This is a genomic window from Agreia pratensis (assembly GCF_900177685.1).
In the GTDB taxonomy this organism is placed as follows: domain Bacteria; phylum Actinomycetota; class Actinomycetes; order Actinomycetales; family Microbacteriaceae; genus Agreia; species Agreia pratensis.
Genome location: NZ_FXAY01000001.1, coordinates 572,211 through 629,881 on the forward strand (window position 1 = coordinate 572,211; position 57,671 = coordinate 629,881).

Here is a 57,671-nt window from a genome sequence, read left to right on the forward strand (position 1 = left end):
GAAATCGAGTGCGGAGACGATCGCTTGACCGAATCCACGGGAATGCGCGTCGTCAGGCCGAAGCTCGTTTAGCAGCGTTATGCCGCTGGTGCTCGCCAACTCGATCACTCCCGTGCCATCGGCGAGCAGAAGCCAGCTCGCATCGACGGGCCGGTCGTCAGGCCCGGTCACCCTGACCGGCATTCGCGTCGAACCGGGCACCGCGCTCTCGAACGCGTCGAGCGTTCCTTCGCCGCCATCGGCCATCGGCTTCAGCACCAGCGTGTCGAGTGGGCGAACGGAGGCCCAGCCGCGGGCCATCGCAGACGCGGCCTGCCTCGCGCTCGCCGAACCTTTGAAGGAGTCCGGCGCGAACACGATCGTCGACGGTGCGGTCATAACGGCCACGTTAGTCCGTGAGTTGTGCATCCTCACGAGGTTCGCGTCGCTATACGACACGGACGCCCTCAGGCTGAACGTTTTCGACTACCCGAGTGCACCTGCGGGGTCGGCGAGCACCGGGCCGAACGCGAGTTCGGCCGCTCCGACCATGAGGAGGCGCGTGCGCAACTGCGCGCGCTCGACCGTCACCTCGTCTCCGAGAGAACCGAACGATGCACGGCGGATTCCCGCCTGCAAGCGCTCCGGATTCGCCGCGAACAGCGACCCGAGGAACCCACCGAGAATGATCGATGAGGGGTTGAAGATCGACACGAAGTTGCCGAGCGCCGTGCCGAGCACATCGAGCTGGCGGTCAATCTCAGCGCGAACGGTGTCGTCGGCCGCAGCGACCAGCATGCGATCGAACTCGTCACCGTCGACGGGTGCGGTGCCCAGCGCCTCGAGGAGTCGGGCCAGATTGACCTCGGTCTCGAGGCATCCGCTCTTTCCGCAGAAGCACGTGACCCCGCTGCTGTTCACGAGCGTGTGGCCGAGCTCACCGGCATAGCCCTGAGCGCCGCGCAGGGCGTTGCCAGCCACCAGCACGCTTCCGCCGATTCCCGAGGTCGAGCCGTTGAGGTAGACGATGTCCTCCACGCCGCGCCCCGCGCCGAACAGGCTCTCAGCAACCAGCCCGAGTTGGGCGTCGTTCGCCGCGAAAGCCGGGATGCCGAGAGCCTCTGCGATCGGCCCGGCCAGCGGCTGGTCGTTCCAGAGCAGGTGGGGCGCCAGGGTGACGACGCCGTCGGAGCTGCGCACCAGCCCGGGCACCGCGATGCCCACGCCCGCGATGTGCTGGTCGGCAGCGAGTCCGGCGACGAGTGCCGCGACCTCGCGCTGCACGATCGAGACAGTCTCCTCGAGTCCAGGCGCCCGCGATGTCTCGTGGCGAACGCGCGTGAGTACACGGCCACCCAGCTGCACCAGACCGATGGTGATGGCATCGAGGTCGGGATTCACCGCAACGGCGAGGAGACGATCGGTGAGATGAACGAAGGGACTGGGCCTGCCGACCGTGCCCGGATCGGTCTGCTGGGTCTCGTAGACCAGGCCGAGATCGCCCAGTTCACCCACGAGCGCGGCGATCGTCGATCTATTCAGGCCCGTGGCGCGGGTGAGCTCGGCCCGGGTGCGCGATCCGCCGTGGTGCAGCAGTGTGAGCACCGTAGAGAGGTTGTATCGCCGCGTCTGGTCATTGCTGTTGCCGACTCTGCTGAGGGGGGCGGGCTGCTCGACACTCACGTGCTCCCCCTCGCCGACCGCGGCCGGCCGCTGCTGTCACGTCTATTCTGACTCACCCGCGAGGCTGATCCGCCCGCCCGGCGGCGCCACGAGCGAAGCCGGCGGGGTCGTCGAGCAGACCCGCGAAGGCGAGTTCCGCCGCCCCCACCATGATGATGCGCGAGCGCAGACTGGCCTTTTCGATGACCACGCTGTGACCCATGCTGCTCATGGAACGCAAGCGCACGGCATCCGCCAGCCTTTCTCGCCCGACGCTGAGCAGCGAGGCGAGGAACCCGCCCAGAATCACGATCTCGGGATCGAACATGTTCACGAAGTTCGAGATGGCCTCGGAGAGCATGTCGATCTGCCGCTGCACTTCTCGCATGACCTTCGGGTCGCGAGAGACGCCGAGCGCTATCTCGAGCTCGTCTTGATCGGCTCTGGCCAGTTTGAGCACGGCGAGCAGCCGGCTGAGGCTCACCTCGGTCTCGAGGCACCCGGTGCGACCGCAGTGACAGCGCGAACCCGTGTTGTTCACCAGGGTGTGGCCGAGCTCCCCCGCGTAACCGCTCGTTCCTCGCAGCGGCGATCCGCCGATGATCAGTCCGCCGCCGATACCGCTCGCGCTGCCGTTGAGGTAGACGAGATCGTCCATGCCCCGCGCGATGCCGAACAGACTCTCGGCGATGGCGCCCAGGCTCGCATCGTTGCCGGCGAAGACCGGGTAGTCCAGCGCCTTGGTGAGGGCCGCGGCGAGAGAGGCGTCGCGCCATCCCAGGTGGGGGGCGATGAGCACACGGCCGTCGTTGGAGTTCACCAGGCCGGGAACAGCGACGCCCACACCGGCGACTCTGAAACTGGATTCGATCTCGCCGCGCATACCGTCGACGATCGCCTTGACGACGTTGACCGTCTCGTGCACGGTCGGCACCCGCACGGTGTCGTATCGGATGCGACGAATCACCTCGCCGCCGAGCCCCACGATGCAGACGGTGATCGCATCGACGTCGGGATAGACGGCGAGCGCCACGATGGCCGGATTCGGGAACACCTGCACGCTGGGGCGACCGACCCGACCGGAGACCGATTCGGGCTCGCCCTCGAAGGCGAGCCCGAGCTCGACCAGTTCGGCTACCAAAGCGCCGACGGTCGACCGATTCAGTCCCATTCGCCGCGTGATCTCGGCCCGCGAACAGCCACCGGAGTGGTGGATGAGCGTCATGACCATCGAAAGGTTGTAGCGCCTGAGCTGGTCGTTGCTCGAGCCTCCCCTGCTACCGAGGGCGGGTAATGCCGTACTCACTCGACTTCACCCTTCCCTCGTGGTCTCGATATGCGGTCTCCGGATCAGCGGCCGCCCGCGCGCCGCTTGTTGAAGATATCGAATGCTACGGCCAACAGCAGAACGAAGCCCTTGATGGCCATCTGCCAGGCGGCATCGACCGACAGGATAGACAGACCCATGTTGAGAACGCCCATGACGAGACCACCGATGACGGCTCCGACAACGGTTCCCACGCCACCCTGCACGGCCGCGCCTCCGATGAAGACGGCCGCGATCGCATCCAGTTCGTAGTTCTGACCGGCCGAGGCGACGGCGCCGCCGGCTCGAGCGGTCGAGACGACACCGGCGAGGCCGGCGAGAATGCCCATGTTCACGAAGATGAGGAAGTTGACCCGCTTCGTCTTGACGCCGCTCATGACGGCGGCGAACAGGTTGCCACCCATGGCGTAGACGTGACGGCCGAACACCGAGCGGTTGAGCAGGAAGGTGTAGAGCAGGATCAGAACGGCGAGGATGATCAGGATGATCGGGGTTCCGCTGTAGTCGGAGAGCAGCCAGGTGAACGCGAGGATGGCGACCGCGGCGATGCCGTTCTTGATCCAGAACGACACCATCGGCTCGCGCGGCAGGTCGAGCTTGCGCAGGGTGGCCCGCGAGCGCAGGCCTTGAGCCAGCAGCACGACAACGGTAAGGATGCCGAGCACCAGTGTGAGCACATCGCGGCCGGCGACCTCGCCGAGCCAGGAGGGAAGCCATCCTGCACCGATCGCGGTGAACTCGGCGGGGAGTCCCGAGATGGTTCCGCCGGTGAGCAGCACGAGCGTGAGTCCACGGAAGATGAGCATGCCCGCGAGCGTCACGATGAAGGCGGGTATGCCGACATAGGCCACCCAGAAGCCCTGCCAGGCGCCGACCACTGCTCCCACGACCAGCGCGAGAATGACGGCGGCCCACCATGGGAAGCCCCATGAATTCATGCTGATCGCAGAGACGGCGCCGACCATGGCGACGACGGAGCCGACCGAGAGGTCGATGTGTCCCGCGATGATCACGATGACCATGCCGATCGCGAGAATCAGAACATAGGCGTTCTGCTGGATCAGGTTGTTCACGTTGCCGGGCAGCAGGAGGCGGCCGTTCGTCATGATCTGGAACAGGATGACGATGACCGCGAGAGCCGCGAGGATGCCGTACTGCCTGAAGTTGATCGAGAGCTTCGGAATGCGCCGTTTGCTCGGCACCGGGGGTGTGATGGTGGGGGTTGTCGTGCTCATCGGGGGTCAGTCCTTTCCCGCGGTCATGTAGTGCATAAGGGTTTCCTGGGATGCGTTCTCTCGGGAAACCTCACCGGTGAGTTTTCCCTCCGAGATCGCGTAGATTCGATCGGCGAGCCCGAGCAACTCGGGCAACTCGCTCGAGATGACGACCACGGCTTTGCCCTGGGCCGCGAGCTCGTTGATGATGCCGTAGATCTCGTACTTCGCGCCCACGTCGATGCCGCGGGTGGGTTCGTCGAGGATCAGGACGTCGGGGCCGGCGAAGATCCACTTCGACAGCACGACCTTCTGCTGATTGCCGCCGGAGAGCTTGCCCGTGATCGAGGCGACACTCGGCGCCTTGATGTTCATCTTCTCGCGATAGGAGTCGGCCACCTTGTACTCGCGGTGGGAGTCGACGACGCCGGCTTTGGCGAGCTTGCCGAGGGCCGCGGCCGACACATTCACCTGGATGTCGCCGATCAGGTTGAGCCCGTACTTCTTGCGGTCTTCCGTGGCGTAGGCGAAGCCGTTGTGGATCGCCTCGTCGACGGTGCGGTTCTGGATCTCGACGCCGTTCTTGTAGATGCGACCCGAGATGTTGGTTCCGTAGGAGCGGCCGAAGATGCTCATGGCCAGCTCGGTTCGACCAGCGCCCATGAGGCCAGCGAAGCCCACGATCTCGCCGGCGCGAACGGTGAACGACGCGCCGTCGACCACGAGTCGCGACGTGTCGACCGGGTGGTAGACGGTCCAGTCCTCGACCCGCAGCACCTCTTCTCCGATGTTGGAATCGCGCGGCGGGAACAGGCTGTTGAGATCGCGGCCGACCATGGCCCTGATGATGCGCGCCTCTGTCGCGTCTGGCCCATCCATCGGAATGGTCTCGATCGTCTTGCCATCGCGGATCACCGTGACGGTGTCTGCAATCCTCTTGATCTCCTTCAGCTTGTGGCTGATGATGATGCAGGTGATGCCCTGCATGCGCAGGTGATCGATCAGGCTGAGCAGATGAGCCGAGTCCTCGTCGTTGAGGGCTGCGGTGGGCTCATCGAGAATGAGCAGCTTCACCCGCTTCGACAGCGCCTTGGCGATCTCGACGAGCTGCTGCTTGCCCACGCCGAGTTCGAGGATCTTGGTCGCGGGATTCTCGTCGAGGCCTACCCGGGCGAGCAGCAGTGCGGCCTCACGGTTGGTCTTGTTCCAGTCGATCACACCCCGGCTCGAGAGTTCGTTGCCGAGGAAGATGTTCTCGGCGATCGACAGGTAGGGGCTCAGCGCGAGCTCCTGGTGGATGATCACGATGCCTTCGTGCTCGCTGTCGTTGATGGTTCTGAAGGCCACCTCGTGGCCCTCGAACTCGATCGAGCCGCCGAAGCTGCCCGCGGGATACACCCCGGAGAGCACCTTCATCAGGGTCGACTTGCCCGCGCCGTTCTCGCCGCAGATCGCGTGGACCTCGCCTCGCCGAACGGTGATCGAGACACCATCGAGCGCCTTCACTCCACTGAAGTCCTTGACGATGTCGTTCATGCGCAGAATCACGTCGTGCTGCTCGACGTCGTCGATCACGCTGTCCTGGATGCTCATCGGGCTCCCTCCATTTCACATCTGTATGAGATCGCCGGCCCCGGGCCGACGGAGAAGGTCGGCCCCGCCACTGTGGCGGGGCCGACCGGGTGGATCGTTAGAGACCGACGTCGGACGCCTTGAGGAAGCCGGAGTCGATCAGCTTCGTCTGAACGTCGTCCTTGACGACGACCTCCGGGTCGAGCAGGTACGAGGGAACGACCTTGTTGCCGTTGTCGTACGTCTTGGTGTCGTTGACCTCGACCTCGTCGCCGGCTGCGATCGACTTGATCATCTGGAAGACGCGGTCGCCGAGGGCGCGCGTGTCCTTCCACACGGTCATCGACTGCTCTCCGTCGAGGATCGCCTTGACGTTGGCCTTGTCGGCGTCCTGTCCGGTGATGATCGGGTAGGAGCTGCCCGGCGCGTAGCCGGCGGACTTCAGCGAAGCCTCGATACCGATCGCGAGGCTGTCGTTCGGCGAGAGAACGACGTTGACCTTCTGGTCACCGGTGTAGAACGAAGACAGGCGGTTGTCCATCTCGGCCTGCGCCTTGTCGCTCGCCCAGCCCTGGATGCCGATGGAGGCCCAGTCGTCGTCGCTCTTGGGAGCCTTGCCGCTCGGTACGACCAGCTGGCCCTTCTCCACGTACGGCTGCAGAACATCCCAGGCACCGGAGAAGAAGAACTTCGCGTTGTTATCGTCGGGGCTGCCGGCGAAGGGCTCGAGGTTGAACGGGCCCTTGCCGTCCTTCAGTCCGAGCTGGGTTTCGATGTACTGGCCCTGCAGGGTGCCGACCTTGTAGTTGTCGAAGGTGGCGTAGTAGTCGACGTTGTCGGTGCCGTTGATGAGGCGGTCGTAGGCGATGACGGTGGCTTTCTGCTTCTTGGCCTCGTCGAGCACGGGGGCGAGGACCTTGCCGTCGATGGCCGCGATCACGAGGATCTTCGAGCCGCCCGCGACCTGGTTCTGGATCTGGCTGATCTGCTGGTCGGTCTTGTTGTCTGCGTACTGCAGGTCGACGGTGCAGCCGGCGTCCTCGAGGGCCTTCTGCAGTTGTTCGCCGTCGTTGATCCAGCGCTCGAGCGAACGCGTGGGCATCGAGATGCCGACGTTGCAGTCCTTGATCGCATCGCCGGATGCGCCGTCGGTCGTCGCGGGGCTACTCGAACACGCGGCGAGTGACAGTGCCACCGCTGAAGTGGCGAGAACGGCCAGAAGCCGTTTCGTGGTTGTCGTGGTCATGGTGCTTTCCTCTCTGAATGCTGCCAGGGTCCGGCCCGATCGATGGGGGCCGACGTCACAAGCGGAGGAAGACTGCCTGTCGACAGTTACTCCCTCGTAACGGGGCATCGCTGTGATAGCCCCGGTCGTTTTCACGACCTTTGTTGACGGAGCGAACATATCCCACGACATCGATGTGCGTCTACGCAATTCCGCGATCTCGATATCGAGGCGGCGAGGTCACGGTGAGATGTGACCGTTCACACTGCGGAAAATCAGGGGCGGCGCGTATTAGTTTGCGGAGATAACAATTCGATCTCGGAGAAAACGACCGGCTCAGATCTGGCCCGCGGGGGCCGAAACTGATATGTTTTCGACAGCAACAATTCACCAACGACGTTGAAAGACGGGTATCCACCATGGCTCTCGAGCCCACACGCGACGACAAATTCTCCTTCGGACTCTGGACCATCGGCTACAACGGAGCCGATCCCTTCGGCGGTCCCACACGCGCCCCCCTCGACGTGGTCGAGGCCGTTCACAAGCTCAACGAGCTCGGCGCCTACGGCCTCACATTCCACGACGACGACCTCTTCGCCTTCGGCTCCACCGACGCAGAGCGCCAGACGCAGATCGACCGCCTCAAGCAGGCGCTGGCCGACACCGGCGTGATCGTGCCGATGGTCACCACCAACCTGTTCTCCGCCCCGGTGTTCAAAGACGGCGGCTTCACCTCGAACGACCGCGGCGTTCGTCGCTTCGCGCTGCGCAAGGTTCTGCGCAACATCGACCTGGCCGCCGAATTGGGCGCCAAGACCTTCGTCATGTGGGGTGGCCGCGAGGGCGCCGAGTACGACTCCGCCAAGGACATCCGCCAGGCCCTCGAGCGCTACCGCGAGGCCGTCAACATGCTCGGCGACTACGTCACCGACAAGGGCTACGACATCCGTTTCGCCATCGAGCCCAAGCCCAACGAACCGCGCGGCGACATCCTCCTGCCGACCCTCGGCCACGCACTGGCGTTCATCAACACGCTCGAGCGTCCCGAGCTCGTGGGCGTGAACCCCGAAGTCGGCCACGAGCAGATGGCCGGACTCAACTTCGCCGCCGGCATCGCCCAGGCGCTGTACCAGGGCAAGCTGTACCACATCGACCTCAACGGCCAGCGGGGCATCAAGTACGACCAGGACCTCGTGTTCGGTCACGGCGATCTGCAGAACGCCTTCGCCCTCGTCGACCTGCTCGAGAACGGCGGCCCGAACGGCGGACCCGCGTATGACGGCCCCCGTCACTTCGATTACAAGCCCTCCCGCACCGAAGACATCACCGGGGTCTGGGACTCGGCAGCCGCGAACATGCGCACCTACCTGCTGCTCAAGGAGCGCGCGGCCGCGTTCCGCGCCGACCCCGAGGTGCAGGAGCAGCTCGCCGCGTCGCGCGTTCTCGAACTGTCGCAGAACACGCTGGGCGACGGCGAGAGCTACGACGATCTGCTGGCCGATCGCAGCGCCTACGAGGAGTTCGACACCGACGCGTACTTCAACGGCAAGGGCTTCGGCTTCGTGCGCCTGCAGCAGCTGGCGCTCGAGCACCTGCTTGGCGCGCGCGGCTAGTTCTTCAGCTCCACCCCCTCCTCGCTGATCGAGTAGCTGCGCGAGGAACGAGCCAGCGTATCGAGATCACCCCACCGGTGGTCTCGATACGTGCCGCTCGTTCCTCACGGCACTACTCGACCGGCGCTGACTTCTAAGGAAACACATCATGCCCCTCGTCGCCGGCGTCGACTCGTCCACCCAGAGCTGCAAGGTCGTCATCCGCGACGCCGAGACCGGCGCGCTGGCGCGCATGGGCCGCGCGCCGCATCCGGACGGCACCGAAGTCGACCCGGCCGCGTGGTGGCAGGCCCTGCGGCAGGCGCTCACCGCGGCGGGCGGGCTCGACGACGTGGCCGCTCTGGCCGTGGCCGGCCAGCAGCACGGCATGGTCGCTCTGGATGCCGAGGGCCGGGTCATCCGCGACGCCCTGCTCTGGAACGACACACGTTCCGCGCCCGCCGCCACCGCGCTGATCGCGGAGTTCGGCGCCGACGAGCTGGCGCGACGCACCGGAAGCGTGCCGGTGGCATCGTTCACCATCACCAAACTCCGCTGGCTGCGCGACGCCGAGCCGGCCAACGCCGAGCGCGTCGCCGCGGTGGCCCTCCCCCACGACTGGCTGACATGGCGGCTTCGCGGCTTCGGCCCCGCCGACGACGAGACCAGCCCGCTCGGACCGGTGCTCTCCGAGCTCACCACCGACCGCTCCGACGCCAGCGGAACCGGCTACTTCGACTCCGTCACGGGCGATTACGACCGTGAACTCCTCGTCGCCGCCCTCGGCCACGACTGCATCCTGCCCCGCGTTCTCGGCCCCGCCGAGTCGCCCGGAAAAACCCCGTCGGGCGTGCTTCTGGGCGCGGGTGCCGGCGACAACGCGGGCGCCGCTCTCGGCCTGGGCGCACGGGCAGGCGACGTCGTCGTGTCGATCGGCACGAGTGGCACCGCCTTCGCCGTGACCGAGACTCCCGTCAACGACACCACGGGTACCGTTGCCGGCTTCGCCGACGCGAGCGGCTTGTCGCTGCCGCTCGTCGCCACCCTCAACGCTGCGCGCATCCTGGATGCGACGGCTCGGCTTCTCGGCGTCACCCACGACGAGCTCGGCACGCTCGCCCTCGAGGCGGAGCCCGGCTCGAAGGGCCTCGTTCTGCAGCCGTACTTCGAGGGCGAACGAACTCCCAATCTTCCCGATGCCACTGCCACGCTCTTCGGCATGACGCTCGCGTCGACCACCCGGGAGGGCCTGGCGCGTGCCGCGATCGAGGGACTCCTGTGCGGCTTGGCCGACGGGGTCGCAGCCGTGACGGCGCTCGGCGTGCAGGCGGAGCGGCTGCTGATCATCGGAGGAGCCGCCCTGAACCCGGCCGTGCAGGCGATCGCAGCCCAGGTCTTCGAGCTGCCCGTGAGCATCCCGACCCCTGGCGAATACGTGGCCGACGGCGCCGCGACCCAGGCCGCCTGGGTTCTGACGGGTACGCGCCCGTCGTGGAAGGTGGCCACGGTGGCGACGCCCACTCCCGACTACCGCCCGATCATCCGGCAGCAGTACGCCGCCCACGCGGTCTGAGTCGCGCGACGTCGTCGTAGCGGGTACCGCTGCGGACAAGAGGTACCGGCGCACCGGGTCATACTGACCGCGCCGGTACCTGCTGTCTGCGCTAGATCGCCTGGGCCAGGCGGTAGTAGGCCGCGTTCCAGCGCACCTCTTTGGCGAACTCGCGCAGCTCGGTGTTCTCGTCGATGACGAGCAGCTCGGTCTTCGCGATCTCGGCGAAGTCCTGGAACACCTCGAGTCCGAGAGCCGTCGACATCACCGTGTGGTGAGCGGCACCGGCCGTGAGCCAGGCAGCGGCCGAGGTCTGGAAGTTGGGCTCGGGCTTCCATACGGCGCGGCCGACGGGCAGCTTCGGCAGCGGAGCCGTGGGCTGCACGACCTCGACAACGTTGGCGACGAGGCGGAAGCGGTCGCGCATGTCGGAGAGCGCGACGACGACGGCGGGGCCGGAGTCGGCCGTGAAGACCAGGCGAACCGGGTCGTCTTTTCCGCCGATGCCGAGCGCGTGGATCTCGAGCGTGGGCTTCGTGGTCGTGAGCGACGGGCTGACCTCGAGCATGTGGGCACCCAGGATGAGCTCCGCCCCGGGGGTCATGTCGTAGGTGTAGTCCTCCATGAGGCTGGCGCCACCCGGAAGGCCCGCGCCCATCACGTTGGCGGCGCGCACCAGAACGGCCGTCTTCCAGTCGCCCTCGGCGCCGAAGCCGTAGCCCTCGGCCATGAGGCGCTGAACGGCGAGACCCGGAAGCTGCTTGAGGCCGCCCAGGTCTTCGAAGCTCGTCGTGAAGGCAGAGAAGCCGCCGGCCTCGAGGAAGGAGCGCAGCCCCAGCTCGATGCGGGCGCCGTCGCGCAGCGACTCGTGGCGCTCGCCATCCTTGCGGAGTTCGGGCACGACGTCGTAGAGCTCTTCGTATTCCGCCACGAGAGCGTCGACAGCGGCATCGCTCTGCGCATCCACGGCCTCGACCAGCTCGTTGACGCCCCAGGTGTTGACCTGCACGCCGAACCGCAGCTCGGCCTCGGTCTTGTCACCCTCGGTGACTGCGACGTAGCGCATGTTGTCGCCGAAGCGGGCGAGCTTCATCTCGTGCGTGGCCGCCCAGCCTGCAGCCGCACGGCTCCAGTCGGAGATCTGCTTCTGCACGCTCGGGTCGGTGACGTGGCCGACGACGGTCTTGCGGGCGACGCCGAGGCGGGCCTGGATGTAGCCGAACTCCCGGTCGCCGTGCGCGGCCTGGTTGAGGTTCATGAAGTCGAAGTCGATCTCACCCCAGGGCAGCTCGACGTTGGCCTGCGTGTGCAGGTGCAGTAGAGGCTTGCGCAGCAGGTCGAGACCCGTGATCCACATCTTGGCGGGCGAGAAGGTGTGCATCCAGGCGGTGACGCCGATGACCTTGTCGTTCGCGTTGACCTCGAGCGCCATGCGGCGGATCGCGTCGGAGTCGGTCAGCACCGGCTTCCACACAATGCGCACCGGGATGCCGGTGGACGCCTCGAGAGTGTCGGCGATCGTCTTCGACTGCTCGGCTACCTGGCGGAGAGTCTCTTCTCCGTAGAGTCCCTGGCTTCCGGTGAGGAACCAGATCTCGTAATCGTCGAGAGAGGTGCGGAGTGTGCTCATGCGAGGGATCCTTCGGGGTTCTGTCCGTAGACGTTCTGGTAGCGATCGAAGAGGGAGTCGATCGCGGGCTCGGGAATCTCGACCGGGGCGCCGAGCTGACGGGAGATGTGCACGGTGCGGGCGACGTCTTCGACCATGACGGCGGCCTTCACCGCGTCGCGAGCGTCTTTGCCGATCGTGAAGGGTCCGTGGCTCTTCATGAGCACGGCGCGCGAGCGGTGGCCCTTGAGCGTCTCGACGATGCCGCGGCCGATCGAGTCGTCGCCGATGATCGCGAACGGACCGACCGGAATCTCTCCACCGAACTCGTCGGCCATGGCCGTGATGACGCACGGGATGGGCTCGGCCCGGGCGGCCCAGGCGACCGCGTAGGTGGAGTGCGTATGCACCACTCCCCCGACCTCGGGCATGTGCCGGTAGACATAGGCGTGGGCAGCGGTGTCGCTCGAGGGAGAGCGGTCGGAGCCGGGCGTGCCGGGGATGACGTTGCCGTCGAGGTCGCAGAGAATCATGTTCTCTGGCGTCAGCGCGTCGTAGTCGACGCCCGACGGCTTGATCACGAACAGCTCGGCACCCGGAACACGTCCCGAGATGTTGCCGCCGGTCCAGATGACGAGGCCGTAGCGCACCAGCTCGCCGTGGAGTCGGGCGACGTCGTCGCGGACGCGCGCGATCGCATCCTGGATCTCGGGCGAGAAATCGATAGCTGAGTCGCTCACGCGAGGGCCTTCTTTCTGGCGGTCTTCAGCCGCTTCATCACGTCATTGGCTCCACGACCGAAGTAGTCGTGCAGCTCGGAGTAGTCGGCGTAGAGCGCGTCGTAGGCATCGGCGTTCGCCTCGTTGGGCACGTAGACCGCCTCGTCGAGGCGGCCCATCGCGTCGCTTGCGGCGAGCACATCGGGGTAGGCGCCCGCTGCGACGGCGGCGTGGATGGCGGAGCCGAGCGCGGGGCCCTGGGTGCTGGCGAGAATCGAGATCGGCAGGCGCAGGATGTCGCTGTAGGTCTGCATGAGGAACGCGTTCTTGATGAGGCCGCCGGCCACGATGAACTCGGTCACCTCGACACCGGAGGCGTTGAACGTCTCGATGATCTTGCGCGTGCCGAACGCGGTCGACTCGAGCAGCGCGCGGTAGATCTCCTCGGCGCGGGTCGCGAGCGTCTGGCCGACGAGCAGGCCCGAGAGCTCGGTGTCGACAAGAACGGAACGGTTGCCGTTGTTCCAATCGAGGGCCAGCAGTCCGTGGCCGCCGACCGGCTGGTGTTCGCTGAGCTCGGTCAGATACTGGTGGATGCTGATGCCGCGCGCGTCTGCCGCCTCGCGATAGTGGGCGGGCACCTGGTTCTCGACGTACCAGGCGAAGATATCTCCCACGCCCGACTGGCCAGCCTCGTAGCCGTAGAGGCCCGAGACGATGCCGCCGTCGACGACGCCGCACATTCCCGGAACCTCTTTGAGGATGTCGGAATTCATCACGTGACAGGTGGACGTGCCCATGATGGCGACCATCTGTCCCGGCTTCACGGCGCGAGCGGCGGGGGCCGTCACGTGGGCGTCGACGTTTCCTACGGCCACCGCGATGCCCTCGGGCAGACCGGTCCACGCCGCGGCCTCGGCGGAGAGCCGGCCCGCGGCATCCCCCAGCTGGCCGATGCGGTGCTCGACCTTGCTGCTGGCGAAGTCTGCGAAGTCGGGGTTGAGCGCTGCGAGGAAGTCGGACGACGGGTACTCGCCGTCCTGCCAGATTCCCTTGTAGCCGGCGGTGCAGGCGTTGCGCACGTACTCGCCGGTGAGCTGCCAGACGATCCAGTCGGCGGCCTCGACCCAGTGGTCCATGCGGTTGTAGAGCTCGGGGTCTTCTTCGAGCAGCTGGAGGCCCTTGGCGAATTCCCACTCGCTCGAGATGAGTCCGCCGTAGCGCGGAAGCCAGGCCTCGCCGCGCTCTTCTGCGACCCGGTTGATGCGGTCTGCCTGGGGCTGGGCCGCGTGGTGCTTCCAGAGCTTCACGTAGGCGTGGGGGCGGTCGGCGTATTCGGGCAGCTCATTGAGCGGCGTGCCGTCTGCCAGGGTCGGAACCATCGTGCAGGCGGTGAAGTCGGTGCCCACGCCGATCACCTTCGACGGGTCGATGCCCGCCTCGGCGAGTGCGGCGGGCACGGTGTGCTTCAGCACGTCGACGTAGTCGCTCGGCACCTGCAGGGCCCACTCGGGCGGCAGGGCGGCACCGGATGCGACGAGCGTGCGATCCATGACAGCGTGCGGGTATTCGAGAACACCGCTGCCCAGTTCGGCGCCATCGCTGACGCGCACCACGACGGCACGACCGGAGAGGGTTCCGTAGTCGATGCCGACGACGTAGCGTTCGTCGTCGTTCGTGTCGGCAGTACTCATCGGGGGAACTCCTTCGTTCGTTCTCACGCGGTGGATCCGGCGAATGTGACCGTTCACATTGCCGTGTTCATGTTACCCGAGCGCCGCCTCGAGATGTCAAGTGCGACGCCCGCGCGCAGCCGGTGTATTCGCGCCTGGCCGGCCGCGCGCATCCATGTGTCGCATATCGACCTTCGGGGGCGACCCGAGCGTCGATATGCGCCACATCGTGATGCCCCACTCGATCGATATGGCAAGGATCGACCTAAACCGGCGCGTTTGGGTCGATATGCGCCACATCGCCAAGAGCGAGGGAGCGGTTATGCGGCGCTGATGCTCAGAGCGCGCGGGGTGGCGCCGTCGATGACCGCACGATGAGGTCGGGCACCAGTGCGCGCTCTTCTGCAGGGGTGCTGCGGATCGCGGCGAGGAGCAGCCCGATGCAGCGCCGCCCGAACTCGTCGAAGTCCTGTCGCACCGTGGTGAGCGGCGGCCAGAAATGCGCGGCCTCGGGAATGTCATCGAAGCCGACGACGCTGACGTCACCCGGAACATCCAGCCCCGCATCGCGCAGCGCGTGCAACAGGCCGAGGGCCATCTGATCGTTCGACGAGAACACCGCCGTCGGCCCGCCCTCGCGGGCGATTCTCTGCCCGGCGGCGTAGCCCGACTCGGGGGTCCAGTCACCGACGAGCGGTTCGACCCGGGGCAACCCCGCGGCCTCCAGCTCCGCATGGAACCCCACGATGCGCGCCTCCGCCTCGATCCAGTCGAGCGGGCCGGCCAGGTGCTGGATGCGTGTGTGCCCGAGCTCGATCAGATGCCTCGTCGCCCGCCTGGCCCCCGTGATCTGGTCGACCGAGAGCGCGTGGTCGCCCTGCCGACCTGTGGACTGCATCGTGACGAAGGGAAGGTCGAGCCCGCGCGACACCAGAGCGTCGAACACCCGGACCTGAGGCGCGATGACCACGAGCCCCTCGATACCGAGGTCGAGCAGATGTGTGAGCGCCGCCTCGATCTCACCGACATCGGAGCCGTCGACGTTGACCGTGTTGACGAAGTAGCCCTCGGCGCGAGCTGCGCGTTCGATCGCCCGAATACTCGAGGCCGGCCCGTATTGGGCGCTCGACGCCGAGAGCACTCCGAGGGTCGCCGACCGTGAGGTCACGAGCGCCCGCGCAGCCCGGTTGGGTCGATAGTTCAGCTCGCCCATCACAGCGAGCACACGCTCGCGGGTCTCGGGTCGGATGCTCGGGTGCGCGTTGAGTACGCGCGAGACGGTCTGATGCGACACCCCCGCAAGGCGGGCGACATCGCGAATGCTCGGAGCCCGCCCGGATGCCGGCGCCTGACTCACTCGGCCCGGCGCAGGGCGTGCGCCATCCACCACCACGCCAGGAGGCCGGCCGCCGCGTACACGACGATCGAGACGAGAGTGCCCAAGATCGCAATAGCCGCCACGATGCCCACTGACTCTGCACCGGCGCCCGACCCCGAGCCGCTCAGAGCCGACGCGCTGAAGACGACGGTCATCAGGGGGCCGGCAACAGGCGAGAGAACACTCGACATGATCAGTCCCGTGCCGAGCAGAATGCCGGAGGCGCTCCACGCCACCGCCCACGGTCTGGCGACCCCGACGGACGCGATCATGGCCTTGCCGATCCAGATTCCCGCCCAGCACACGGCGAGGCCCACAACCATCGTGATCATCAGGACGGCCACGGCGACCCACCCCTGCTCCGGGGCGAGGCCGACCGCGGCGAGCATCTCGTCGACGGGGCGGTATGTGCCACTCAGCGACGGCGACAGGAACTCCCAGATGAGCCACATGCTCGCGACGATGAAAAAGAGAATGGCCGCAAGCGACATGATCGAGAGGCCAGCGGTGAGGACAGTATTCGACACAGCTCCCGCGATGAAGACGCGGTTGCGCTGCGCCTTCGGCAAGGGCGGACGAACGACGCGCTGATTCGGGTACGCGAAGGCGGGGGGCTGACTCAGCTGGCTCATACGAACTCCTGTCTCGCGCTTTCTCGAAAGGATACCGGCTGGTCGCGACTCCGCACGGGCCGGTAGCGTCGAGGCACGCTGTGTATCCGGAGGTGTTTAATAAGGCATCATGACCACATGGGACTTTTCGGATTCGTGCCGATCGACGCCCCTCTCCTGACGTGACGAGAACCGGGAGCGCACCAAGAACCGTGTCGGCGTGGAGTACGTCGATGCTGCTGCAGTGCGCGGCATTCGGCGCCGTCACCGCCGTACTCATCGTGGCGCTGGGGCCGCTGACCCACTCGATTGCTCTCGTCTCCCCCGTCGTCTATTCGCTGGTCGGCTCGGTCTCGTCACTCGGCCCGCTGGTGGCCGCGCGGTGGATCCGGGCCCCGGGTTCTCTGCTGCTCACGGCTCTCGTCGCAAGCCTCCTCGCGCTGCCTTTCACCGCCCTCGGCTTCCTGATCGTTGCTGCCCTCGGTCTTCCCGCGCTGGCGGCAGAACTCGTTCTTCTCGCGAGCAGGTTCTACCCGCGACCGCGCGAGGCGTTCTGGTATCTGGCCTCCGCCGTTCTCGCGCTCGTTCTGTTCACCATCTCTCTGGTCGTCATCGATCCGGCCGTGATGTCTCCGTGGGTCGTCGTCTTCACCTTCATCGGTCGGATGCTGTCGGTGCTGTTGCTGGCGGCCGTCGCGGTGCGCATCGAGCAGGCCCTGTCGCGCGCCGGGATCCGCCGTCGATATCGCGGGCGGACCGGCTCATGACGGTGTGGGGTGCGCCTCGGCTACCGCCAAAGCTGGTGCAGAGGCCCGGCCTCGTCTCGGTCATCGAATCGGCAGCGCCTCTCGTGATCGTGCATGGCCCGGCGGGCGCCGGGAAGACCTCGCTCCTCGCCGAATGGGCCGCCCACACGGTGCAGTGCGGCGTCTGGGTGCAGTTGGAGACGAAGGACACCTCTGGGCCGGCCGCGGTCTCGTTGATCGCAGCAGAGCTGTCGGCAAGCGCCATGCTCGCCGAGACCAACCCTCTGCGACTCGCCGACGCCGCCCTGGTCGGCGGAACGGACGAGTGGTCTCTGCTCAGGCGCGGATTGCAGTCGCTCGGTCATGACATCGTTCTGGTGGTCGACCAGGCCGATCTTCTGAACGCCGAGGCCCTCGCGTCTCTTCTCGCGGTGCTCGCCCGCGTGCCCCGTCTGCGCCTCGTGCTCTCGGCTCGGCGCATCTCGGTCGTCGATGCGTCTGGTCCGGTACTCGCCGCGGAACGGGCGGTGATCGGATGGCGCGAGCTCATGTTCTCCCGCGAGGAGGCGCGCGCCGCTCTCGGCGCCGACGAGCCCGAACAGCTCGTCGACGAGATCCTGCGCTGGGGAGGCTCGCCCCTGCTCACGCGGGCCGTAGCGGCCTCGGCACCGGGGGCATCCGACGCCGCAGCCCGGGTCGCGCGCGCGGTCGACACCTACGAGAGCTATCTGTGGGCCAACGCCGGTTCGGGTGAATCGGCGACGCGCGACGACGAGTACCGTTCGTTTCTCCTCGCGATCTCGGTCGCCGACGTCCTCACCGAATCGCTCGCGCAGGAGTTGTCGGGATCGGACGACGCCGCAGCTCTTCTCGTCCGCGCTGAGCAGGATGGGTTGGGGCTGTGGCACGGAGACACTCGCGACAGGGTCTTCACTCTGACGCCTCTGCTTCGCGAGTCCTTCCTCCATGAGTTGACGCGCGCCGATCGTGGTTCGCTCAAAGGGCTTCGCCGCCAGGTTGCGCTGTGGTCGCACAGGCACGGCCGCCCCTACGAAGCTCTCGAGTTCGCCATGCATGCTCGCGATCTCACTCTCGCATCGACGATCGTGCGCGACTCCGCATTTCTCCTGCTGCGCAATCATCCCTCGCAGGTCATCGAACTCTTCTCGAAGACTCCGATGCTGGCGCTCAGACAGCATCCGTTGCTCGCCATGCTGCTGGCACTCATCTTCAATGCGCGCAAGCAGCATCGGCTGCGTGCGATCGAACTGTTCGGCCTGGCAATCGCCTCGTCGCGTATTCAGGGCGATCGCGCCGACCCGCCCGACCGTGCCCTCTTTCGCACCATCGAGAGTGCCTCGCTCAGGGTTCTCGGTTCGTTCGAAGCGTCGCTCGCGGCCGCGGAGGTCGCCTACGAGACCCTCATCGTCATGAGCCTCGAAGACAGAGCTCTGCTCGGTCGGCTCGTGCCCGTGCTCTTCACCCACATCGGCACGAGCTTCTTCTACAACGGCCGCATGGACAAGGCGATGGACTGCTTCCGTCGGAGCGCATCCATCGGCGAGGCCGAGAACCTGCCGGCCGGACTCGAGGGGCTTGCGCTCGAGGCGGGGGCGGCCGCGATCACGGGCGACCTCGTGACCGCCGCAGATCGCTCGGCGGATGGCGCTCGCCGATCGTGGCCGGACGGCTGGATCAACGGATACGCGGGAAGCTTCTATCGCATAGCGAACGCCTTCATCGCTCTGGAGCGGTTCGATGCCGACACTGCCGATATGCATGTGCGCTCGCTCGACAAGCACAGGCCCACCATCGAGCACTGGCCGATTCTCGCGCACCTCGATGCGCTCATCGCCCTGTTCCGAGGAGACGTCGATCGGGCACTGCTCGACTTCGAGCGTGAGGTCGACACGCGTCTGAGCCGCTCGGCTCTCGGACCTTTCACCGCAGCCCGACTCAAGACGACTCGATCGCTGCTGTATCTGGCGGCCGGCGATGCGGATGCCGCGGAGGAAGCGCTGGTCGTGCAGGGCAGACGCGGTCAACGCGACACGGTGGCCCTGGCTCGGATATCTCTGGCGCGCGGCAATCCCGACGAGACCCTAGAACTACTCGAGCGGCATCCACACGGAACCGACCAGACTCCTCGTGTCGAGGCCGAGATGCTCGTTCTGCGCGCGGCAGCACTTGTCGCCACCGGTCGTGACGAGGGCTCCGCCGCCACGCTCCGAGCTGCGCGCTTTCTTCGACACAGCCGCCAGGCTCTCGCGTTCGCCCTCATCCCCGCGGAGCATCAGCGCTCGATGCTGACGGAGATGAGCTCGATCGAACCCTCGCTCGGTGACGCTCCGTCGCTCATTCCCCTCGCGCCGACGCGCATCCCGTTGACGTCGCGAGAGGAGGCCGTCGCTGAGCAGCTGGTGCGCTTCTCATCGGCTTCAGACATCGCCGCGGCGCTGGTGGTGTCGCCGAATACCGTCAAGTCACAGCTGCGGTCGCTCTATCGCAAGCTGGGCGTGTCGAACAGGGCCGATGCGATCGCCGCTGTGAGCGCGCGTCGTCATACGCGCTGACGATAAATCACCGGGGCTCTCGACCCCTTGACAAGTGACCATATGGTCACCTAATTTCTGTCTATGGACGAGGTTTTTCGGGCACTGGCCGACCCCACACGGAGAGCGATCCTCGACGCGCTCTTTCTCGAGGACGGCCAGTCGCTGGGTGCACTCGAGACACGATTCGAGATGAGTCGCTTCGGCGTGATGAAGCACCTCGGGATCCTGGAGGATGCCCGACTCGTGACGACTCGACGACGAGGCCGCGAGAAGCTGCACTTTCTCAATCCCGTGCCCATCCGGCTCGTACACGACCGGTGGACGAGCAAATACGCAGAACCCTGGGTCGCCGCGCTGAGCGACCTCAAGACAGAACTGGAGAGAACCGTGGAGAAGGTATTCGAGATCTACATCCGCACGACGCCCGAGCGTCTCTGGCAGGCGGTCACCGATTCGGAGATCCGCAGCGTCTACAACTTCGGCAACCGCATCGAGTCGGACTTCACCGAAGGCTCGAGCTACACGCAGACCAACCCGAAGGCCAACGCTCCGCTCGGAGACGGCGTCAATCTGGTGGTCGACCCTCCGCGCAAGCTGGTGCAGTCGATGCACGCCCGCTGGAGCGACGAGGTCGAGGCCGAGGGCACCACGCGCATCACCTGGGATATCGAACAGGTCGGCGACTCGTGCCGACTCGTGGTGACCCACGACGAGCTGCGCGAGGGAGCGAACGAAGAGCTCTATGGCGGCTGGCCGATGATCCTGTCGGGCCTGAAGACCTACCTCGAGACGGGCGAGAAGCTCACCACACCGGGGTCGCTCATGTACACCTAGGCCGGGTCTCGATACGGCCGCGGGCGGCCTACTCGACCAGCGCGAGCCGTGCGCCGGAGCCGACGTACCGAGATCAGCTGACGCGGGCCAACGCCTGGTCGAGATCGGCGATGAGGTCGTTCACGTCCTCGATGCCGATCGACAGCCTGACCAGGCCATGGCCGATGCCGAGCCGCTCGCGCAGCTCCTCGCTGAACGAGATGTGCGTTGTGGTCGCCGGGTGCAGAGCCATCGACCTCACGTCACCGATGTTCGTCATGCGGCTGATCACGCGCAGCCCATCGAGAAACGCCTGAGCACCTGCCGCTCCCCCTCGCACGGTGACGGCGAAGACGGATCCTGTGCGACCACCGTAGAGCCGCTGCGCCAACTCGTGCGCGGGGTTCGATTCGAGCCCGGCGAAGTCGACGCTCTCGACCTTCGGATGCTGCTCGAGCCATCTGGCGATGGTCACCGAGCTGTCGAGGTGGCGCTCCATGCGCAGCGACAGGGTCTCGATGCCCTGATGCAGCAGAAACGAGTTGAACGGCGACAGTGCCGGACCGATGTCATTGACCACCGCTTCGCGGGCGAGGCGCGCGTAGCCGGTTCGGCTGTATCGCTCGAGAAGCGACTTCGCAGCGGAGCCCTGGGGTTCGGTCAAGAGCGGATAGCGCCGCTCGGACGCGGCCCAGTCGAACGTGCCGCCGTCGACGATCGCGCCGGAGAGACCCGCACCGTGGCCGGAGAGAAACTTCGTCGACGAGTGCACGACCACCGCGGCGCCGTACTCGATGGGGCGGATCACGTATGGCGACGCGATCGTATTGTCGACGACGAGCGGGATGCCGTGCCGTGCAGCGACCCGGGCGACCTGCTCGATGTCGACGATGTCGTTCTTGGGGTTCGGAATCGTCTCGGTGAAGATCGCCTTTGTGTTGGGCTGGATGATCCGATCCCACTCGTCGTCGTCGGCCGTGTTCCACACGTAGTCGACAGAGACGCCGAAGCGGGCGAAGCTGCGCCCGAAGAGCACCCGCGTTCCGCTGTAGATGCTCGCGGTCGAGACGATGCGCTCGCCGTTCTCCGCGAGCGCGAGCAGGGCCGCCGTGATGGCCGCCTGGCCCGACGAGACGACGATCGCCTCCGAGCCTCCTTCGAGCGAGGCGATGCGCTTTTCGGCCACCGCGCCCGACGGGTTGCGCTGCCGGGAGTAGATGAGCCCGTCAGCGTCTCCCGAGAACCGGTTGCGGGCGTCGTCGAACGAGTCGAAGCGGTAGCCGGCGGTCATCGCGATAGGCGAGACGCGGGCTCCGGCGTTCAGGTCGTCGTACTCGCCGGCATGAACTTGGCGGGTGTCGAAGCCGTAACCCTGCCAGTCATACTCCGGTGCTGCGACGTCGGTCGAGGGCTGGGTGTCGTCTGTCACGAAATGCTGCTCTCTGTTGCGTAGAGGTGGGGTGCTGGGCGGGAAAGACATCGGCGAACGGCGGCTGCCATCTCGATGACCGCCTGCTCGAGGATCGGCCTCGGCATGGCGAAGATGATGCGGGCATAGCCCTCATAGCCACGACCGCAGAGCGCGCCGTCGGTCAGAGTGACCCCGGCCTCCACTCGAAAGAAGTCGGCGACCGAGCCCTCGATCTCGAGATCGGAACAATCGAGCCAGGCGATGTATGTCGCATCCGGAATCGTGTACCGCACCTCGGGCAGATGCTCGGCGAGCAGTTCTGCGAGCAGTCGTCGGTTGCCGTCGAGGTAGTCGACGACCTCTCCCAGCCACTCGCGCCCCTCGGTGTAGGCGACGGTCGCGGCGATGACTCCCGGAGTCGCCGCACCGTGCATGACCGCGAATCCGAAGGTCTGGTAGAGCTCTTCGTCGGCGGTGTTGGAGGTGATCAGTTGGGCGGTCTTGAGACCCGGCAGATTCCAGGCCTTCGATGCCGAGGTCGACGTGATCGTGTGTCTCGCCGTGATCTCGTTCACCGACGCATAGGGGATGTGCGCGACCCCCTCGTAGCGCAACGGCGCATGGATCTCATCGGCGAAGACCCGACCATTGTGACGATCGACGATGGCCGCGATCGCCTCGAGCTCGTCGCGCGTCAGCACGGTTCCCGTGGGGTTCTGCGGGTTGCAGAGAATGAGGGTGCGGGCTCCCGCATGGAACGCCGCCTCTATACCGGCTAGGTCGTGCTGCCAGCGGCCGGTGCGGGCGTCGGTCACCCCGGGAACCTCGAAGACCTCGCGGCCGAGGGTGGGAACGAAACTGAGGAACGGCATATAGGCCGGTGTGGGAATGATGACGCCCGTGCCCGCCGGCGAGAACTTGGTGATGGCGACTTCGAGCGCCGCCATCACGTCGGAGACGGCGTGCACGTTCTGCCACGGAAAATCCCACCCGTACTCGTCGCGGTGCCATGCAGCCGTGGCCTTGCCCATCTCGTGCGAGGTGGCGGGCGCGAGGTAGCCGAGGTTTCCGTCGTCGATGGCCTGGTGCAGAGCCCGGGTCACCTGCGGCGCGGTTCCGAAGTCCATCTCGGCCACCCATGCCCCGATGGTTCCGGGATGCAGGCTCCACTTGCGACTGGAGGGGATGCTCAGCTCGGCACGGGTGATGCGGTCGAAGGCGTGAGTCATGCAGCGATCGTACGGACTGCACCCCGCGGACCGCCTCTGCTTTACGTCATGTGTCATCGGCGCTCGGCTTCGCCTGAGCGCGCGCCTATCGTCGTCGCATGACCACCCCCACGCCCGCGCGCACGTTCGAATGCAATGGACAGCTGGTTCTGGGGGCGATGGTGCGCACACTCGGCGCGTTCCCGTCTGGCTGGCGCTACCCGGGAGCCCACAAGAACCCGGCGAACGATCCCGCCGCGCTCAAGCGACTCGCACGCACCGCAGAGAAGGCCGGCCTCGACTTCCTCTTTCTCGGCGACTGGCTCTCGTCGAGTTCCGACCTCGAATACACCGAGCCTTCGCTGCTCGCGCGCATCGATCCATTCAGTTCGGCCGCGTACCTCGCCGCGGTCACGAATCGCATCGGACTCATCGCGACGGCCAGCACCGCGCATTCCGAGCCGTATGCGATCGCCCGGGCTGCGGCATCCATCGACCGGCTCTCGGGAGGCCGCTTCGGACTGAACCTCACCGTGGGCACCGACCCGAGGGCGAGCGCCAACTTCGGCAGAACGGATGCCGGCGGCTCCGACGACAATCGCTTCGAGACCGGGGTCGAGTTCGTGCGGCTGCTGCGCAGCCTCTGGGACAGCTGGGACGACGACGCGGTCGTGGCCGACGCCAAGCGCGGGATCCTCGTGGATCACTCACTCGTCGACCCGATCGATCATCAGGGGCGGCGCTTCAGCGTCGCGGGCCCGCTCAACGCCCTGCGTCCCGTGCAGGGCCAGATTCCGGTGGTGCACGCGGGAGTCTCTGTGCGAGCCCGCGAGTTCGCGGCGGCGCATGCCGACATCCACGTGGTCGCGCCGTCGAGCCTCGGCGACGCCGTGACGTTCTATCGGCAGGCCAAGCAGCGCGCGGTCGCGGCCGGCCGCGCTCCCGGCGACGTCACGATCGTCACGCCCATCCTGCCCATCGTCGGCGAGACCCGGCAGGCGGCGTTCTCGCTCTACGACGAACTCGTCGAGCTGGTGCCGCTCGACGACGGCTCGCCGCGCGACCCGTCGCTCGGGTTTCCACAGAACCGCTCTGCTGCGACCTTCTTGCGCTCGGTGGGGCTTCCTCTGCTGGAGCGCTCCGTCGACGAGCCCGTCTCGATCGCTACCGCCGAGCGGTTCAACGCGGTCGGGCAGCGCCTGCTCGAGGTCGTGCAGTCGAGGGCGGGTCGCACGGTCGGAGGCGCTCGGCCTGTGACCTTCCGGCACCTCATCGTGGCGCAGGCCGTGCCAGCACCCATCGTCGTGGGGTCGGCGACAGACATCGCCGATCACCTCGAGAGGTGGTTCCGGGCGGGCGCCGCCGATGGCTTCGCTATTCAGAGCGCGTTTCTGCACGAGCAGTTCGATGCGTTCGCCCAGCTCGTCGTGCCCGAACTGATCGGCCGGGGGCTGATGAACGAGGGCTACGACGCGAAGACCCTGCGAGGCCACCTGCGCCTCACGAAGCCCGTTCGCCAAGCCCCGGTGGCCCCCGAGGTCGCACCGAACTGGGTGATCTGACGCCTCGTCGCCCGTCAGTAGTGCCCGGTGCGGACAGAAGGTACCGGCACACCGGGCGCAACTGTCCGCACCGGGCACTACTGGCCCATCGGGCGGCGTCAAGCCGAGTTACGTCCTGTGTCATGCGTGACCTTCTGTGTCACGCACCGCGGTTCCCACGATCCGCCTCTCATAGCGTGACGTCATGACTTCAGCTACAAACACAGTCGATTTCGCCGCCGAGTGGCAGGCGTGGCACGACGCCCACGAGAAGAACCGCGCCGATCCCCACGGGTTCCTCGCGGTCACGAGCCTCAACTGGCTCGACGAGACCCCGACACGCTACCCGGATGCCCCGGGCGAGTGGTCGACATCGGCCGCAGGCCCCGTGGTCGCCTTGGCCGAGGGCGAGGAGCTCGTGATCGGCGGAGAGAAGGTCATAGGCCGACACGCCTTCGGAGTGATTCCGGAGCGCGGCGGCGTCACCGTTTCTGCAGGCGACGCGGAGTTCGAGGTGGCTCGGCGCGGAGGAGTCGACATTCTTCGCCCGCGGCACCCATCGCATCCGACGCTCGTCGACTACGCCGGCACCCCGGTCTACCCGCCCAGCCCGAGTTGGAGCGCCGAGGGCGTCTTCGTGCCCTTCGACGAGCCGAAGCCGGTGACCGTCGGCTCCGTGTCAGAGGGGCTCGAGCACGTCTACGACTCCCCCGGAGTGGTCGAGTTCGAGCTGCGAGGCGAGACGTTCTCGCTCACCGCGTTCAACGGCCCGACCCCCGGCTCCCTGTTCGTGCTGTTCACCGACGCGACGAGCGGCGTCACCACGTACGCCGCCAACCGCTCGCTGCAGATCGCCGCTCCGGATGCCTCCGGGGCAGTGACGCTCGACTTCAACCGGGCAACGAACCTGCCGTGCGCCTACACAGAGTTCGCCACCTGCCCGTTGCCTCCGGCCGAGAACCGGCTGCCCATCGGCGTCGAAGCGGGCGAGAAGACACCGCTGCATCCGAGCACGGGAACGGAAGGCGCTCCGCGATGAGCCGTGCACCGTTCCATCTCGGCATCGCCCTCGACGGAGCAGGCTGGCATCCCGCCGCCTGGCGCGTCGACACCGCGCGCCCCGCTGCCCTGTTCGATGCCGACTACTGGGTCTCGCTCGTCGTCGAGGCGCAGGCCGCCGGAGTCGATCTCGTGACGATTGAAGACTCTTTCGGTCTGCAGACGAATGGCTATGGAGCGTTCGAGCTGCGCGGCGACGAGGTTCGCGGCCGGCTCGACGCCCTTCTGCTCGCCAACACGATCGCGGCTCTCGTGCCCGGCATCGGCATCGTGCCGACCGTGACCACCACGCACACCGAGCCGTTCCACACGGCCACGGGCATCCAGACGCTCGACCACGTCTCTGAAGGCTGGGCCGGATGGCGGGTGCAGGTCTCGGGCCGCTCCCACGAGGCCGCCCACGTCGGCCGCCGCGAGATTCCCGCACTCGACCCAGCGCGCACGGCCACGGGCGCCGACGAGCAGCAGACGGCCCTCATCCGACAGTTGTTCGGCGAGGCCGCCGATGCGATCGAGGTCGCCAGGCGACTCTGGGACAGCTGGGAGGACGACGCGGTGATCCGCGACGTGCCGACGGGCCGTTTCATCGACCGCGACCGCCTGCATTACGTCGATTTCGAGGGCGAGAACTTCAGCGTGAAGGGGCCGTCGATCGTGCCGCGCTCGCCGCAGGGCCAGCCGGTCGTGTTCGTGCTGGCTCACCAGAGAGTGCCCTATGAGCTCGCCGTGGCGCAGGCCGACATCGTGGGCATCACGCCGCACTCCGACGAGCACCTCGAACAGATTCTCGGTGAGCTGGGTGACGCCGAACTGCGGGTCGAGCGCCGCGTCAGCGACCCTCTGCGCGTCTGGGCCGAGGCCGTCGTGCTCATCGAGGACACGCGTGAGGCGGCCGCGGCAGCCCTCGCGGCGCTCGACGAGCTGCACGGCGCGCCCTACGCATCCGACGCCGTGATTCTCGCCGACACGGCCGAGAATGTGGCCGCGCAGCTGCTGCGCTGGCAGCAGGCCGGCGTTGCCGGCGTGCGCCTGCGGCCCGCGCGCCTGCCGCTCGATCTCGAGCGCATCACCAGGGGCGTCGTGCCCGTGCTCGACGAGACCGGCGCGCTCGAGCGACCGAGCGACGCGTCGACCCTCCGCGAGCGCCTGGGCTTTGCTCCCGCCGCGAACCGCTACGCGACCGCCCGCCCCGAGACCGCCGAACTGATCGAAAGCGCCAGCCGATGACCGCATCCTCTTCTTCGAAGCCCGTCAAGCAGATCCACCTCGCTGCGCACTTTCCCGGCGTCAACAACACCACGGTCTGGAGCGACGAGCGTTCGCAGAGCCAGATCGCGTTCTCGTCGTTCCGCCACTTCGCGCAGAATGCCGAGCGCGGAAAGTTCGATTTCCTGTTCCTGGCCGAGGGGCTGCGGCTGCGCGAGACGCGCGGCCTCATCCACGATCTCGACGTGGTCGGGCGGCCCAACACGCTCGCGATCCTCGCCGCGCTCGCCGGGGTCACCTCGAACATCGGCCTCGTCGGAACGTTGAGCTCGACCTTCAACGAGCCCTACGAGCTCTCGCGCCAGCTCGCCACTCTCGACCACCTCAGCGGGGGCCGCGCGGGCTGGAATATCGTGACCACCTCGGACGCGTTCCACGGGGCGAACTTTCGCCGCGGAAAGTTCCTCGACCTCGCCGATCGCTACAGCAGGGCGCAGGAGTTCTTCGATGTCTCGTCGCAGTTGTGGGACAGCTGGGCCGACGACGCGATCGTGGCCGACAAGGCGTCTGGCGAGTTCGCGCGCACGTCTGGTCTCGGTCTCGTCGACCACCACGGCCCGCAATTCGATGTGACCGGCTACGCGACGCTGCCGCCGAGCCCGCAGCGGCATCCGGTGATCGTGCAGGCGGGCGATTCGCCCGACGGTCGCGATTTCGCGACCAGCTCGGCCGACGTGATCTTCTCGAGGCACGCGGACTTCGACGCCGGGCGCGCGTTCTACGACGACGTGAAAGGGCGATTGGATGCGGTGGGTCGCCCCCGCGATTCGCTCAAGATCCTGCCGGCCGCCACCTTCATCCTGGGCGATACGCACGCCGAGGCGCTGGAGCGCTCGCGCGAGATCTCGCGGCTGCAGGTGAGCCCGCAGACCGCCATCTCGTTTCTCGAGCAGGTGTGGAACACCGATCTCTCGGGCTACGACGTCGAGGGCCCGCTGCCCGAGATCGACCCCGTCGTCACCGCGGAGGGCGGAGCGAAGGGGCGCGCCTATGTGCACACCGACCCGGTCGCCACCGCGAATGCGTGGCGCGAGCAGGCCTCGGCTAAGGGCTGGTCTATTCGCGAGCTCGTGATCTCGTTCGCCGCCAAACACACCTTCGTGGGCACCCCGGTTTTCGTTGCCGAGACCATCAACCGGCACGTGCAGGAAGATGCGTCCGACGGGTTCGTTATCGTGGGGAACACCAACCCGACCGGCCTCGACGAGTTCGTCGACCGGGTCATTCCCGAACTGCAGGAGCGCGGCGTGTATCGCACGGACTACGACGAGGGCGCCACCCTGCACGAGACGCTCGGTCTGCCGGCTGTTGCTGCGCGATCAGCCTCGACGGTGGCTGGCGCAGCGTTGGTCTCGGCGTAGTGGCCACTCGAGCAGACGTCGTGGTGGTCGGCGGCGGGGCCATGGGCTCCGCCGCCGCCTGGCAGCTCGCTCGGCGAGGCCGCGAGGTGACTCTACTCGAGCGCTTCGGCCCCGGACACACCCAGGGCGCCTCGCACGGGGCGTCGCGCAACTTCAATCTCAGCTACGCCGACGACACGTATCTCTCGTTGCTGCGTGAGGCGCTGCCGTTGTGGCGCGAGCTCGAGGCGGAGTCGGGCGTCGCCGTTCTCGACCAGGTAGGCCTCGCGAATCACGGGGCGAATCCGGCTTTCGACACGGTGGCGGCGTTGTTGCCGGGCTACGGTTTCGAGGCCGCGTTTCTCGCTCCGGAGGAGGCCGGCGAACGCTGGCCGGGCATCCGCTTCGACACGCGAGTGCTTTTCACACCGCAGGCCGGCAGGCTCAACGCGGATGCCGCGGTATCGGCCCTGCAGCGGGCCGCGGCCGCGCGCGGCGCTGCGGTTCGGCACCATTCTCGGGTCGTCGCCATCCGCCTCGCGTCGCCCGATTCGGTGTTGGTCACCGTACAGCCTGTCGATGAGGTCACCGGCGAGCAGTCGGGAACGGTCGAGACTCTCGATGCTCGCCGAGTCGTCGTGACCCTCGGCGCCTGGACCTCGAAGCTGCTCGGTTCGACAGTGGCGCTGCCGCGACTCGTTGTGACTCAGGAGCAACCCGCGCACTTCGCCGTGCACGACGCAACGCTGTCCTGGCCCGGCTTCAATCACGCGCCGAACCCTCTCGACCCGACTTACGACTATTGGTACTCCGGCGTCTACGGCATGTTCACGCCCGGGCAGGGCGTGAAGGCTGGATGGCACGGCACGGGCGCGGTCATCGATCCGGAAGCGCGCACGTTCGCATCGGAGCCGGCCCAACTGGCGGCGCTGCAGCGCTATGCCCGGGAATGGCTGCCGGGGGTCGACGCGGAGACGCTCGTGGAGATCAGCTGCACCTACACGACGACCCCCGACTCGAACTTCGTCGTCGACTCGTCGGGGCCCCTCTCGGTAGGCGCGGGCTTCTCGGGCCACGGTTTCAAGTTCACCCCGGCGATCGGGCGCATTCTGGCCGACCTCGTCGACGGAGTGGGTGCGCCGCCCGCGCTCTTCTCGCTGGCCGCGGCGCGCTGATCTCGATAGGCAGCGCTACAAACCGGAGGAACTACGCACATCCGACACAAATAGCGCGTCGATCTTCGAAATCTCCTCCCGTTTGCCGACGAACGGACGGAGAACAGTGCATCCGAACCGTAGACGAGGTCGGTTGGACGCATCTCCACCCATTCTCGAGGGACCCTAGACCACTCCCGACCGCGCGGTTCCCGCATGCCAAGCCCACCACTGGACGAGGACCCCTCTGGTCTCTGCCGTGACGTCGGCCGTGTCGAGGTGGACTCGATCGATCCATCGATACGAAGAGTGCTCGGGCGATAGTCGCGGCTCACCGTCGGGCCACGGAGTCGAGAACGTGAACTGCCTGGTCAATCGACCGCGTCCATCGGTGTAGTCGAACAATCCAACGAATCCATCGTCGACCCGGTGCTCTCCGAGACCGATCTCCTCTTGGAGTTCGCGCGCCCGTCCTTCGTCAATGGACTCGCCGTCGTCGACCCCACCCGAGGGCAGTTCCTCCCGCCCTGGCAAATAGTCGTCATCTCCTGAGCGGCACACGAGGAGAACGCGACCCTTCGAATGTACAACCGCGCCCGACACGAATCTCTCGATCCCGTCGCGCACGGCGTCGCGCGCAAGACATTCGGACGGATTCACTCCGTTACGGGATCAGGACGATCTTTCCGCGAGTGTGCCCCTCTTCGCTGAGGCGCTGGGCGTCTGCGGCGCGGGCCAGCGGAAAACGCTCCGAGACCTCCACGTCGAACTTGCCCTGTGCGGCCAGCTCGATCGCCGCAGGAACTCCCTCGGCGCGAAGCTTCACCTCGTCGTCGGTGAGCGGCACCGGGCTTCCGCCCATCCATGCCCGGATGCCCAGCTCGGCCGCTCGGCCTCCCACCACGATTGTGCCAATGCGCGAGCGATCATCGACCAGCTCGAACGATGCCTCGAGGGCCTCCTCGGTTCCGGCCCCGTCGAGCACGACGTCGATACCCTCCGGCGAGGCCTCGCGCACGCGCTCGATGAGTCCCTCTCCGTAGCTCAAAGGAACGGCCCCGAGTTCGATCAGACGCTCGTGGTTCGCGGGGCTCGCCGTGGCGAAAACGCGAGCTCCCCACGCCACGGCGAACTGCACCGCAGCCTGACCCACTCCGCCCGTTCCGCCGTGAACGAGAAGGCGCGTGCCCTCGGTGACGCCGAGCGACCGCAGCGCCTGATATGCGGTCGATACGGGAATGCCGACGGCTGCGGCCTGCGACCAGGTCCAGACAGAAGGCTTGCGCGTCAGATTCGACGGACCGACCACGAGGTGGCTGGCGTACGCACCCGTGGCCCCCTGAATGATGACCTCGTCGCCGGGGGCCCAATCGTCGACGCCGGAACCGACCTCGAGAATCACGCCGGAGGCATCCGCCCCGACCCCGCGCGGCCCATCGAATGGAGCCGACGGGCGAAAGCCGGACCGCAGCTTCGAGTCGACAGGATTGACCCCGATGGCCTGCACCTCGACGAGCACGTGGCCGTCTGTGACGGAAGGAACGGGAACCTCGACGACCTCGAGAACCTCAGGTCCTCCGAGACGAGAATATTGAACAACTGTCGCCATTTTCGGCTCCGTTCTCTTCACCGAATGCATGTTTTTCACCGGCTCTGCGCGACGCTAGTTCGCCGACGCTCACATTGCAAGTCACGGCCCCCACGTGTCGACATGTGTCACCGCGTTGAGAAGGGTTACGCGCCGATATATTCACAGCGCACTCCCGGTCGCAGAGTAGCTGCGGGACCGGCGCCAGCGCGACGCCGTGCCGAGCACGACTGCTCCTCGATCCGAAAGAAGTGCATCTTGAGCCTCACCGCAAGCTCCGCCACCATCGCCCCCGACCGCGTCACCACCCTCGTGTCGCATCTCACTGTGCCGAAGGGCTTCGGCGACGCGACCCTGCGCAACCGGCGACCCGACGCGATCGAACTGCTGGGCGGCATCCCCGACCCGTCGGCGCTGCCGACCGCCGAGCTCATCGAGGCGACCCGACGAGTGCTGAGCGACCCGATCACCGGCACCGACCCGCTGCAGTACTCGCGCACGGCGGGCCTCGATCTCCTGCGCCAGTGGATCGCCGCCCGCGAGGGTGTTCCGGTGGAGCGCATCCTCATCACGAACGGCGGCTTCCACGGAATATCGCTCAGTCTGCAGGCGGTCGTCGACCGCGGCGACCTCGTGGCCGTCGACAACCCGATCTTCCCGCTGTTCCTTCGTGGCCTCGAGCTGTCGCAGGGCCGGGTGCTGCCGATCGCCGTGCACAACGATGGACTCGACGTCGAGGCCCTGGCCTCGGAGCTCTCCCGCGGTGCCCGACCGGTCGCGGTCTACACCGTTCCTGATTTTCACAACCCGTCGCAGGGCACACTCCCGACCGCGGCCCGCATCGAGCTTGTTCGTCTGGCCGAGCACTACGGATTCACTGTGCTGGCCGACAACCCCTACCGCGAGCTGCGGTTCCGCGGCGAAGAGCAGAGCTTCGATGTCTTCAACCAGTCGTCTCACGTGATTCACATCAACACCTTCACCAAGACCCTCGGTCCCGGTCTGCGCCTCGGCTGGGTTGTCGTTCCCGAGCGGCTCGTCGACCCCTTCATCAAGCTGCGCAGCCGCCAGGACTCGCACTCGAGCACCTTCGTGCAGAGCGTCGTCGGCGACCTGCTCACCGCCCAGCCGGAGTTCTTCGACGACAACCTCGCCACGGCGAACGCGCTCTACGGCCGCCGAGCCGATCTGCTCGCCGAGTCACTCGAGCGGCACGCGCCGGGCGCCTTCGAGATCTCACAGCCCGAGGGCGGCTTCTTTCTCTGGCCGCGCATCATCGACGACACCGTCGATGCCGAACAGCTCGCCCGCGATGCCAGCGAAGAAGGGGTCGAGTACCAGCGCGGCTCGTTCTTCACCTCGGGCGACGGCAGCGACGCCGACCGACACCTGCGGCTCGCCTACGGAAACGTCTCCGACGACCTGCTCGATGAGGCCGCCGCCCGACTCGGCCGCGCGCTCGCCCGGCAGCGCGGATAGCGTCGACGAAGAGCTCACCACCTCGTGTCGACCAACGCATGAACGGCGGCCCACTCGAGCTGCCCAATATCGTGGGCCCGATCTCGTAGTCTCGACTCGTGCCAGAACCACTCGAAACCCCACCCGACTCCGCCTTCACCGTTCGGCCGGCACGAGAAGACGAGTACGAGGCCACCGGCGTTCTCACTACTCTGGGCTTCGCGACGGGCCCCTACGCCCACCTTCCCCGCCGGCCCGAGCGCCTTGCTCTTGAGCGCGACGCGGGCGCTCGAGCGGGCGATGGTGGCCTGCTGGTGGCCGTCGACGACGCCACAGGGCGACTCCTCGGCACTGCCACGGTCACTCGCGCCGAGAACCCGATCTCACGGCAGGCGCGCGATGGCGAAGCCGAGCTGCGACTCGTCGCCGTCGACCCCGCCGCCCGGGGTCGGGGCATCGCGCAGGCGCTCGTGCAGGCATCCATCGACCTGGCCTCGAGCTGGGGCGTGCCCGCGCTCGTGCTCGACACGGGGCCCCTCAACCACACCGCTCAGCGCAACTACCTTCGCGCCGGGTTCGAACGAGTCGTCGCACGCGAGCTCGGCACCGAGACCGGGATCGGCACCCCGCAGGTATACAGGTATGCGTTCGACGAGGTCGCACCCGTACGCATCCGGCTCGTGCGCCCGAGTGAGCTCGACATCGTGGCCCGTCTAACCGTCGAGGCGTACACGAACGACTACGACCTCTCCGAGAGCTACGTGCTGTCTTTGGCCGAGGTGCACGGCCGCGCCAGCTCAGACGAGGTATGGGTCGCCGAGGACACCGCGACGGGCGCCATTCTCGGCACGGTCTGGACGCCCCGCCCCGGCGCCCGCATCTCGCAGGTCGCGCACGACGACGAGCTCGACTTCAGGCTGCTGGCCGTGGCCCCGGATGCGCGGGGCCGGGGAATCGGCGAAGCGCTCGTGTCGCACGTGGTCGCCCTCGGTCGCATCCGGGGCGTGAAGCGCGTGGTGATGAACACCGGCAGCACGATGCTTGCGGCCCAGAGGCTGTACACGCGGCTCGGTTTCGTTCGTCTGCCGGAGCGCGAGGAACGCATCGAGGTGGAGCCGGGCAGGTTCGTCGATATCTTCGCCTTCGGGCTCGATCTATAGAACCCGCCTCTCGAACCTAAAGTGCCCGAATACCTCCATCCGTGCGCCCATACGAGCGCGGAATGGAGGTATTCGGGCACAATCACCGAACGGGCTAGTCGGTCTTCGGCAGTCCCGGAGGGTTGATCTCGCTCTTCGGGATCGACTCGCTGTCGAGGCCCCAGCGGTCGAGTACCTCCTGGTACTGGCCGCCCTCGATCGTCGCGTTGATCACGAGTCCGACCGCGTCGATCAGCCCGTTGCCCTTCTTGGTGGCCGCTGCGATGTCAGCAGTCTGCGGCCATCCGCCGCTGACGGTGCCCACCTGCTTGGTATCGCCGGTCGAGGCCGCGGCGTAAGCCCCGCTCGCATTCGGGTAGAAGTACACATCGGCTCGTCCAGACTGGAGTGCGAGATTCGCGGCCGCACTGTCGTTGTAGTACACGAGCTCGGCGGGCTTCTTGCCGGCGGCCGCGAGCTCCTCGTTCCAGGCGAGCAGAATCTTCTCCTGGTTCGTACCGGAGTCGACGATGATCGTCAGACCGGAGATGTCTGCCGATCCCTTGATCGATGTGATGTCGCTGTCGGCCTTCACATAGAAGCCGAGCAGGTCGACCCGGTAGCTGGCGAAGTCATACAGCTCCTTGCGCTCCTCGGTGACGGTCACGTTGTTGAGGATGATGTCGTACTTGCCCGACTGGATTCCGAGCGGCCAGTCGGCCCAGTCGACCGACACGGGGTTGTACTCGAGACCCAAGCCGTCTGCAACGAGAGCCGCGAAGTCCGCCTCGCTTCCGAGTGGCGTCGTGTTGTCGTCAGATGCCGCGAAGACCAGGGGCGGGGCACCGCTCTTCACGGTCTGGGCGACCGTGAGCTTGCCTGCTTCGATCGGTTGGAATCCGCTGGCCTTGAGGGATGCGACCGCGTCGGCGACGGGGTCGATACTGGGTCGATCGTCGGCATTCTTGGTCGTGAGATCGAACGACGTGGCCGCCGCGACCTGCTCCTCTGCCGAGCCAGTGGCTTCGACGTCGGGCGAGTTCGAACTGTTCGCATTGGCGGCGATGGCGATGCCGCCGCCGGCCAGGGCCACGACGACGACTGCGCCGACGATAACCCCGATCTGCTTCTTGTTGATTGCCATGATCTAGTGGTGCCTCTCTCGAATGCTGTGGTGGTGCGGTAGGAATTGAGCGGTGGCGCTGGGGGCAGCGACGTGGTCAGAGGACCTTGCGGAGGAAATCCTTCGTGCGCGGGTGGCGCGGCTTCGACAGCACCTGACTGGGCGTTCCTTCTTCGAGGATCTCGCCTTGCTCGAGGAACACCACGCGGTCGGCGACCTCGCGGGCGAAGCCGATCTCGTGCGTCACGATGATGAGCGTGGTGCCGCTCTTCGACAGCTCTCGGATGACGTCGAGCACCTCGCCGACGAGCTCGGGGTCGAGCGCGCTGGTCGGCTCGTCGAACAGCAGCACCTTCGGGTTCAGCGCGAGTGCCCTCGCGATGGCCACGCGCTGCTGCTGACCGCCGGAGAGCTGCCTCGGGTAATGGTGCTCTTTATCTGCCAGCCCCACCCTCGCGAGCAGAGCCTTCGCCTGCTCACGGGCGTCGGCTCTGGTCGCACGCCTCAGGGCGATGGGAGCCTCGACGACGTTCTCGAGAGCGGTGAGGTGAGGGAAGAGATTGAAGTTCTGAAAGACGATACCGATCTGAGTGCGCCGTTCGAGCACGTTCTTCTCGGGCAGCTCGTGCAGCCGCCCGGAGCGGAGCTCGTAGCCGATGTACTGCCCGTCGACCGTGACCGAGCCGGAGTCGACCGTCTCGAGGTGGTTGATCGTGCGCAGCAGCGTGGATTTGCCCGATCCCGACGGTCCGATGAGAGCGATGACCTCGCCGGGCTGCACCGTCAACGACACGTCGCGCAGCACACGCACGGCCCCGTAGCTCTTCGAGACGTCGGAGATCTCGACGAGCCCGACGGTGGAACGAGTCGGCTTCGGCGGAAGCGGAATCGCCTGCTCGTCGAACGATCGGATGAAGGTCGGTGTACTCATGATCCACTCCCCAGAACGGTGTCGTGACGTCGGTTCTTCTCGGCCGCGAGCGGGTCGTCGCCTGTTTCGTCGCCGAGGCGAGCCCACTGCTGTTTCACCCAGGCCGTGGCCCGTTGGATGGGCGTCGGTGGCAGTTCGCGATGCGCTCCGCGGGCGTAGTGACGCTCGACGTAGAACTGGATGATCGACAGCACGGTCGTGATGATCGCGTACCAGACCACCGCGACGAGCAGCATGGGGATCACCCGCTGATTGCGGTTGTAGATCACCTGCACCGTGTAGAAGAGTTCGGGCAGCGCCACGACGAACACCACCGAGGTGCCCTTCACGAGGCCGATGACCTCGTTGAAGAAGTTGGGCAGAATGGCCCGCGCCGCCTGGGGCAGGATGATGCGGAAGAACCGCACTCGGCGCGGCAGACCGAGAGCGGCAGAGGCCTCGAGCTGGCCCTGATCGACAGACAGGATGCCGCCGCGAATGATCTCCGCGAAATAGGCGGCCTGGTGCAGCGTGAGGCCGATCGTCGCCGCTGCGAAGGCGGTGATCAAGGTGGTCGTCGAGAACTCCACCAACCAGAAATCCGTAGTGAACGGAGTTCCGAGGCCCAGCGTCGGGTAGAGGTAGCCCAGGTTGTACCAGACGAGAATCTGCACCAGCAGCGGCACGGAACGGAAGAACCAGATGTAGACGTAGGCGGCCCCGCTCAACAGCGGTGACTTCGAGAGCCTGAAGTTCGCGAGCACCGCCCCAAGGATGAACCCGCCGATGACGGACACGACCGTGAGGCCGAGGGTCACGCCGAGGCTGTTGAGCACCGACTGCGAGAAGAAGTACTCGGCGAAGACGTTCCACTCGTACTGCTTGTTCGTGACGAGTGACCACGCGAACTGCAGCACCGCGAAGGCGACGAGCGCGCTGAGCACCCACCGCCACCAGTGCCGGGTCGGCACCACCTTCACGGCCCTGCGCTGGTCGAGTAGGCCGCCCGCGGCACCCCCTCCCCCTCGCTGGTCGAGTAGGCCGCCCGCGGCCGTATCGAGACCATCGGATGCGGTCTCGATACGCCGGCTCGTTCCTCGCGCGGCTACTCGACCGACGCCTTCGTCATGGGCCGCGGTGATGCCGGCCACATCGAGGGGTTCGCCATCCAGGCTCTTGGCGAACCCGTGCACGACGACCTCTTCAGGGTCGAGCGTGGTGTCGAAGAGCGGTGTGTACCCGGTCTGAAAGTACAGACGCTTCGCTTCGGGCTGGCGCGGCCCTGTCGTGAGATAGGCCCGCGTGTATCCGCGGCGCACCGCCTCTGCCTCGAGCTCTGCGACCACTCGACGCGCGAGCCCCTGTCTCCGATGCGCCGACGAGGTCCAGATGCGCTTCAGCTCGGCCGTGCGTTCGTCGAATCTCTTATATGCGCCTCCGGCTATGGCGACGCCGTCGCGCATGAGCAGCACGAACGCTCCGCCCTCGTCGGCAGAGAAAGCCGATGCCGGGTACCGCGTGATCTCGGCCGACGCCTTCTCTCCGAAGAACTCGCCATAGCGCGCGTCGTACTCCTGCTCGAGTTCACGCAGCAGAGGCTCGGCGATGGGGTCGTCGGCCGAGACGTAGACGAACCTGTCGGTGCTGTGGCTCGTCAGGCCGAGGGATTCGATAGGCATGTCCGCCTCCTTCACTGTCTCGGCACGGGCCGTGTCGAGGTGGATGTGACGCTAGGCTCGACGGCGCGACTCGGCCAAGCAGTGTCGTTCACAATTCGTCACGTCGTCACGCGAGGTCACAAACCTCGATTTCGATGGACGAAACGTCGACGGTTGTGTCATGCCGCACGCGCCTACCTCCCTCATCGACCCGCCCGAGTTCCAGATCGCCCTTATCGGCGGCGGCCCTCGGGGAGCCGGCGTTCTCGAGCGTCTCGGTGCGAACATTCCCGAGCTGTGGCGATCCGGTGCGCGGATCGTCATCCACGTGATCGACCCGCACCCGGCCGGTCCGGGGCGCATCTGGAGGTTCGCACAATCGCCCCTCCTGAAACTCAACTCGATGGCCGCCGATGTCACGATGTTCACCGATGAGTCATCGACCATCGAGGGCCCCGTGCGCCCCGGGCCCTCGCTGATCGAGTGGGCCGGGCTTGTGAACGCGGGAGACATCGCGATCCCCCGGGTGGATGCGCGCCTGCGCCAGGAGATCGAGAACCTCGCCCCCGCCAGCTTTCCGACACGGCGCCTGCAGAGCCTCTACCTCAGCTGGTTCTTCGCGGATGCCGGGGGTCTGCTTCCCGAGACCGTCACGGTCGACGTGCACCGGGCATCCGCGGTCGAGACCGTCGACGACGGGCCGACCCATCGCATCCTGCTCGACGACGGGGCCTCGATCACGGCCGACATCGTGCTGTACTCGCTCGGCCACACCGGCACCGAGGCCGAGCCCGAGCACGCCGACCTCATCGACTTCGCGCGTCGACGCGAACTGTTCTACCTGCCGCCGGCCTTCACAGCGGATGCCGACACCCGGCCGATCGTGCCCGGCCAGCGGGTGATCGTGCGGGGCATGGGCCTCGCGGCGGTCGACCTCACCGTTCTGCTCACCGAGGGCAGGGGCGGCCGCTTCGATCGAGGCGACGACGGGGTGCTGCGCTACACGGCATCCGGGCTCGAGCCGCGGCTCTACTTCGGATCGCGCCGCGGGGTGCCGTATCACTCGAAGATCTCGTCGACTCTCGTGGGAGAGAAGCCCGAGGCGCGGTACTTCACTCCGGCGATCGCGCGTTCTCTCGAAGAGACACTGCCCGCGCTCGACCTCGGCGTCGATGTGTGGCCGCTCATCGCGAAAGACATGCTGTGGGGCTACTATCGCGAACTGTTCACGGGGCATCCCGACCGGGTCGAATCGAGCTGGGATTCGTTCGCGCGAGCATTCGACCGCCTCGATCCGCGCGCGCTCCTGCTCGCATCGCCGCACACCGAGGTTCACGACAGCACGCCCCGCGGCCATGCCGTTCCCTCGATCGATGACCTCGCCAGTGACGACACACTCCTCGCGCGCGACGCGCAGGCCTTCGTCGATCTGGTCGAAGCAAGCGTGGCGTTCGCCGACGACAGGCTGTTCCTTCCCGAGCTCGACCGACCGCTGGGAGCCGCGCTGGTTGCAGACCCGGGCGAGTTGCAAGATCTCGTGCGCGACTACATCCGCACAGACCTCGCCCTGCGCACCCGGCCCGAGCACAGCGCCACACTCGGTCTGTTCATCGCCCTGCTCACGAGCCTCTTCACCCTCTCCGACATCATCGACTCGCCCAAGTGGACCGCTCAGTCACGAGTCCGCGACATCCACGGCTGGTGGCTCGGCTACTTCAGCTTCATCGCCAGCGGTCCGCCCGCGCACCGCCTCGAAGAACTCGTCGCACTCTCGGAGGCCGGCGTCGTCGAGTTCCTCGGGGCAGGAATCTGGGTGGAAGCCGATGAGGATGCAGGGATCTTCCGCGCCGGCAGTGCGACGACGCCGGTCACCGTCACCGCGAGCGCCCTGGTGGATGCGCGGCTGCCCGCGACCGCGATCTCGCGCAGCGACAACGAGCTGCTGAGGTCGCTGGTCGCGAGCGGAGCCGGACTCGAGGAGGTCGTCACCGACGGAGCCTTCTCGGCGAGCACGGGCAGGTTGTCGGTGCGACAGCTCGACACGAGGATTCTCGGAGCTGGCGGCGAGCATTCGTCTCGGCTGTACGCGATCGGACCGTATACGAACTCTCCGTTCGTCGGGGCGTTCTCGCGTCCGCGCACCAATGCGATCTCGTTCAGGGAGAACGACAAGGTCGCCCGCGCCATCCTGAGGCGCCTGTCCGAACTGGCAGAGGAGGGCGGCCTCGATACGCCCGCCCGCCCCGCGGAAGCGACCAGACCGGCGCACCCCGCGCTGATCGACTAGGTCACCACTCACCTATCCCTGACGAATTGCCACTTTCCGCGCGACAGATGCCGCGTGGTGACAGTTCGAGTAGCCCGAAGTGGCAACGCGCGGCTTCCCACACCCTACGTCAGCGGCGGAGCGCCTTGCGGGCGAGGTAGTTGCCCAAGAACTGCACCAGCTGCACGATCACGATGATCACGAGCACAGCGGCCCAGGTGACAACGGGGTGGAACTGCCGGTAGCCGTATTGAATCGCGAACGTCCCGAGTCCGCCGCCGCCCACGTAGCCGGCCACCGCCGACATGTCGACGAGAGCAACCACGATGAACGTGTACCCGAGAATCAGCGGGCCCAACGCCTCGGGAATAAGCAGCGTCAGCATGATGCGGCTCCGACTCGCGCCGACCGACCTCGCGGCCTCGATGACTCCGGGCTGCACGGTGAGCAGGTTCTGCTCCACGATGCGACTGATACCGAACGCGGCTGCCAGCGACAGCGTGAAGATGATCGCTGTGTTTCCGATTCCTGTGCCGGTCACGAAGCGCGCCAGTGGCTGAGCCGCCGCGAGAAAGATGATGAACGGAATCGGACGGAACACGTTGACGAGCACGTTGAGCACGCCGAAAACGGGGCGGTTCGAGAAGAGGCTGTTCGACCGGGTCGTGTACAGACCGAGACCGAGGATGAGTCCGCCGAGGCCTCCGAAGATCAGGCTGAGGCCCACGATGTAGAGCGTCTCGTAGCTGGCCTGCCACAGCTTGGGCAGCAGAGGTATCAGGTCATTCATGGCTCGGTGCCTCCGTGACGTCGACCTTGGTCGCGATCGTGGCGAGTGCGCGGTCGACAGCATCGGCGTAACCCGTCAGCGCGAGGGTGAGATGTCCGAAGACACGGCCCCGGATGTCGTTGATGCCGCCGTAGATCAGCTCGAACGCGACGCCGGCCTGAGCCAGATCGGAAAAGACCGCCCCTTGCGATGTGTTGCCGTCGCGGAACGACAGGGTCACGATGCGACCCGGATGCCGCTGCCGCAACGCAACGAGTTCGGCGTCGGAGGGCACGCCCCGCACGACGGTCGACACGAAGCGCTGCGACGACGCCTCCGTCGGCTTCGAGAAGACGTCGAACACGTCGCCCTGCTCCACGATGCGCCCGCCATCCATGACCGCGACCTTGGTGGCCAGCGTCTGGATGACATCCATCTCGTGCGTGATGACCACGATCGTGACGCCGAACTCGGTGTTCACGCGCTTCAACAGCTCGAGCACCTCGTGGGTCGTCTCGGGGTCGAGGGCGCTGGTCGCCTCGTCGGCGAGCAGGATGCGGGGGCTCGTCGCGAGGGCACGGGCGATGCCGACCCGCTGTTTCTGCCCACCCGACAGCTGCTCGGGGTAGTTGCGCGCTTTGTCGGAGAGGCCGACGAAGTCGAGCAGCTCGGCGACGCGCGGAGCGATGTCGGCGCGCGGCGTCTTCGCGACCTCGAGGGGGTACGCGACGTTTCCGGCGACGGTCTTCGAGTTGAAGAGGTTGAACTGCTGAAAGATCATGCCGATGCCGAGGCGCAGTCGGCGCAACTCGCTTTCTTTCATGCGGGTCACCTCATCGCCGTCGACCAGGATGCTGCCGCTGGTCGCGTCTTCGAGAGCGTTGATGAGCCGCACGAGAGTGCTCTTGCCCGCTCCCGAGTAGCCGATGATCCCGTAGATGTCTCCCGCTTCGATGTCGAGGTTCAGCCCTTGGACGGCGTGCACGACGGCACCTCCGCGACTCGATGGCGGATACGACTTGGTGACGTCGCGCAGACTGATGAGAGGCATCGAGCCGATCAGCCCTTGGCCTTGATGTCAGCCTCGACCGTATCGAGCGAGGACTGCAGGTCGGTGACCGGAGTCTTCACGAACACGGCCGTTCCGCCCGAGTTCTCCTGCACCGCGTCGGTGACGGTCTTCGTGTCCTGGTAGATCGATACGAGCTTCTTGAATGTCTCGTTGTCCTTGTCTTCGGCGCGCGCCGCGAAGATGTTCACGTAGGGCAGCGCGTTGGGGTCGGAAGGGTCGTCCTGCGCGATCGCGTCGTCGAAGGTGAGCCCGGCATCCGCCACGAAGTCGTTGTTGATGATCGCGGCGGCCACGTCGGGCAGCGAGGTGGGAGTGAGCGATGCCTCGAGCGTCGTGACCTTCACCGTGGACTTGTCGGTGTCGACGTCGTCGACGGTCGAGAGGGAGCTTCCTCCGTCTTTCAGCTTGACGAGGCCGGCGGACTGCAGCACGAGCAGTGCACGCGACAGGTTCGACTCGTCGTTCGGAATGGCGACGGTGTCGCCCTTCTTGATGTCCTTCACCGACGTGTACTTCGTGGAGTACAGCGCGAGCGGGTAGATGGCCGTGGCTCCGACGGGTACCAGGTCTTCGCCGGATGCCTCGTTGTACTGGGCGAGGTAGACGATGTGCTGGAACTGGTTGAGGTCGATCTCACCTTCGGTGAGTGCCGGGTTGGGCTGCGGGTACTCGGTGAAGTCGACGATGTCGACCGAGATGCCCTCGTCTGCCGCCGCCTTCTTGTAGATCTCCCAGTAGGGGTCGCTGGCGCCGACGACGCCGAGCTTCACGGGGTTGTCGGCAGTGCCCTTCTCGGCGTCGGAAGAGGATCCGGCGCACCCTGCGAGGGCTGCGATGAGGGGAAGAGTGGCTGCTGCGGCCAGGATCTTCTTGGAGAGAGACATGGTGCTTCCTTTCGTGGAGCAGGCGCTGTTGTGAAGCAGGTGCTGTAGTGGAGCAGCTGTCCACGCTACGGACACCCCGAACGGGTCACGAAACGAAGATGTAACAAAGCGACTTGCCCCGTGTCTGGTGCTTGCTGACAGAATCCCGATAAAGTCGCGACAGTTCAATGAGACGGGGATTGTGTGACAACGTGTGTTCTAGCCGCGACCGGATTCGATTCGGGGCCGGTGCTCCTCGTGATCGCCATCGTTCTCTTAGCTGCCGGAAGCACCGCGTGGCTGCTTCTCGGCCGACGTAAGCGCGGCGCCAGCACAGCGGTGTTCGCGGCTGTTCCGCTTCTTGTGCTCGCCCTTGTTGCCTCGGGCGGGGTCTCGGCCACTCCGGCCAGCGCGGCAGAACCGTGCCCACCCGCGGCGGGCTCTCCGGCCACGACGCCCGCGGCGACCGATCCGGCGACTCCCGTCGACTTCCAACCCGGCGCCGCGGGAATCGGCGACTCGTACTTTCCGCTCGACGGCAACGGCGGCTACGACGTGCAGCACTACGACCTCGACCTCGCCTACGCTCCCGACACCGATGTGATCTCGGGCACGACCACGGTCACCGCGGTTGCCACTCAGAACCTCTCGGCGTTCAACCTCGACTTCGACACCCGTGACGTGAACGGCGACGACGCCGTCACGATCTCGTCGATCACCGTCGACGGCGTACCCGCCGAATGGAGTCTTGCGACCACACAGATCAGCAAGGCCACCGGCCAGCCGCAGGTCGTGGGCTCGACCGACGACGACGCCACGCCCCCTCGCACAGAGCTGACCGTTGTGCCGCCCGCGGGCATCCCGCTCGGCGCCACCGTTACGACGGCCGTCACCTACAGCGGCGTTCCGATCGTCGTCGACGACGCTTACGGCCCCGCCGGAGTGTTTCCCACCCCGACGGGCGCGGTCGTCGTGGGCCAGCCTCGTGTTGCCGCCACCTGGTTTCCGTCGAACGATCACCCGAGCGACAAGGCCACCTTCTCGACACACATGACCGTTCCTGACGGACTCGAGGTCATCGGAAACGGGCGGCTTGCCGGGCGAGAGACCAGCGGCGAGACCGAGACGTTCGATTGGGAGATGGAGAAGCCCATGGCCACCTACCTCGCAACAGCGACGGTAGGCGACTTCGCGGTAGATACCCGCACCGTCGACGGCATCACCTATGTCGACGCTATCGATCGCAGTCTGCTGACGCGCGATGTCCGAAACGCGCCCGGCGTGAAGGTGGGAGACATCGCGTCGCAGATCTTCGAGACCGAGCCCGAGGTCATCAACTTCCTCTCGAAGAGCTTCGGACCATACCCCTTCTCCGAGGCGGGTGGCATCGCCATCGGCTACATCGACGAGGGTGATCCCACAGCCGTGCCTCCCGTGCGACCGAGCGATCTGCCGTACGCGCTCGAGAACCAGACGCGCCCGATCTATCCCGCCTGGGCTTTCCCGGCAGATGTCGACGCAAGCGTCGTCGTGCACGAACTCGCCCACCAGTGGTACGGCGACAACCTGTCGATGAACCGCTGGTCGGACATCTGGCTCAACGAGGGCTTCGCTACCTACGCCGAGTGGCTATGGGAAGAGCACCAGGGCGGACGCACCACCCAGGAGATCTTCAACGACGCGTACACGCATGACTACGCAGCCGACGATGACCCGGACTTCTGGCAGACCGTCGTCGCAGACCCGGGTGCTGCCGGCATCTTCAACAGCGGTGTCTACACGCGTGGCGCCATGACGCTCCAGGCGCTGCGAAACGAGGTCGGAGACGACGCGTTCTTCGCCATTCTCAAGGGATGGGCGACGGAGAATGCGGGCACATCGGTCTCGACGGCTCAGTTCGTCGACTACGCCGAGAGTGTCTCGGGCAAAGACCTCACCGAGTTCTTCAACACCTGGATCTACACCGCGGGCCAGCCTGCGCTCGGCTGAGTCACGGCGCTGGTCAGACGCGGGTTCTCCGGCGCGCGATCCCCAGAAGCACCAGACCACCGGCTAAAAGGGGGAGCGCCGACACGCCCGCCGCCAGAGCCCCGACGAGGTTGACGATGGACACGACCGGTCCCACCGTGAAGCGGCCATCCGGGACCGGGCCGTCGCAGGAGATCCGGAGCACGCCTGACGTGTCCGCGGCGAAGCTTCCCTGAGCGTCCCACCGCTCCGGCAAAAGCAGCCCCTGCTGCGTCATCTCGGGCCTGAGCGCAAACTCCTCACCGTCGAGATCGCCGGTGCAGGAGATGTCGCTCCAGTGGTCATTCGGCGTGACGTACACGGCGTGGTCTCCGCGTGACACTTCAACCGTCATCACCTTCCCAAACGACACGGGCGGTGCCAGCTGGAAACCGGCGCCGAACACCAGGAATGCTGCGCCGAGCAGTGCGATCACCCCGAGCGCGCTGAGGCTCAGACCCACGACGGCCAACCCACGCGACGGCCGCGCTCCGGGTTGGTTCGACGTTCCGTTGACTGCCGGCTCACGCGTACCCACCATGCCAAGGAGCCTACAAGTCGACGATCGGCCGGACGTCGCCGTTCGGCCAGCACCCCACCATGGTCTCGATACGCGTCGGCCGCGGGCGGCCTCGGGCTACTCGACCAGCGCACCACGCGTCGATCGAGTAGCGACGGCGCAGCCGCGCTGATCGAGTAGCCGCGCGAGGAACGAGCGCGGCGTATCGAGATCAGACCACGGGGCGGTAGTGGCGCAGCACCGGCGAGAGCGGGGTCGTCGGCGTGCGCACCGCCACGTCGAAGCGCTGCAGCATCGCCGGCGTCGTCGGCGTCAGCTCGATGCGGCACTCCAGTTCGCCCGTGCGACCGGGAATCGTCCAGGTGACGTGGGCCGGCGCGACCGACCATGTGAGCCGGGCGTCGAGCGGCGGCGTGCTGTCGGCATCCAGAACCCCGCCGACCTCGGCGATCGCGGCGGCGATGCGCGCGTCGCGAACCTCGGCCGGCACATCGCCGAGCAGGTTCGGGCTGAAGGTGGTGGATCCGTCGGCGGCATCGAGGATGCGCCCAGAACCGCGAACGGCCGCGTCGACAGCGCGGGCCGCCGCCACGGTCGACGGCCACAGCTCGATTCGACGAGCGGGCTCGTCGACGGAGTCGAGAACGAACCGCAGAATCTCCGCGACGGCGAGCGACAGCTTGAGCCCGTTCGTGTTGCCGAAGGCCACCGCACCGAGCCCCGACTCGAGGTGCCAGCGCATGTTCGACGTCCACCCCGGGAGCCCACCCGAGTGCTGGGCGAAGCGGCCGAAGCGCACGTCGTGCTCCACGTAGAGGCCGAGGCCGTAACCCTGGGCTTCGAGGGTCGGCTCGGCCGTGCGGTCGGCCGCGCCCGGTGCGACGGTGTGGATGCGCTGCATCTCTCGCCGCGAGGCGCGGCTCAGAATAGCGTCGTCGGTGTTCGCGGGGTCGAAGGCGCTGGAGAGCCAGGCACTCCACCGGGCGATGTCGGGCGGAGTGCTGAACATGCTCGCCGCGCAGGCACCGATGCCTCCGCCCACAACGGGGCGGGAGACCCAGCTCGCTCCCTTGTCGTAGCTCGAATAGCCATGCGCGATACCGTCGCCGAGCTCGCCGTCGCCCGCGAAATCGGCGGGCTTGTAGCCCGTGCTCGTCAGCCCGAGCGGCTCGAGGAACGTCTCGCGAGCGAACCGCTCGAACCCTTGGCCCGCGAGGTCTTCGACGATCACGCCGAGCAGCCAGAAGCCCACATTGGAGTACTGGAATCCCGAGCCAGGCAACCCGGCGAAGCCCAGACCCGCCTCGACGACGGCCAAAAAGTCGTTACGCGAGAGGGCGAGCTCATGGTCGGCCCACCCGTTGTCCTCCGGCAATCCCGAGGAGTTGTTCATGAGCATCCGCACGGTCACGGGCTGAACCTCGCCGGCATCGTCGACCGGGTCGCGGAACTGCGGCACGAGTTCGGCGACGCGGTCGTCTAGCGACAGCAGACCGCGATCGCGCAGCACCAGGACGGCGGCGATGCAGAAACTCTTCGACATCGAGGCGATGCGGTAGATCGTCTGGGGTCCCGGGGCACGGCCGTCGAGCTGGAACTCGCCCACCCCGTGATGGAACAGCACACCATGGCGGTCGAACACGGCGTAGCTGAGCGACGGGCTCACCAGCTCGGTCTCTTCGAACCAGGCGCAGAGGCGCGACACGACATCGGGTGAGAGTTCGGTTGCTCGGGTCACAGGTGCTCCAGTTCTCAGCGGGTTTCGGATGCCGGACCGGCGTGGGCGGCGTCGTCGAGCGTCGGGCCACCGATGGCCTGGCCCATCCAGGTGAGGGCGCGCCAGCCAGAGTCGGGGCTGCCTTCGAGAACGACGACGCCCGTGTTGCTCAGCGAGTGCTCTGCCGAGAAGTCGGCGCTCACGTTCTCGGCGCGGGCTCCGACCCACGATCGGATGATGGCTCCGTGCGAGACGATCGCGACAACAGAATGGCCGGTCGCGGCAGCCTCCGCGATCACCTCGTCGTAGCGGGCGTAGACCTCTGCGCCCGACTCGGCCCCGGGCATCCGGCGTTCGACGTCGCCGTCGGCCCACGCGATGACGGTCTCCATGTAGATGCGCACGGCCTCGTCGTCGTTGCGCATCTCGAGGTCTCCGGCATCCACCTCACGAAGGCCCGAGCGGATATCTACCGTCAGGCCGCGGGCCTCGGCGAGCGGGGCGGCGGTGAGCTGCGCGCGCAGCTGCGTCGAGGCGAAGATCGCGCCGATCGTCTCGGCGACGAGTGCCTCAGGAACGGCGTCGGCCTGCTCGAGACCGAGGTCGGTGAGGCCGGGGCCGGGGATAGCGGTGTCGAGGGCGCCGATGACATTCGACGGAGTCTGGCCATGACGGATCAGCAGAAGACGCATCCCTCGAGATTACCGGGCTGCGTCGGTCGAGTCTGTCCGGCCTGCGTTGGTCGAGTAGGTCGCTCAGCGACCGTATCGAGACCAGCGGGGTGAGATCTCGATACGTCGGCTCGTTCCTCGCGCGACTACTCGATCAGCGCGACGGCGCGCGACTACTCGATCAGCGCGACGGCGTTCCGTAGTGCTCGGCGAGGCGTCGCAGCCCCTCGTCGAGGCTCACCGCGGGCTGCCACTGCAGCTCGGCACGAGTGCGGCGCTGGTCGAACCAGTGCGCGGTCGAGAGCTGCTCCGCCAGAAAGCGCGTCATCGGCGGCTCGTCCACTCCTGGTTTGACCCGCCAGACGGCCTCGATGAGAGATCCCGCTGCCCGAGCGACACCGGCGGGAATGCTCCACGCGGGCGCGGCAACGCCTGCCGCCGCGCAGATTCCGCCCAGCAGTTCGGCCACCGGGCGCGGCTCGCCATTGGTGATCACATAAGCGTTGCCGTGCACCTCGTCGACGCGCTCGAGTGCGGCGGCGATCGCCGAAGCCGCGTTGTCGATGTAGGTCGAGTCGATCAGGGCGGCGCCGCGGTCGAGCAAGGGAAGCCTGCCCGCGCGGGCCCGCTCGACGATGCGCTCGACGAGTTGCGTGTCTCCCGGACCCCACACGAGATGCGGGCGCACAGCCACGACACGCAGAGACTCCGAGTCGGCACCGAGCGCCAGCAGTTCCGCGAGCGCCTTCGTGCGTGCGTATTCGCCGCGCGCGTGCTGCGGGTCGGCAGGCTGGGCATCGTCGCCGGCGATGGATGCCCCCGCGTGCGCCACCGACGGCGACGACACGAACACGAGACGGCCGGCTCCGGCGTCATGCATCGCAGCGAGGAGAGTGCGGGTTCCCTCGACGTTGACGGCCTCGAACTCGGCCGGGTCGCCCGCCAACGAGACCTTCGCGGCCAGGTGCACCACGGCATCCACGCCCTGGGCGGCGCGCGCGACGTCGGCCCGCGACGTCAGCGAGCCGAGAGCGTCGTCCACCCCGACGACACCGGATGGCCGCCGCTGGAAGGTGCGCACCTCGTGCCCGGCCCGCACGATCTCGCGGGCGACGGCTCCTCCGAGAAAGCCGCTGGCTCCTGTGACGAGAACCTTCACGGCGCGCTCAGCTTCTCGCCGGAGAGCACGCCCTCGGCCCAACGCGACAGGGCGGATCGGTCGATCTTCGAGTTGTGTCGGATGTCGGTGGGCAGCGCGGGAACCACCAGCACCGCCGCGATGTCGAGCCCTGCCGCGTGGCGCACAGCAGCACCCAGGTCGGAGTCGGCGAGTGCGGCACGATGCGCGGGCGGGTCGGTCTCGAGCACCACCACGAGCTGCTGTGTTCCCCGAGGGCCGATGCCCGCGAGCGCGACCCTCCCGACACCCAGCACCGACTCGATCTTCTGCTCCGGTCCGACGGGGGTGACGACTCCCCCGGCCGTGACGACGACATGCGGAAGTCGGCCCTCGACCCAGAGGCGGCCCTGAGCGTCGAGGTGCCCGACATCTCCGGTGCGGTGCCAGCGTTCGGTCGGCGTTCCGTCGGAATCTGCCCACACGGAGTCGGCGTCGGCAATGCGGTTCGTGGCCCAGAGCCGGTCGTATGACTGCTTCAAGTGGGGAGCGGAGAGCACGATCTCACCGGTGACGCCGGTCCGATCGCTCGGTTCGGCAGTCGGCTGGCCGTGCTCATCGAGCCCCGCTATGCGCACGCGCACCGATCCGGCCGGCGCTCCCACGCACACGCCGCCGGCGTGCTCGCCTGCGGGCAACGCAGCAGCATCCTGGGCTGCGGCGCGAATGCCCTCGAGCGTGACGTCGGTCATGAGCAGACCCTCGGTCATGCCGTAAGGGGTGTGCGGAGTGGCGTTCGGCATCAGCCGACCCGCCGCGGCGAGAAGAGTCTCGGGCACGGGAGCGCCGGCCGAGAGAAAAGTCTTCACGCCCGCGAGCGCCGCGGTGTCGGCGGCGCCGAGGGCATCCGCTGTGGCGACCACGTTCGCGAGGGCGGCCGGCGAGAGGAACACGACCGTCGCATCCACCGCCGCCGCGGCCTCGGCCGTGGCCTTCGCGGTGAGGGTGCGCGGCGAGGTGACGTTCATGTCGGGGGTCACCGACCGCGCGCCGAGGGCGGGGCCGAGCAGCGCGAAAGGGGCGAATCCGGCGACGAGGCCCGTGCCGACCCCGATGTCGTATTGCGACGAGAGCGCGTCGCGAACAGCCTCGAGCTGGGCGTGCGTGTAGATGACGCCCTTGGCCGGTCCGGTCGATCCCGAGGTGAAGAGAACGGCGGCGACAGCGGATGCCGCGGGCGGCTCGGGCAGCGACTCGTCGGCGCCCAGCCGCGCGAGTTCGGGCAGGGAGTGCCGTACGCCGAGCGCGAGGGCGGTGGCACGCGGAAGGGTGGTGGTCGAGATCTTCTGTCCGGGCCACGAGAAAGCGCGGGCGACCGAGAGGCCAGGGAGGGCGCCGATCACATGGTCGGGGCGCGCGCCGCGCACGGCGCGGGTCAGACCGGGCAGTCCGAGGCCGGCATCGGCGACGACGACGATTGCGCCGATGCGCAGGCACGCGTAGAGCACCGCGGTGAGGTCGGCGCTCGGCGGAACGAGAAGGGAGACGCGGTCGCCGGGCTTCACCCCGGCGCGCACGAGGCCCGCGGCGAGCTGGCGCACACGGGTGGAGAGGAGCTTCCATGAGACGTCTCGCCGCGGCTTCATGTCGACCAGCGCGATGTCGGTGCTGTCGCGCCGCTCGTCGAGCACGCTCCACAGCGGACCCTTGCGCTGGTCGAGTAGGCCGCCCGCGGCCGTATCGAGACCGTCGGACGTGGTCTCGATACGCCGGCTTGTTCCTCGCGCGGCTACTCGACCGGCGCGCTGGTCGAGACCACCCAGCCAGTCGAGCACCACGGGCGCGTACTCCACGTCTTCGGCGATCATGTGCCCCGCGCCCTCGAACCTGTGGATGTCGGCCTGCGGCATCCGTTCGGCGAGATCGTCGAGATACGTGTCGGAGAAGATCGGGTCTCGGGGTCCCCAGAGCATGAGCGAGGGAACGCCCAGTTCGCGCACCCCGGCGGCGATGCGCTCGAGTTCGTTCCACGAACGGTGCCGCTCGTCGACGGGGATGTCGGCCACGAACGCGCCGATGCCACCGCGCCGATCGGCCGAGCGATAGGGCGAGCGGTACCCGTTCTTGACGTCTGATTCGAGAGACGGATGCGCGAGCGCCAGCGTCGTCTCGAGGAATGCCGGCGTCGCCACGGTGGCGCGCCCCAGCATGCCGCGCTGCAGGGTGAGCCGCAGCGGCCACGGAATGGCGCGGTCCTCCGGCTGGTGGATCGCCGTGTTGAGCAGCACAACACCGGCGAGCTCATCGGGGTGATCGACCGCCCAGCCCATCGAGACGACGCCGCCCCAATCGTGGCCGACGGTGACCACGGGGCCTGCGAGTCCGAGGGTCTCTGTGAGAGCGGAGAGGTCGGCGATCCGATGTTCTAGACCGCGCTCGATGCCGGTGCGCTCTGAGAATCCCATCTCCAACTGGTCGACGGCGATGACCCGCCACACGTCGCCGGAGCCGGTCTCGGCCGCCGTGGTGGCGGCATCCGTCGCAGCAGCCACGAGCTCGCGCCAGAGATACGACCACGTGGGATTGCCGTGCACGCACAGCATCGTTCCCACGGGGGTCACCCCGAGCTGGTCGAGCACGGGCCCGTTGTCGAGCAGATGCCAGGTGACCGGATGACCGGAGTCGCCGTCGGCGGCCTCGACGAGACGCGAGAATCGCGCATCCATGCCCGGCAGACCTGCCGGGGGAAGCGACGCGGGTGCGGTGCGACCCGCCGACCGGGGCAGGCGGGAGGAGCCGTGACTCACCAGGCGATCTCCATCATGGAGGTATTGAGACCCGAGCCGACGCCCATCAGCAGAACGCGGTTGCCCCGCACGAGCTTCGAGGCCTCTTGGGCGAGCGTGATCGGGATCGATGCAGGGCCGACGTTGCCCAGCAGTGGAAAGGTGACGGGAACGCGGGTGGCGTCGAGGTTCGCAGCCTTGACGATGGCGTTGGTGTGCACCGACGAGACCTGATGCATGATGTAGCGGTCCATGTGCGACCAGCTCCACTGGCGCTTCGCGTCTTTCCAGGCGCTGACCACGAGTTCCATGCCGCCCTTCAGCAACGCCTTCGCGTCGGTGAACATGCCGTCGACGCTGCCGACGCAGAGGTCGTTGAATTGGGTGGCCGCGCGGGTGATGCCGCCGAGCATGCGGTGGCCCTCGGGATGCAGATCGGCCCGGCCGATCACGGCCGCCGCGGCACCCGAGCCCAGCGTGAGGCTCGCGAACTCGCTCATGAAGTCTTTGCGCTTGATGCCCTCGCGGCCCAGGCGTTCGATGGTGTTGACCTGGATCTCGTCGGCGTCTTCGCCGTCGATGATCACGGCGTAGTCGATCTGGCCGGCGTCGATAAGCTGGCCGGCGAGCGCCATGCCGTTCACGAAGCCGAGGCAGGCGTTGGCGATGTCGAAGTTGGTGGCTGAGCTGGGCAGGCCCAGACCGTGGTGGATGCGCACGGCGACAGAGGGCTCGAGGTGCTTGCGGGTCACCGAGGTGTTGATGAGCAGGCCCACCTGGTCGGGGCGGATTCCCGCCTCGGCGAGCGCCTTCTTGCCCGCCTCGATGGCGGCGTCGTCGAAGGTCTGGCCCTCGCCCCAGTTGCGGCGCTCGTGCACGCCCGCGACGCGCTGCAGGAGTCCGGTCGGAAGCTTCAGGCGCTTGAGCGCGGGAGCGAGGCGACGATCGATCTCGGCTGATGTCGTGATTCGGGTCGCCATGGTGGTTGCGACCGACAGAAGTGCGACATTGCGGTGAGTCGTCGTAGCGTTTCCGTCCAACGGAGATTCCTATCGAGTTGTGTTCGTGGGGTGCGGCTCGCAAACTGAGCGATCGTCCACAGGAGAGTTTAGTTCCTCACAAGCTGGGGGTTGCCCTCCTTGACTCCTGCACCCCTGGCGCGGGTGTTCCCGCCGAGCGCGGCGACGGGGCCACGGCGCTCGGCGGGAACACCCGCGTTCGAGTCGGCTCTACTTGACGGCAGACGCGAGGGCTTCCGCGAGAGGGGTCGACTCGCGGCCAAGCAGGCGCTGCAGGTCGTCGGAGTCGGTGAACAGGTCGCCGCGCTTCGTTCCGACCTCGAGAGCGGTCACGAAGCCGGCCGTTCCCGCGTCGAGTCCGACGCTCTCGAGGATCGCCGTGTGCTCTTCGGGGGTCACATCGCGGTAGACGATGGTCGCACCCGTCGCCGCCGACAGGGCTGCCGCGAACTCGGTCATCGTGAAAGTGGGAGCGCCGCCCAGCTCATAGACCGCGTTCTCGTGGCCGGGCTGCACGAGGGCCGCTGCTGCTGCGGCTGCGAAGTCAGCGCGGGTCGCGGCCGAGATACGGCCGTCACCCGAGGCGCCGACGATCTCGCCCATGGCCTTGGACTGCTCGACCTGGCCGAGATAGTTCTCGATGTACCAGCCGTTGCGCAGAATGGTGAAGGCGACGCCGGATGCCCGCAGCGCCTCTTCGGTCGCCTTGTGCTCGGCGGCCAGAATCAGCTCGGAGGTGTCGGCGCGCAGCACGCTCGTGTAGACGATGCGCGAGACACCGGCGGCCTTGGCCGCGTCGATGACGTTGCTGTGCTGTGCGACGCGCTGGCCCACCTCGCTGCCGGAGACCAGCAGCAGAGCGTCGACGCCCGCGAGCGCCTCGGGGAGAGTGTCGGGAGCCGAGTAGTCGGCCGTGCGAACCTGCACGCCCTGCTCGGCGAGGTCGGCGACCTTCGAGGGGGTGCGAACGAGGGCGACGATGTCGCTCGGGGCGACTCCCGACTCGATGAGGCTGGCGACGGCGTGGCGGCCGAACGATCCTGATGCTCCGGTGACGGCGTATGTGGTCATGATTATCTCCTTTGTCGCGGGCTTTCATTCGTGTAGCACTAACTATTACACAGTACCCACGAATGCGCAGCACGGGCTACGATGAAGACATGACAGATCAGGAAACTCCGAGCAACGAGCTCGTGACCTCTGTCTTCGCGCGCGCCTGCATGTCACGCGCCGCCCTCGAAGACGTGTCGACGAAATGGTCGAGCCTCGCCCTCCTCGCGCTCGGCGAAGGCGACTTCCGCTTCAACGCGCTGCGCCGCAAGGTCGAGGGAGTCAGCGAGAAGATGCTCTCTCAGACGCTCCAGACGCTCGAGCGCGACGGAATGGTCACGCGCGAGGTGCACTCCACTATTCCGCCCCGCGTGGAGTACTCCCTCACTGCTCTCGGCACTGTCGTCGCGGAGAACCTGCGCAGCCTCGCCGACCTGCTCGAGGCATCCGCGCTCGAGATCGGCACGTCACGCGCCACCTACGACGAGGCCCGCTCGACCACCTGATCTCCTCGCGCTCTGCGCTGGTCGAGTAGCGAGGAACGAGCGTATCGAGACCCTCGCGAGTGATCTCGATACGCGCTGCTCCTTCGTCGCGAGCGCTACTCGATCAGCGCGAGCGGGTCAGTGCCCCGTGTTCGTGCGGCGCGGAAGCGCGAAGACCAGCAGGAACGCGAGCACCGCGAAGCCGAGTGAGACGACCATTGCGGCGGCCGCAGCATCTGTGAATCCGGTGGCCACGGCATCCGCTGTCTTGCCGCCGATCACCAGACTGCCGAAGAACACGCTGCCGATCACCGCGATGCCTACCGCGCTGCCGATGCGCTGAACCGCGCCGATCACACCACTGGCCGCGCCCGCCTCGCGCGGATCGACGGTCGCCACGATGAACTGTGCGTTCGGGGCGATGAAGAGCCCGTTGCCGAGGCCGGCGATGAGCAGCGGTGCGATGAGCAGCCAGTTGGTGAGATCGGCGGCGTTGGTGAGCAGCAGCACGAGCCACAGCCAGGCCAGGCCGACGACGACCAGCAGGGTGCCGATGATGAGCACGGTGCGGCCCAGGCGCTGGGTGAGCCTGTTGCTCTGCGAGCTGCCCACGATGCTTCCGATCGCGAAGGGAATCGACACGATGCCCGACTCCAGCGCCGTGTGGCCGAGGCCCGACTGCCAGAGGATCGAGATCGTGAAGAAGATGCTGGTGAACGCGGCGAAGTAGACGAGAGCGAGAATGACTCCCCCGGTGAAGGCCGGGTGTGAGAACAGCCGCGGCGGAACGAGCGGGCTGCGGCCTCGCTTCGTGTAAGCGACCTCCCACGCACCGAACGCGACCATGAGCAGAGCGCCCCCGACGAGCGACAGGATCGTCCAGAGTGGCCAGCCCGTGTCCTGTCCTTCGATCAGCGGAACGAGCAGCGCGATGAGGCTCGCCGACACCAGAACGAGGCCGATCCAGTCGAGTCCCGAACGGTCGGCGTGGCTCGCCTCCTCCTTGCTCTGCTTCGGCAACAGGATGGCCGCCGCCACGAGCGTCGCGATGCCGATGGGCAGGTTGACCCAGAAGACGAGCCTCCAGCCATCGGTCTCGCCGAAAGCCTGAATGAGCAAGCCTCCGATGATCGGGCCGAGGGCGGAGGAGACTCCGATGACAGCGCCCATGATGGCGAACGCCTTGCCGCGCACGCGACCGGGAAAGAGGAGCTGAATGAACGCGGTGACCGCGGGCACGAAGATGCCGCCGGCGAGGCCCTGCACAACGCGCGCGACGACGAGTTGCACGTCGTTCTGCGCGAGTCCGCAGAAGAAGCTGGCGATCGTGAACAGGGCGAGCCCGGTGAAGAAGACCCACTTGTGCCCGATGCGGTCGCCGACCCGGCCTGCCGGGATCAGAGCGAGACCGAACGCGAGCGCGTAGCCCGAGATGATCCACGAGAGCGTGCCCTCACTCGCATCGAGCGTGGTGCGGATCGTCGGCAGCGCCACGTTGACGATCGTGGTGTCGAGCAGCGCCATGAACATGCCGGCGAGCAGCACGATGAGCGCCTGCCAGGCTCGGCGCGAGACAACGGGCGCCGCGGAGGAGGAAGAGGGGTTATCGCCCCGGACAGTTTCAGCCACGAACGGGCCTTTCGGAATCAAAACCAGCCGCGCGACGCTGTCGCGCGAACGAAGCCCGGGTGCGGACAACTTCAGAATCATACGCTGGCCTTCGCCTCGCCGCGCCCCCATTGCGATTCTGTGCAGCCCTGGTTTGTCGGCGTTGCTATACGACGAGGCCAGCCCTCGGCTGCACCGTTTCGCGCGCAACCCCGCCGCGTTCGTGGTCGGCCGCGCTACTCTCCCACCATGACTGACTACAGGGATCACTACGATGTCGCCGTCATCGGCGCCGGCCCCGCAGGAACGGCCGCCGCGCTCCGGGCCGCCGAGCTCGGCGCGAGCGTCGTCGTTCTCGAGGCGGAGCGGGTCGGCGGCACCTGCGTGAACACGGGTTGCGTTCCCACCCGGGTGCTCGCCAAGACCGCGCGCCTCATCCGAGAGACGCGCAACGCCGACGTCTACGGAGTCGAAGTCGCGGCTCCCACGATCGACTGGGCGACGACGGTGGCACGAGTGCGCCAGCGAGTCGACAGGGTACGCTCCATCAAGCGCGAGGCCGAACGGTTCGCCGAGGCGGGCATCCATCTGATCCACGAGGGGCGGGCGCGCTTCGCCGACGATTCGACATTGGTGCTTGACAGCGGCCGTCGCATCACCGCCTCGTCGATCCTCATCTGTGTCGGCGGACACTCGAGGCGACTGCCGATCCCGGGCGCCGAGCTCGCCACGGTTCCCGAGCACGTTCTCGATCTGCCGTCACTCCCCCGTCGCGTCGCGGTCATCGGAGCGGGCAACACGGGCGCTCAATTGGTGACCGTGTTCAGTTCCTTCGGCTCCGAGGTCACCGTGCTCGACCTCGCGCCGCGGGTCTTGATGCCGTCCGACCCGTCGGTCTCCGAAGCCGTGGCATCCGCTTTCGTCGCGCAGCGAATCGATGTGCGCACGGGCATCGACGGCGTCGACAGCCTGGCCCGAGCATCCGACGGCGGCATCACGCTGACGTGGCGAGAGGCCGGCGCAGCGCGCTCGTCCGAGTTCGACGCCGTCATCATGGCGACCGGATGGCCTGCGGACGTCGAGGACCTCGGTCTCGAGAAGGCGGGCGTCGAGGTCGTGCGCTCGGCCATCCCGGCCGATGCGTACTTCCGCACGGCCGTGCCGCACATCTTCGCGGTCGGCGACGCGAACGGGCGGGACATGCTCGTGCAAGCTGCGCAGTTCGAGGGCGAGGCGGCGGCTGAGAACGCGGTGCTGGGCGCGAACCGTCGAACGCCGCATCATCTGCTGCCGGCGGGCGGCTTTACCGACCCTGACTACGCGGGCGTCGGACTCACCGAGCCGGAGGCCCGTGAGCGCGACATCACCTGCGTGGTCGCGACGGTACAGTTCTCGGCTGTCGACCGCGCCGTCATCGACGACCGCGAGACCGGCTTCCTGAAGCTCATCGCCGACCCTCGACGCGAACTGATCCTCGGCGCGCACGCGGTGGGCGAGAACGCAATCGAGGTCATCCAGTCGGTGACCACGGCGATGGCCGCCGGAGTCGACGTGTCGACGCTGGCGAACGTACGCTTCGCCTACCCCACCTATAGCGCGGTGATCGGCATGGCGGCGAGGGCGCTGCTGCGCCAAGCGCCGCCAGCATGAGCCAATTGGCGTGTACTCAAGCGGCGAGCGCGGGTATTCGCGCCGACCGCGGTGGCTTAGCCACGTCGGTCGGTGCGAACACCCGCGCTCGGCGTTGTTCGAGAAAGACTCTTAGAAGTCCCAGTCCTCGTCTTCGGTGACGACTGCCTTGCCGATGACGTACGACGAGCCCGAGCCCGAGAAGAAGTCGTGGTTCTCGTCTGCGTTCGGCGAGAGCGCCGACAGGATGGCCGGGTTCACGTCGGTGACCGTCTTCGGGAACATGGCCTCGTAGCCGAGGTTCATGAGCGCCTTGTTGGCGTTGTAGTGCAAAAACTTCTTGACGTCTTCGGTGAGACCGACCTCGTCGTAGAGGTCTTGCGTGTACTGAACCTCGTTGTCGTAGAGCTCGTAGAGCAGCGAGAACGTGTAGTCCTTGATCTCGTCGCGGCGCTCTTGGCTCACCGTTTCGAGTCCGCGCTGGAACTTGTAGCCGATGTAGTAGCCGTGCACGGCCTCGTCGCGAATGATGAGGCGGATCATGTCAGCCGTGTTCGTGAGCTTGGCGCGGCTCGACCAGTACATGGGCAGGTAGAAGCCCGAGTAGAACAGGAACGACTCGAGCAGGGTCGATGCGACCTTGCGCTTCAGGGGGTCGTCACCCGTGTAATAGTCCATGACGATCTGAGCCTTCTTCTGAAGGTTCTCGTTCTCGGTCGACCAGCGGAACGCCTCGTCGATGTCTTTGGTGTTCGAGAGCGTCGAGAAGATCGACGAGTAGCTCTTGGCGTGCACGCTCTCCATGAACGCGATGTTCGTGTAGACGGCCTCTTCGTGAGGCGTGATCGCGTCGGGGATGAGGCTGACCGCGCCCACTGTGCCCTGGATGGTGTCGAGCAGGGTGAGCCCGGTGAAGACGCGCATGGTGAGCTGCTGCTCTGCGGGCGTCAGCGTGTTCCACGACTGCACGTCGTTCGAGAGCGGAATCTTCTCGGGCAACCAGAAGTTGT

Annotated in this window: 46 protein-coding genes (2 of these 46 cut by a window edge); 16 read left to right on the top strand and 30 right to left on the bottom strand. The window is 66.9% G+C overall.

Annotated elements, in window-relative coordinates:
* From B9Y86_RS02745 to chvE, 6 genes are all read right to left on the bottom strand, one after another.
* A protein-coding gene (locus B9Y86_RS02745; protein ID WP_085482691.1) for a glycerate kinase crosses the window boundary here: on the bottom strand, positions 1–378 show its 5' end (the start). Its footprint begins 744 nt before the window's first position; 378 of the gene's 1,122 nt are visible here — the first part of the coding sequence; it begins with the start codon at positions 376–378; the stop codon falls past the left edge of the window.
* An 87-nt stretch (positions 379–465) separates the two neighbouring features.
* Positions 466–1,662 (bottom strand): ROK family protein, encoded by a 1,197-nt coding sequence (locus B9Y86_RS02750; RefSeq protein WP_085482693.1) that lies wholly within the window; start codon positions 1,660–1,662, stop codon positions 466–468.
* A 52-nt stretch (positions 1,663–1,714) separates the two neighbouring features.
* On the bottom strand, positions 1,715–2,947 hold the full coding sequence (locus B9Y86_RS02755; RefSeq protein ID WP_244894601.1) for an ROK family transcriptional regulator: 1,233 nt from the start codon (positions 2,945–2,947) through the stop codon (positions 1,715–1,717).
* A gap of 44 nt (positions 2,948–2,991) precedes the next feature.
* On the bottom strand, positions 2,992–4,203 hold the full coding sequence (gene mmsB, locus B9Y86_RS02760; protein ID WP_085482697.1) for a multiple monosaccharide ABC transporter permease: 1,212 nt from the start codon (positions 4,201–4,203) through the stop codon (positions 2,992–2,994).
* 6 nt (positions 4,204–4,209) lie between these two features.
* The gene (gene mmsA / locus B9Y86_RS02765; protein WP_085482699.1) at positions 4,210–5,775 is read right to left on the bottom strand and encodes a multiple monosaccharide ABC transporter ATP-binding protein; all 1,566 of its coding nucleotides are present in this window, start codon (positions 5,773–5,775) and stop codon (positions 4,210–4,212) included.
* Positions 5,776–5,872: 97 nt separating this feature from the next.
* On the bottom strand, positions 5,873–7,000 hold the full coding sequence (gene chvE, locus B9Y86_RS02770; RefSeq protein ID WP_085482701.1) for a multiple monosaccharide ABC transporter substrate-binding protein: 1,128 nt from the start codon (positions 6,998–7,000) through the stop codon (positions 5,873–5,875).
* 398 nt (positions 7,001–7,398) lie between these two features.
* Here chvE and xylA point away from each other — a divergent pair, with 398 nt between their 5' ends.
* Positions 7,399–8,592, top strand: coding sequence for a xylose isomerase (gene xylA / locus B9Y86_RS02775; RefSeq protein WP_085482703.1), 1,194 nt, complete (start codon positions 7,399–7,401; stop codon positions 8,590–8,592).
* A gap of 148 nt (positions 8,593–8,740) precedes the next feature.
* Positions 8,741–10,144, top strand: coding sequence for a xylulokinase (locus B9Y86_RS02780; RefSeq protein WP_085482705.1), 1,404 nt, complete (start codon positions 8,741–8,743; stop codon positions 10,142–10,144).
* 91 nt (positions 10,145–10,235) lie between these two features.
* Here the strand turns inward: B9Y86_RS02780 and araA are convergent, their stop codons facing one another.
* From araA to B9Y86_RS17710, 5 genes are all read right to left on the bottom strand, one after another.
* Complete coding sequence (gene araA / locus B9Y86_RS02785) at positions 10,236–11,753, bottom strand: L-arabinose isomerase (protein WP_085482707.1); 1,518 nt, start codon at positions 11,751–11,753, stop codon at positions 10,236–10,238.
* A complete protein-coding gene (locus tag B9Y86_RS02790) occupies positions 11,750–12,472 on the bottom strand; it encodes an L-ribulose-5-phosphate 4-epimerase (RefSeq protein WP_085482709.1) in 723 nt (240 codons plus the stop codon). Before B9Y86_RS02790 ends, araA begins: the two co-directional genes overlap by 4 nt.
* Positions 12,469–14,145, bottom strand: coding sequence for a ribulokinase (araB, locus tag B9Y86_RS02795; RefSeq protein ID WP_085482711.1), 1,677 nt, complete (start codon positions 14,143–14,145; stop codon positions 12,469–12,471). Before araB ends, B9Y86_RS02790 begins: the two co-directional genes overlap by 4 nt.
* 316 nt (positions 14,146–14,461) lie before the next feature.
* A complete protein-coding gene (locus B9Y86_RS17705) occupies positions 14,462–15,511 on the bottom strand; it encodes a LacI family DNA-binding transcriptional regulator (protein ID WP_244894602.1) in 1,050 nt (349 codons plus the stop codon).
* Positions 15,478–16,134 (bottom strand): hypothetical protein, encoded by a 657-nt coding sequence (locus tag B9Y86_RS17710; RefSeq protein WP_228515232.1) that lies wholly within the window; start codon positions 16,132–16,134, stop codon positions 15,478–15,480. The genes B9Y86_RS17705 and B9Y86_RS17710 overlap by 34 nt, the downstream gene beginning before the upstream one ends.
* Positions 16,135–16,295: 161 nt before the next feature.
* Here B9Y86_RS17710 and B9Y86_RS02805 point away from each other — a divergent pair, with 161 nt between their 5' ends.
* The 3 genes from B9Y86_RS02805 (at position 16,296) to B9Y86_RS02815 (ending at position 20,248) form a co-directional block, all read left to right on the top strand.
* A complete protein-coding gene (locus B9Y86_RS02805) occupies positions 16,296–16,880 on the top strand; it encodes a hypothetical protein (RefSeq protein WP_176223204.1) in 585 nt (194 codons plus the stop codon).
* The gene (locus B9Y86_RS17810; protein WP_085482717.1) at positions 16,877–19,432 is read left to right on the top strand and encodes a winged helix-turn-helix domain-containing protein; all 2,556 of its coding nucleotides are present in this window, start codon (positions 16,877–16,879) and stop codon (positions 19,430–19,432) included. Before B9Y86_RS02805 ends, B9Y86_RS17810 begins: the two co-directional genes overlap by 4 nt.
* Before the next feature lie 63 nt (positions 19,433–19,495).
* On the top strand, positions 19,496–20,248 hold the full coding sequence (locus B9Y86_RS02815) for an ArsR/SmtB family transcription factor (RefSeq protein WP_085482719.1): 753 nt from the start codon (positions 19,496–19,498) through the stop codon (positions 20,246–20,248).
* A gap of 73 nt (positions 20,249–20,321) precedes the next feature.
* Here the strand turns inward: B9Y86_RS02815 and B9Y86_RS02820 are convergent, their stop codons facing one another.
* Both B9Y86_RS02820 and B9Y86_RS02825 read right to left on the bottom strand, forming a co-directional pair.
* Positions 20,322–21,656: an O-acetylhomoserine aminocarboxypropyltransferase/cysteine synthase family protein gene (locus B9Y86_RS02820; protein ID WP_244894603.1), complete on the bottom strand. Its 1,335-nt coding sequence runs from the start codon at positions 21,654–21,656 to the stop codon at positions 20,322–20,324.
* Positions 21,653–22,867 (bottom strand): MalY/PatB family protein, encoded by a 1,215-nt coding sequence (locus B9Y86_RS02825; RefSeq protein ID WP_085482723.1) that lies wholly within the window; start codon positions 22,865–22,867, stop codon positions 21,653–21,655. The genes B9Y86_RS02820 and B9Y86_RS02825 overlap by 4 nt, the downstream gene beginning before the upstream one ends.
* A 98-nt stretch (positions 22,868–22,965) precedes the next feature.
* Here B9Y86_RS02825 and B9Y86_RS02830 point away from each other — a divergent pair, with 98 nt between their 5' ends.
* The 5 genes from B9Y86_RS02830 to B9Y86_RS02850 all read left to right on the top strand — a co-directional run bounded on the left by B9Y86_RS02830 (position 22,966) and on the right by B9Y86_RS02850 (position 29,227).
* On the top strand, positions 22,966–24,408 hold the full coding sequence (locus B9Y86_RS02830) for an NtaA/DmoA family FMN-dependent monooxygenase (protein ID WP_085482725.1): 1,443 nt from the start codon (positions 22,966–22,968) through the stop codon (positions 24,406–24,408).
* Positions 24,409–24,592: 184 nt separating this feature from the next.
* Positions 24,593–25,426: a DUF1684 domain-containing protein gene (locus B9Y86_RS02835; RefSeq protein WP_085482727.1), complete on the top strand. Its 834-nt coding sequence runs from the start codon at positions 24,593–24,595 to the stop codon at positions 25,424–25,426.
* Entirely contained in the window at positions 25,423–26,673 is a 1,251-nt protein-coding gene (locus tag B9Y86_RS02840; RefSeq protein ID WP_085482729.1) for an LLM class flavin-dependent oxidoreductase, read from the top strand. The genes B9Y86_RS02835 and B9Y86_RS02840 overlap by 4 nt, the downstream gene beginning before the upstream one ends.
* Complete coding sequence (locus tag B9Y86_RS02845) at positions 26,670–28,073, top strand: NtaA/DmoA family FMN-dependent monooxygenase (RefSeq protein ID WP_085482731.1); 1,404 nt, start codon at positions 26,670–26,672, stop codon at positions 28,071–28,073. Before B9Y86_RS02840 ends, B9Y86_RS02845 begins: the two co-directional genes overlap by 4 nt.
* Entirely contained in the window at positions 28,073–29,227 is a 1,155-nt protein-coding gene (locus B9Y86_RS02850) for an FAD-dependent oxidoreductase (RefSeq protein ID WP_085482733.1), read from the top strand. The genes B9Y86_RS02845 and B9Y86_RS02850 overlap by 1 nt, the downstream gene beginning before the upstream one ends.
* Positions 29,228–29,392: 165 nt before the next feature.
* On the opposite strand, the gene B9Y86_RS02855 is transcribed toward B9Y86_RS02850, so the two are convergent.
* A complete protein-coding gene (locus B9Y86_RS02855) occupies positions 29,393–29,866 on the bottom strand; it encodes an NUDIX hydrolase (protein WP_085482735.1) in 474 nt (157 codons plus the stop codon).
* A 4-nt stretch (positions 29,867–29,870) separates the two neighbouring features.
* Positions 29,871–30,815 carry a quinone oxidoreductase family protein gene (locus B9Y86_RS02860; RefSeq protein ID WP_085482737.1) on the bottom strand — a complete coding sequence of 315 codons (945 nt, stop codon included), beginning with the start codon at positions 30,813–30,815 and terminating at the stop codon, positions 29,871–29,873.
* 237 nt (positions 30,816–31,052) lie between these two features.
* On the opposite strand from B9Y86_RS02860, the gene B9Y86_RS02865 reads away from it, so the two are divergent.
* Entirely contained in the window at positions 31,053–32,273 is a 1,221-nt protein-coding gene (locus B9Y86_RS02865) for an aminotransferase-like domain-containing protein (RefSeq protein WP_085482739.1), read from the top strand.
* 98 nt (positions 32,274–32,371) lie between these two features.
* The gene (locus B9Y86_RS02870; protein WP_085482741.1) at positions 32,372–33,412 is read left to right on the top strand and encodes a GNAT family N-acetyltransferase; all 1,041 of its coding nucleotides are present in this window, start codon (positions 32,372–32,374) and stop codon (positions 33,410–33,412) included.
* Between the two features lie 94 nt (positions 33,413–33,506).
* Here the strand turns inward: B9Y86_RS02870 and B9Y86_RS02875 are convergent, their stop codons facing one another.
* The 3 genes from B9Y86_RS02875 to B9Y86_RS17890 form a co-directional block, all read right to left on the bottom strand.
* Positions 33,507–34,535 (bottom strand): ABC transporter substrate-binding protein, encoded by a 1,029-nt coding sequence (locus B9Y86_RS02875; protein ID WP_085482743.1) that lies wholly within the window; start codon positions 34,533–34,535, stop codon positions 33,507–33,509.
* Positions 34,536–34,611: 76 nt separating this feature from the next.
* Positions 34,612–35,445: an amino acid ABC transporter ATP-binding protein gene (locus B9Y86_RS02880; RefSeq protein ID WP_085482745.1), complete on the bottom strand. Its 834-nt coding sequence runs from the start codon at positions 35,443–35,445 to the stop codon at positions 34,612–34,614.
* Entirely contained in the window at positions 35,442–37,103 is a 1,662-nt protein-coding gene (locus tag B9Y86_RS17890; RefSeq protein WP_085482748.1) for an ABC transporter permease subunit, read from the bottom strand. Before B9Y86_RS17890 ends, B9Y86_RS02880 begins: the two co-directional genes overlap by 4 nt.
* Positions 37,104–37,263: 160 nt before the next feature.
* On the opposite strand from B9Y86_RS17890, the gene B9Y86_RS02890 reads away from it, so the two are divergent.
* Positions 37,264–39,369 (top strand): FAD/NAD(P)-binding protein, encoded by a 2,106-nt coding sequence (locus tag B9Y86_RS02890; protein WP_085482750.1) that lies wholly within the window; start codon positions 37,264–37,266, stop codon positions 39,367–39,369.
* A gap of 109 nt (positions 39,370–39,478) precedes the next feature.
* Here the strand turns inward: B9Y86_RS02890 and B9Y86_RS02895 are convergent, their stop codons facing one another.
* Genes B9Y86_RS02895 through B9Y86_RS02905 form a run of 3 tightly spaced genes read right to left on the bottom strand, consistent with a single transcriptional unit; the run spans position 39,479 to position 42,073 of the window.
* Positions 39,479–40,138, bottom strand: coding sequence for a methionine ABC transporter permease (locus tag B9Y86_RS02895; protein WP_085482752.1), 660 nt, complete (start codon positions 40,136–40,138; stop codon positions 39,479–39,481).
* Positions 40,131–41,168 carry a methionine ABC transporter ATP-binding protein gene (locus B9Y86_RS02900; protein ID WP_085482754.1) on the bottom strand — a complete coding sequence of 346 codons (1,038 nt, stop codon included), beginning with the start codon at positions 41,166–41,168 and terminating at the stop codon, positions 40,131–40,133. The genes B9Y86_RS02895 and B9Y86_RS02900 overlap by 8 nt, the downstream gene beginning before the upstream one ends.
* A gap of 8 nt (positions 41,169–41,176) precedes the next feature.
* Positions 41,177–42,073, bottom strand: coding sequence for a MetQ/NlpA family ABC transporter substrate-binding protein (locus B9Y86_RS02905; RefSeq protein WP_085482756.1), 897 nt, complete (start codon positions 42,071–42,073; stop codon positions 41,177–41,179).
* Positions 42,074–42,256: 183 nt separating this feature from the next.
* Here B9Y86_RS02905 and B9Y86_RS02910 point away from each other — a divergent pair, with 183 nt between their 5' ends.
* Positions 42,257–44,041: a M1 family metallopeptidase gene (locus B9Y86_RS02910; RefSeq protein ID WP_139824698.1), complete on the top strand. Its 1,785-nt coding sequence runs from the start codon at positions 42,257–42,259 to the stop codon at positions 44,039–44,041.
* A gap of 13 nt (positions 44,042–44,054) precedes the next feature.
* On the opposite strand, the gene B9Y86_RS02915 is transcribed toward B9Y86_RS02910, so the two are convergent.
* The 7 genes from B9Y86_RS02915 to B9Y86_RS02945 all read right to left on the bottom strand — a co-directional run bounded on the left by B9Y86_RS02915 (position 44,055) and on the right by B9Y86_RS02945 (position 52,960).
* Positions 44,055–44,600, bottom strand: coding sequence for a hypothetical protein (locus B9Y86_RS02915; protein WP_139824699.1), 546 nt, complete (start codon positions 44,598–44,600; stop codon positions 44,055–44,057).
* Between the two features lie 190 nt (positions 44,601–44,790).
* Positions 44,791–46,317 carry a serine hydrolase domain-containing protein gene (locus tag B9Y86_RS02920; protein WP_176223231.1) on the bottom strand — a complete coding sequence of 509 codons (1,527 nt, stop codon included), beginning with the start codon at positions 46,315–46,317 and terminating at the stop codon, positions 44,791–44,793.
* Positions 46,318–46,331: 14 nt separating this feature from the next.
* Positions 46,332–46,988, bottom strand: a complete 657-nt coding sequence (locus tag B9Y86_RS02925) for a histidine phosphatase family protein (RefSeq protein WP_085482762.1) — start codon at positions 46,986–46,988, stop codon at positions 46,332–46,334.
* Positions 46,989–47,148: 160 nt separating this feature from the next.
* The gene (locus tag B9Y86_RS02930; protein ID WP_085483738.1) at positions 47,149–48,126 is read right to left on the bottom strand and encodes an NAD-dependent epimerase/dehydratase family protein; all 978 of its coding nucleotides are present in this window, start codon (positions 48,124–48,126) and stop codon (positions 47,149–47,151) included.
* Positions 48,123–50,810 (bottom strand): alpha/beta fold hydrolase, encoded by a 2,688-nt coding sequence (locus B9Y86_RS02935; protein ID WP_085483740.1) that lies wholly within the window; start codon positions 50,808–50,810, stop codon positions 48,123–48,125. The genes B9Y86_RS02930 and B9Y86_RS02935 overlap by 4 nt, the downstream gene beginning before the upstream one ends.
* A 77-nt stretch (positions 50,811–50,887) precedes the next feature.
* Positions 50,888–51,910, bottom strand: a complete 1,023-nt coding sequence (locus tag B9Y86_RS02940) for a 3-oxoacyl-ACP synthase III (protein WP_078713245.1) — start codon at positions 51,908–51,910, stop codon at positions 50,888–50,890.
* Between the two features lie 189 nt (positions 51,911–52,099).
* On the bottom strand, positions 52,100–52,960 hold the full coding sequence (locus tag B9Y86_RS02945; RefSeq protein ID WP_085482764.1) for an SDR family oxidoreductase: 861 nt from the start codon (positions 52,958–52,960) through the stop codon (positions 52,100–52,102).
* 89 nt (positions 52,961–53,049) lie between these two features.
* On the opposite strand from B9Y86_RS02945, the gene B9Y86_RS02950 reads away from it, so the two are divergent.
* Entirely contained in the window at positions 53,050–53,445 is a 396-nt protein-coding gene (locus tag B9Y86_RS02950) for a winged helix-turn-helix transcriptional regulator (protein ID WP_085483742.1), read from the top strand.
* 117 nt (positions 53,446–53,562) lie between these two features.
* On the opposite strand, the gene B9Y86_RS02955 is transcribed toward B9Y86_RS02950, so the two are convergent.
* Complete coding sequence (locus tag B9Y86_RS02955) at positions 53,563–55,053, bottom strand: MFS transporter (protein ID WP_244894604.1); 1,491 nt, start codon at positions 55,051–55,053, stop codon at positions 53,563–53,565.
* Between the two features lie 228 nt (positions 55,054–55,281).
* Here B9Y86_RS02955 and B9Y86_RS02960 point away from each other — a divergent pair, with 228 nt between their 5' ends.
* Positions 55,282–56,682: a dihydrolipoyl dehydrogenase family protein gene (locus B9Y86_RS02960; RefSeq protein ID WP_085482768.1), complete on the top strand. Its 1,401-nt coding sequence runs from the start codon at positions 55,282–55,284 to the stop codon at positions 56,680–56,682.
* Positions 56,683–56,793: 111 nt separating this feature from the next.
* On the opposite strand, the gene nrdF is transcribed toward B9Y86_RS02960, so the two are convergent.
* Positions 56,794–57,671, bottom strand: the 3' portion of a protein-coding gene (nrdF, locus tag B9Y86_RS02965; RefSeq protein WP_055924138.1) for a class 1b ribonucleoside-diphosphate reductase subunit beta. The gene runs 97 nt beyond the window's last position; 878 of the gene's 975 nt are visible here — the last part of the coding sequence; its start codon lies beyond the right edge, outside the window — the gene reads right to left on this strand; the stop codon is at positions 56,794–56,796.

Bases quoted from the DNA above. Each gene is read 5' to 3' on its own strand.
- B9Y86_RS02880 (WP_085482745.1), bottom strand. From the start codon at position 35,445: ATGAGTACACCGACCTTCATCCGATCGTTCGACGAGCAGGCGATTCCG.
- B9Y86_RS02890 (WP_085482750.1), top strand. From the start codon at position 37,264: ATGCCGCACGCGCCTACCTCCCTCATCGACCCGCCCGAGTTCCAGATC.
- araA (WP_085482707.1), bottom strand. From the start codon at position 11,753: ATGAGCACACTCCGCACCTCTCTCGACGATTACGAGATCTGGTTCCTC.
- B9Y86_RS17810 (WP_085482717.1), top strand. From the start codon at position 16,877: ATGACGGTGTGGGGTGCGCCTCGGCTACCGCCAAAGCTGGTGCAGAGG.
- B9Y86_RS02915 (WP_139824699.1), bottom strand. From the start codon at position 44,600: ATGGTGGGTACGCGTGAGCCGGCAGTCAACGGAACGTCGAACCAACCC.
- B9Y86_RS02925 (WP_085482762.1), bottom strand. From the start codon at position 46,988: ATGCGTCTTCTGCTGATCCGTCATGGCCAGACTCCGTCGAATGTCATC.
- B9Y86_RS02780 (WP_085482705.1), top strand. From the start codon at position 8,741: ATGCCCCTCGTCGCCGGCGTCGACTCGTCCACCCAGAGCTGCAAGGTC.
- mmsB (WP_085482697.1), bottom strand. From the start codon at position 4,203: ATGAGCACGACAACCCCCACCATCACACCCCCGGTGCCGAGCAAACGG.
- B9Y86_RS02825 (WP_085482723.1), bottom strand. From the start codon at position 22,867: ATGACTCACGCCTTCGACCGCATCACCCGTGCCGAGCTGAGCATCCCC.
- B9Y86_RS02840 (WP_085482729.1), top strand. From the start codon at position 25,423: ATGAGCCGTGCACCGTTCCATCTCGGCATCGCCCTCGACGGAGCAGGC.
- B9Y86_RS02945 (WP_085482764.1), bottom strand. From the start codon at position 52,960: ATGACCACATACGCCGTCACCGGAGCATCAGGATCGTTCGGCCGCCAC.
- B9Y86_RS02950 (WP_085483742.1), top strand. From the start codon at position 53,050: ATGACAGATCAGGAAACTCCGAGCAACGAGCTCGTGACCTCTGTCTTC.
- B9Y86_RS02905 (WP_085482756.1), bottom strand. From the start codon at position 42,073: ATGTCTCTCTCCAAGAAGATCCTGGCCGCAGCAGCCACTCTTCCCCTC.
- B9Y86_RS02900 (WP_085482754.1), bottom strand. From the start codon at position 41,168: ATGCCTCTCATCAGTCTGCGCGACGTCACCAAGTCGTATCCGCCATCG.
- B9Y86_RS17710 (WP_228515232.1), bottom strand. From the start codon at position 16,134: ATGAGCCAGCTGAGTCAGCCCCCCGCCTTCGCGTACCCGAATCAGCGC.
- B9Y86_RS02830 (WP_085482725.1), top strand. From the start codon at position 22,966: ATGACCACCCCCACGCCCGCGCGCACGTTCGAATGCAATGGACAGCTG.
- B9Y86_RS17890 (WP_085482748.1), bottom strand. From the start codon at position 37,103: ATGCCTATCGAATCCCTCGGCCTGACGAGCCACAGCACCGACAGGTTC.
- B9Y86_RS02860 (WP_085482737.1), bottom strand. From the start codon at position 30,815: ATGGCGACAGTTGTTCAATATTCTCGTCTCGGAGGACCTGAGGTTCTC.
- B9Y86_RS02895 (WP_085482752.1), bottom strand. From the start codon at position 40,138: ATGAATGACCTGATACCTCTGCTGCCCAAGCTGTGGCAGGCCAGCTAC.
- chvE (WP_085482701.1), bottom strand. From the start codon at position 7,000: ATGACCACGACAACCACGAAACGGCTTCTGGCCGTTCTCGCCACTTCA.
- xylA (WP_085482703.1), top strand. From the start codon at position 7,399: ATGGCTCTCGAGCCCACACGCGACGACAAATTCTCCTTCGGACTCTGG.
- mmsA (WP_085482699.1), bottom strand. From the start codon at position 5,775: ATGAGCATCCAGGACAGCGTGATCGACGACGTCGAGCAGCACGACGTG.
- B9Y86_RS02835 (WP_085482727.1), top strand. From the start codon at position 24,593: ATGACTTCAGCTACAAACACAGTCGATTTCGCCGCCGAGTGGCAGGCG.
- B9Y86_RS02935 (WP_085483740.1), bottom strand. From the start codon at position 50,810: ATGGATGCGCGATTCTCGCGTCTCGTCGAGGCCGCCGACGGCGACTCC.
- araB (WP_085482711.1), bottom strand. From the start codon at position 14,145: ATGAGTACTGCCGACACGAACGACGACGAACGCTACGTCGTCGGCATC.
- B9Y86_RS02960 (WP_085482768.1), top strand. From the start codon at position 55,282: ATGACTGACTACAGGGATCACTACGATGTCGCCGTCATCGGCGCCGGC.
- B9Y86_RS02875 (WP_085482743.1), bottom strand. From the start codon at position 34,535: ATGGCAATCAACAAGAAGCAGATCGGGGTTATCGTCGGCGCAGTCGTC.
- B9Y86_RS02845 (WP_085482731.1), top strand. From the start codon at position 26,670: ATGACCGCATCCTCTTCTTCGAAGCCCGTCAAGCAGATCCACCTCGCT.
- B9Y86_RS02815 (WP_085482719.1), top strand. From the start codon at position 19,496: ATGGACGAGGTTTTTCGGGCACTGGCCGACCCCACACGGAGAGCGATC.